Raw genomic sequence first — 53,252 nt, 5'->3', positions numbered from 1 at the left:
CCCTCGAAGCGCGCCGGGCCATTTTGCATCGAGTTCAGAGAGGTTGGATTCCATGACCAGTTTTCGAGCAATCATTCTCGCCATCGTGGCCAGCGTCGTCGTCACCGGTTGCAACACGGTGAAGGGTGCAGGCCGCGACATCGAATCTGTCGGTCAGGCTGGCAGCGACGCGATCAACTGATCGGGCGAGTAGAGCTTACCCTAAGCCTCTTCGAGAGGCTCGACAGGCGCCGCTTCGGCGCCTGTTTTGCGTCGGCGCTGGGTAAACCAGATGGCAAAGATCGACAGCTCGTAAAGCAGGATCAGCGGGACCGCGAGCAGGAACTGGCTGAGAATATCGGGCGGTGTCGCAACCGCCGCGATCGCGAAGGCTGCGACGATCATGTAGCGGCGCGCCGACACCAGCTGCGCGCGCGTGACGAGCCCCGATCGTTCGATCAGCATCAGGAAAATCGGCAGCAGGAAGGCGATACCAAACGCCATGATGAACTGCATGATGAAGCTCAGATAATTGGCGACCGACGGCAGCGCTTCCTGCTGGATACCGCCCATATCGCCCTGATAACCGAGCAGGAATTTCAACGCGACGGGAATGGTGACAAAATAGGCAAGGCACGCCCCCGCCGTGAACAGGACGGGCGTCGCCAGAATAAAGGGCAGCAGCGCCCGCTTTTCCTGACGATAGAGGCCCGGCGCGACGAATTTCCACAACTGGTTCGCGATCACCGGAAAGGCGATCATCATCGCCGCGAACAGTGCGACCTTGATCTGGACAAAGAACGCCTCGAACAACTGGGTGTAGATGATCTTGCCCTGCCCCGCGGCAACAAGCGGCTGGACGAGGATGCTGAAGATCGGCTCGGCAAAATAGAGGCAGACGCCAAAGGCGAGGCCAATGGCGACCAGTGATTTCAGAAGCCGCGAGCGCAATTCGATCAGATGGTCGAGCAGCGGCATCTTGCCGCCCGCGCCATCCTCTTCACTCGCAACGGAAACGGGTTCGGCGGTCATGGCAGCGGCCCATCACGCGGAGGCACGGCGTGCGTTTCGGGCGGTGTCGCAGCGGCCGCCTGATCGACATCGGCGTCACTCGGCGGTCCCGACGTGCCAGCCGGGGCGCTCGTGTCCGGTGCCGACGTTGGGGATCGCGCTGGAGCGTTTGCATCATCGATGCGCGGAAATTCGCGCATGATCGCGTCATTTTGCGCGCGCCACTGCTTCTCGAGCTCTTCAAGCTCAGCCTCGCGCATCATCGTGTCGAGTCCGGATCGAAAGTGGCGCGCCATCCCGCGCGCCTTGCCCATCCACTTGCCCACAAAGCGCATCGCCTTGGGCAAATCCTTGGGACCGATGACCACCAGCGCAACCACGATGACGAGCAGGAGCTCGGTAGGCGCGACGTCGAACATGACCTAATTTTCCCGCGCGCCGAAAAGGTTCAGAGCTTGTCGCGCTCGCCCGTCGGCGTGGAGACCGGGGCGCTGTCGGGCGCGCGCTGGCCTTCGATATGCTTCGGCGTGCCGGGCGCTTCCTCGTCGTCCGCCATGCCCTTTTTAAAGCTTTTGATACCCTTGGCGACATCGCCCATCATATCGGAAAACCGGCCCTTACCGAACAGCAGCAGCACGAGGATGCCGACGACCAGCCAATGCCAGATGCTGAAGCTACCCATATCAAATTCTCCTTGCGGCGCTCATCTAAGCTTCTTCGCCGTCTTTTACTAGGTCTAGCTCGCTCATCGCATCGTCAAAAGCGAGATCAACCGGGTCGAGCAAACCCGCCGCGCGCAGATCGTCGATGCCCGGCAGATCCTTGCGGCTGCTAAGTCCGAAATGCTGCAAAAATGCGTCGGTCGTCTTGTAGATGAGCGGCCGCCCCGGCACCTCGCGCCGCCCTGCGGGGGCAATCCATTCGGCCTCCATCAGCACATCCACCGTTCCTTTCGAGGTCTGGACGCCGCGGATGGCCTCGATCTCGGCGCGGCTGACCGGCTCGTGATAGGCGACGATCGCCAGCACTTCGGCGGCGGCGCGCGACAGCTTGCGCGGATCGTCGCGCTCGCGGCGGAGCAGATGCGCCAGATCGGCGGGGGTCTGAAAATGCCAATGACCGCCGCGTTCGACCAGTTCGATGCCGCTGCCCGCGTGGCGCGCGGCGATCGCCTCGATGATCGCTCGCACCTGCCCCGGCGTCATTTCATCGCCCAGCCGCGCGGCGAGCTGGCGCGGGTCGAGCGGCGCATCGCTCGCAAACAGCATCGCTTCGATGGCGCGTTCCAGATCGTCAATCATGCGGTAGCTTGTCCCGTCTGCGCGGCTTTCAGATAGAGTGGTTCGAACGCCCCGGCCTGTTTCAGGTCGACGCGCCCCTGCCGCGCCAGTTCCAGCGCTGCGACAAAACTCGATGCAATCGCCGAGCGGCGCAGCGGCCCATCATAGTCGGGCGGCAGGAAGTCGGCGAGTTCGGCCCAGTCGAGCTTGACCCCGATCATCCGTTGCAAATGGTGAAGCGCCGCATCGAGTGTCACCACCGGGCGCCGCGACACCATGTGGACGACGGGTTCGCTGCGCAGCTTGACCTGACCATAGGCGGCCAGCAGATCGTACAGGCTGGCGTCCCAGCGCCGTACCCGGACGTCGCGAAGTCCTTCGGGTTTGGTCCGCAGAAACACGTCGCGCCCAATGCGATCGCGCGCGAGCAGCCGCGCCGCCGCCTCGCGCATGGCTGCCAGCCGCTGCAGCCGCAGTTGCAGGCGCAGCGCAAGTTCGTCGGGCGACGGCTCCTCGAGCGGATCCTTGGGCAGCAGAAGCGCCGATTTGAGATAGGCGAGCCACGCTGCCATCACCAGATAATCGGCGGCGACCTCCAGCTTCAGCTCGCGCGCCTCGGCGATGAACGCCAGATATTGCTCGACGAGCGCGAGGATCGAAATCTGTTTGAGGTCAACCTTCTGACTCCGCGCAAGAGCAAGCAGCAGGTCGAGCGGCCCCTCCCAGCTTTCAAGCGTCAGTTGCAGGGCATCGTCGCGCTCGGGCGCCGCTGGCGCAATATCGAATTCGAGCGCCAGCTCGTCCATCGACCGCTCAGGCGACCGCGAGCAGCGCGTCGCGCTGATCGACCAGCGTGGCAAAGGCGCGGTCGTCGCCGGCTCCCGCGATACGGTCCATCGCGCCTTCCAGCCGCGCGCGCGCGACGGTGCTGATCGGGTCGAGCCGGTTGGCGATACCAATCATGTCGTCCATCTTGCCCCAGCAATTGAGCGCAATGTCGCACCCTGCGGCCACGGCATCGGCGGCGCGCGAGGGCACGTCGCCCGACAAGGCCTTCATATCCAGATCATCGGACATCAGCAGGCCGTGAAAACCGATACGCTGGCGGATCACGCTGTCGATGACGATCGGCGACAGCGTTGCGGGTCGATCCGGGTCCCAGGCGTCGAAAATAACATGGCACGTCATCGCCATCGCCGCGTCGCGGAGCGCCGCGAACGGCGCGAGATCGGTTTGCAGATCGCGGTCCGACGCAGTCACGACGGGCAGCGCCTCGTGCGTGTCGAGCAGCGCGCGTCCGTGGCCGGGAATATGTTTGACGACCCCGAGCACGCCGCCGTCCTGCAGTCCGCCAAGGATCGCGCGGCCGAGCGCGGCGACGCGCATCGGTTCGCTGCCCAGCGCGCGGTCGCCGATAATATCGCTGGCGCCCGGCTGACGCACGTCGAGTAGCGGCAGGCAATCGACGTTAATGCCGACCTCGGCCAGCATCGCGGCGAGCGCCATCGCATTCAACCGTGCCGCCTCGATCGCGCTCGCCGGGGCGCGATCATAGAGCGCGTCAAAGGTTGCGCCGCTTGGGAATAGCGGCCATTCGGGCGATTTCATCCGCGCGACGCGGCCGCCCTCTTGATCGATCAGGATCGGCACGTTGCTCCGCCCGTCAAGCGCGCGCAATTCGTCGGTCAACCGCCGCAGCTGCTCGCGATTTTCGATATTGCGTCCGAACAGGATATAGCCCGCGGGGTCGCTATCGCGAAAAAAGGCGCGCTCGTCGTCGGTGAGGGTCAGTCCCGACAGGCCGAAAATGGCGGGTATCATCGTATCTCAAACTCCCTTGGCCGCCGCCCCCTCACGCAGCCGCCACGCCATGCAACATGCCATAGCGGCGCGATTGTACCAACGGAGTCTGCGACCAGACGGGCCAAATCAGCGAACGACGACGCAATTTTCGCCTGCGACGCGCAATTTTCCGCACAAATTCGCGGCGTTAGCTGCCGTTCCGGCCGCAACCCGCAGGCGATAGACCGTACCATCGCCAACTTTGGCCGGTGACACCGATTTGTTGAGATCGGCCAGATAGGCAAAGCGCTTCGACAGGTTCGTCCATGCCTTCGCCGCGGCGGCATCGCTGCTGAACGCGCCGAGCTGGATCATCGCCGATCCCGCAGCGGCCGTCGGCGGCGCGGCTTTCGCTGTCGCGGCGGGAGCCTTGGCGGAGGCCGCAGCGACCTTCGGCTCGGACTTGACGGTCGTCGGCGCGGGCTTGGCTTTCGCCATCGCCGCCTTGTCCGCAGCAGCCTTGGCCGCCGCTGCCTTTGCCGCTTCGCGCTCCTGCGGCGTGACGGCGGGTTCTTCGGGCATCCGCGTCGGATCGACCTTGCCCGCGGGCTCAGCGCCTTCGCTGGCCGAGAAGCTCGCATCGCCCTCGCCTTCAAAGGTCTTCGCGCCATCGTTCTTCGGCGCGACCTTGTAATTGCCGTCCTGCGCCGCGATCAGTTCGCCTTTGCCGCGCGCGCCGCCATTCTGGACCCACCACAGGCCGCCGAGCACCGCGCCGATTAGCAGCAATCCGCCCAGCACCATCACCAGCAGGCGCGCGGGCGAAACTTCGCCATCTTCTTCAACCCCGTCGGCGGCTTCCAGCCACGGCAGCCGGTCTTCGCTTTCCAGCCCCAACCCCGCTTCGCCCTGCTCGGCGTTCTTGTCCTCGGCCATCAATTCATCTCCTCGAGCGCCTCTACCCCCATCAGGTGCAGCCCGTTTCGGATAACCTGCCCGATTCCATCGGCCAAATAAAGGCGCGTCGCCGTCAATTCGGGGTCATTTGCCAAAATGACACGGGCGTCGGGACGATCGTTACCAAGGTTCCACCAAGCGTGGAACGCCGCCGCAACGTCGCCGAGGTAGAAAGCGATCCGATGCGGCTCACGCGCCAATGCCGCCGCCTCGACGATACGCGGGAATTGCGCCAGCAGCTTGACGAGGCCGAGTTCATAGTCGTTCAGACGCGCCGCGTGCGGGGCAGCGGATGCCACCCCTGCCTCGGCGAGCTTGCGCTTGAGCGACGCGATGCGCGCATGGGCATATTGGACATAAAAGACCGGATTGTCGCGCGAGGCCTCGACCACCTTGGCGAAATCGAAATCCATCTGCGCGTCGGCTTTGCGCGTCAGCATGGTGAAGCGCACGGCGTCCTTGCCAACCTCATCGACAATGTCGGCGAGCGTGACGAAATTGCCCGCGCGCTTCGACATTTTGAATGGTTCGCCATTTTTGAGCAGGCGAACCATCTGGACCAGTTTGACGTCGAATTTCTTCTTGCCGTCGGTCAGCGCGGCGACCGCCGCCTTGATCCGCTTGACCGTGCCGGCATGGTCGGCGCCCCAGATGTCGATCAGCTCGTCGGCCTGCTCGGCTTTCTGGAAATGATAGGCAAGGTCGGCGCCGAAATAGGTCCAGCTGCCGTCCGATTTCTTGATCGGGCGGTCCTGATCGTCGCCGAATTGGGTCGAGCGAAACAGCGGCAGCTCGACCGGTTCCCAATCCTCTGGCGTTTCGCCCTTCGGCGCTTCGAGCACGCCGTCATAGACGAGGTCGTGATCGCGCAGCCATTTTTCGGCGTCGGCGGGCTTGCCCGCAGCCTGCAATTCGGCTTCGGACGAAAACAGGTCGTGGTGGATGCCCAACTTGGCGAGGTCGGCGCGGATCATGTCCATCATCGCGCTGACCGCCTCGGCGCGGAACAGGCCAAGCCAGCCGCTTTCGGGCGCCGCGACAAAACGGTCGCCATATTCGGTCGCCAGCTTACCCGCGACCGGGATCAGATAATCGCCGGGGTAGAGGCCTTCGGGGATCGCGCCAATATTCTCGCCGAGCGCCTCACGGTACCGCATATGCACCGACCGCGCGAGAACATCGACCTGCGCCCCCGCGTCATTGACATAATATTCGCGCACGACATCGTGCCCCGCAAATTCGAGCAGCGCCGCGAGCGCGTCGCCTACGACCGCGCCGCGGCAATGGCCGACGTGCATCGGGCCGGTCGGGTTCGCCGACACATATTCGACATTGACGCGCCGCCCCTGTCCCATCGCCGACCGGCCATAATCGGCCGCTTCGCTGTGGATCAGCGCCAGTTCGTCACGCCAGCTGCCATCGGCAAGGCGCAGATTGATGAACCCCGGACCAGCGACACTTGCCTCGGTCACATCGTCGAGCGCCGCGAGCTCGGCGACCAGCAGCTCGGCGAGCGCGCGCGGGTTCATGCCCGCGGGCTTGGCGAGCACCATCGCCGCGTTCGTGGCAACATCGCCGTGCGCCGGATCGCGCGGCGGCTCGACGCTGATCGCGGCGCGGTCGAGCCCGGCAGGCAAGGCGCCTTTGGCGGCGAGCGTATCGAGCGCGGCGCCGATATGGTCGGAAAAACGGCTGAACAGGGTCACGGGGTTTGGCCTATCTTCGATCGGAGAAAGTCTGGCGCGCCCTATCGCAGCTTGGCGCACGCGAAAAGCCCTGCGTCACCGGAACGGCGCGCAGGGCAAACGGTTGCGAACGACGCCGAAGCGCCGCCGCGAAACTATCGTCGGACGTTATATTCGAGCTGTTCCTGCGTCAGCTGGAAACCGATGAGCAGTTCAAAGCTGGCACGCTGTACCGCGGCGCGCACCTCGGGCTGGCTCAGCGGATCGATCGCGGCATCCTGGTCGCCTGCCTTGCGGCGGCGCGTGATGCGTTCCTGAATATCGGCGGGGAGCGTCGCGGCAGCGCGGTCGACATAAGCCGACGCCTGCCCGCGGCCCGTGCCGCGGGTCTGTCCCTCGGGAAAAGTCACCACGACATTGCCGAGACGCTTGGCAACGACCGCCGTGCCGCCCTGCAACACGGTGCCGTAATAAGGCAGGGTTACCGAACGCGCCGGACCGGCATCGCGGCGCGTGGCGATGACGTCGAAACTGGCAAGTTGATAGACCTTTTCGCTCGCGTCGTTGCATACTGGCGTCACATTGGTGATCGCGGCGACCACGTCGATCGCGCTCGCATCGCGGCTGGTCGCCGGGTCGAACAGCGTGATGTCGCCGGTGTGCAGCGGGACAGCGACCGCAGGGCACGCGCTGCGCGTGGCGGTGATGCCGACGCCGCCCGACACGTCGATGTCATTGTCCTTCGCACAGCCCGCGACCGTCGCCATGGCCGCCGTGCCACACAGCACGGTCAGAAGTTTACGCGACGGGAACGAAATGGAGATCATGATAATCGGGCTTTCCAAACAGGCGCACTAACCAGTTCAAGTCAGTCGGGACGGTTGATCCCGCTTCATGCGCGCCGCTTCTTATCGGTGCGATGAACGCGGCGCAACGGTGTGAAGCCGCTTTACGCTATATGGCCTGCTGCGCTAGAGCGCCTCCATCATGAACGCTCCACATCCGACACCGCGCCCGAACGGCGACGAAACCGCAGAACTCAGGGTTTTGATCGCCGCGCCGCGCGGCTTTTGCGCTGGCGTCGATCGCGCCATCCGCATCGTCGAACTCGCGCTCGAGCGTTTTGGCGCACCGGTCTATGTCCGGCACGAAATCGTTCACAACCGCTACGTCGTCGACACGCTGAAGGCGCAAGGCGCCATTTTTGTCGAATCGCTCGATCAGGTTCCCGATGGAGTGCCGGTCGTTTTCAGCGCCCATGGCGTCCCCAAAGCGGTCCCCGCGAAGGCGGAAATGCGCGGGCTCGATTACATCGATGCGACCTGCCCCTTGGTATCGAAAGTCCATCGGCAGGCTGAGCGCGCGCATGAAGCGGGACGCCACATCGTCTTTGTCGGCCACGCCGGCCATCCCGAGGTCATCGGCACGCTGGGCCAATTGCCCGATGGTGCGATGACTTTGGTCGAATCGGTCGATGATGTCGCCGCGCTGACACCGCCCGACCACGACAGGCTGGCATTTTTGACCCAGACCACGCTGTCGGTGGACGACACCCGCGACATCATTGCCGCCTTGCAGCACCGTTTCCCGGCCATTTCGGGGCCGCGCGGCGAAGATATTTGTTACGCCACCTCGAACCGGCAGGATGCGGTCAAGGCAATTGCCGGTGATTGCGACCGCATGATCGTGATTGGCGCGCCGAACAGCTCGAACAGCCTGCGCCTGGTCGAAGTGGCCGAGCGCATGGGCACCCCGGCGCATCTGGTGCAGCGCGGCGGCGATGTCGATCCCACTTGGCTCACCGATATCGCGACACTGGGCATCACCGCGGGCGCCAGCGCGCCCGAAACGCTGGTCCGCGAAGTGATCGATGCCGTTGCGGCGCACCGACGCATCGTCGAAGATGTCGTCGTCACCGCCGAAGAGAATATGGTGTTCAAGCTGCCGCGCGGGCTCGAACCGGCAGCCGCCTGATGGCGGTCTATACACATGTCGATCCAGCCGACCTGGCTGCGCTGGTCGCGCGCTATGACATTGGCAGCGTCCTGTCGTGCAAGGGCATTGCCGAGGGGGTCGAAAACAGCAATTTCCTGCTCGAAACGACCGCGGGCCGGTTCATCCTGACGCTTTACGAAAAGCGCGTCAGCGCGGGCGACCTGCCGTTCTTTGTCGACCTGCTCGACCATCTAGCAACCAGCGGCTCGCCAGTGCCGGCAATGATCCGCGATCGCAGCGGCGTCGCCGTCCAGCAGATTTCGGGCCGTTCCGCATGCATTATCCAGTTTTTGTCGGGCATATCGCTCACGCATCCCAGCGCGGCACAGTGCGAGGCGGCGGGCGCCGCACTCGGCGCGATGCACCGCGCGCTCGCCGGATATGACGGCGCTCGCGACAACAGCATGGGCCAACGACATTGGCGCGGTGTCGCCGACGCGACAGGAAATCTCGACGCAGTACGCCAGGGCTTGCAGGCGATCGTCGATGCGGAACTCACCTTCGTGGAGGCGCATTGGCCCGCCGACCTGCCTGCCCATGTCATTCACGCCGACCTGTTTCCCGACAATGTCCTGATGCTCGGCGACCGGGTGACGGGGCTGATCGACTTCTATTTCGCCGCCACCGACTTTCGCGCCTATGATCTGGTGATCACCCATGCGGCATGGACCTTTTCCGCCGACGGCCGGACGTGCGACCCCGCGCTCGCGGGGGCGCTGATGCGCGGCTACGCGCGCGAAATTGTCTTGACCGACGCCGAGCGTGCCGCATTGCCGACGCTGGCGCGCGGCGCCGCGCTGCGGTTCCTGCTGACGCGCGCGCACGACTGGGTGCATACGCCAGAGGACGCGCTGGTTACCCGCAAGGATCCCTCACCCTTCCTCGCCCGCCTGCTGCGCTATCGCGCCGCCGATGCTGCCAGCCTGTTTGCCGCCGCATGAGCGACGAACGGACAAAGACGGTGATCGTCGCCACCGATGGTGCGTGCAAGGGCAATCCCGGTCCGGGCGGCTGGGGCGCGGTTTTGCGCTGGGGCGATGTGGTCAAAAAGCTATCGGGCGGCGAGCCCGATACCACGAACAATCGCATGGAGCTGCTTGCCGCGATCGAGGCGCTGGCGGCGCTCAAACGACGCTGCAAAGTCGAACTGTCGACCGACAGCGTCTATGTGCGCGACGGCATCACCAAATGGATCTATGGCTGGCAGAAAAACGGCTGGAAAACCGCTGCCAAAAAGCCCGTGGCCAATGCCGACCTATGGCAGCGCTTGCTGGCCGAAGCCAAGCGGCACGACATCGAATGGCTGTGGGTCAAGGGCCACGCCGGGCATGGCGACAATGAAATCGCTGATCAGCTCGCCAGCGACGCCGCGCTGGAGGTTGCGCGGGCGCGCTGAACGCCCGCGCCGTCGCTCTATTCGGCTTCGCGTATCTCCGCGCCCGGTCCGTTTTTCTTGATCGATTCGATGGCGTTGAGCGCCGACGCCTTGCTGGAATAGCCTTCGGTCCAGAAAATCGTTTCGCTGTTATATTTGAAATAGGCGACATGCTCGCCCGCCTTGTTCTTCTTGATCTCGAAATAATGGGCCATCGGTTCCTCCGCAGGTCGTTGGCGCGCCACGGTGACGCGACAAGCCTATGGTAAGCAGACGGAGGCGGCGCGCAAGCCGCCAGATTGATATCAGGCGAAGCGCGATGGCGCGAAAGGCAACGGATCGACGTCCCCGATCATGCCTGCCGGTGGCGGCGCCCCGAGCTCGGCCGCCAGCAGCGCCGCAACCGCGGGCGAGGTCTGGATCCCGACGCCGCCCTGCCCCGCGCACCAGATAAAACCGGGCTGGTGCGGATCGGCGCCGAACACCGGAACACGGTCGGGCGCAAAGCTGCGCAGCCCCGCCCATTTGCGTTCGACGGCAGCAACCGGCCAATCGACGACGGCCTGCAAGCGATCGATCGCGATCGCCACATCGACGTCTTCGGGCGCCGCATCATGCGGCTCGACCGGCGTTTCATCATGCGGGCTGAGCCACACCCGCCCTTCGCTCTCGCCCTTGAAATAGAAATCGCCGCCGACGTGAACGATCAGCGGCAGTTCGGCAGGCACAGCCACCCCAAACCGCAGCTGGACAACGGTGCGGCGATAGGGACGGATGCCGACCGACGCGACCCCGCACGCCGTCGCAACGCGGTCCGCCCAAGCCCCCGCGGCATTGACGATCAGCGCCGCATGGATGGTCTCTCCCCCCACCCGGACCTCCCAGCCGTCAGCGGTCCGCCGTGCCGATTCCAGCGGTGCTCGGATCGCAAGAAGCGCTCCATCACGCTTGGCCGCCCGCAGATAGGCAGCGTGAAGCGCGCCAACATCAATATCGCTGCACGCCGCCTCATAGGCCGCTTCGCTCCAATCGGCGCGAACGCCGGGGATGCTTCGCGCGATATCGGTGGCGCCTATCCGCACGACATCGACGCCCCTGGCCGCAAATTTGGCAGCAAAGGCATCGACGGCCGTCGCTTCGGACCGACGGCCGATGGTGAGCGCCGAGCGCGGCGAAAGAAAGGTGCGTTCGGAAAAGTCGGGTGCCGGGTGCGCTAGCGTATCGAAGGACGCGATGGACAGCGGCTGAACGTGCGCCCCGCCATAGGTTTCGTGCCAGAAAGCCGCTGATCGGCCAGTGGCGTGGTAACCCGGCGTATCTTCCGCCTCGATCAGCATCACCCGGCGCCACGGCGCGAGCGCCGCGGCCAGACTGGCACCCGCGATGCCCGCGCCGACGATCAGCACGTCGATGGCAGAAGGCAGCGCGGCGGTCATGCCCCGCCGCATATCCATTGGCCCACGGAATGCAAGCCGCGCCGTCGGCAGTGCATGGTTACCGTTTGGTAAGCCATATTGCGTAGGAGGCCGCCGATGGACAGCGGCACTATCTCCCTTGGCCTGATGGCCATATTAGGCCTTTTGATGATCGCTGCGGCGATCAGCGACCTGCGATCGCGGACAATTTCCAACGAGCTCAACGCGGCAATCGCCCTGCTCGCGATCCCTTTCTGGATTGCCAGCGGCCTCGCGCTGTGGCCCGACATGCCCGTTCAGTTCGGTGCGGCCTTTGCGGTCTTCCTGGTTTTTGCCGGACTCTTTGCGATCGGCGCGATGGGCGGCGGCGATGTGAAGATGATCGGCGCGGTGATGCTGTGGATCCCGCTGCCGCTGTTCCTGCCGATGCTCACGGTCATGGCCGTGGGCGGCGGCATCCTGTCCGCCGTCATGTTGATTCATATGAAAATTCGTCGGTCCGAAACGCCGGTCGAGGTGCCCTATGGGGTCGCGATCGCCGCCGCCGGGCTTTGGGCGCTTCACCAACAATATCTTAACCAGTTTCAGGCTATCGGTTGAGCCTGAGGGCAAACACCGCCGTGTCTGGCTGGTGTTAGGAGGCGAAAAATCGTCATGGATACGCGAAAGATTATGCTGATCGTTGGCGCGCTGGTCATTGCGATCGGCGCGGCATTCGGGGTCAACCAGATGATGCGCGGGGCTTCGGCTCCGGAAGCTCGGGCCGCTGCGGCGCCGGAGATTACCGGTCCGATGATTCTGGTCGCAACGCGGCAGCTGCCGGTCGGCACGATCATCGGCCCCGACAGCTTCCGTTTCCAGCCCTGGCCGAAAGAGCTGGTCGAAAAGGCGTATTTCATGAAGGAAAAGACCGACGTGAACACGTTGGTCGGCACCGTCGTGCGCTATCCGATCACCGCGGGCCAGCCCTTGACCCAAGGCGCGCTGGTCCATCCTGACGATCGCGGCTTCCTTGCGGCGGCGCTTGGCCCCGGCATGCGCGCCGTGACGGTCAAGGTCAGCCAGGAACAGGGCGTCGCCGGCTTCGTCTTTCCGGGGGACCGCGTCGACGTGCTGCTGGCGCAGACGATCGAGGTCAAGGAAGGCAGCGCCTATCCCGACGATCAGATTTTCACCGCGGAAACGATCGTGCGAAACGTCCGCGTGCTTGCGACCGACCAGCGCTACGATGCCGAAGACGAAACGGGCAAAACGCCGGTTCGCACCTTTGGCTCGGTTACGCTGGAAGCCACTCCGGAACTCGCCGAACGCATCGCGGTCGCGCAGAGCATGGGCAAATTGTCGCTCGCGCTGCGTCCGCTGGCCGAAAGCAGCGGCGAACTCGAAGCCGCGATCGCCTCGGGCGACATCAGCGTCCCAGCAAAGGGCGGCAGCGAAGCAGAACGCCGCATGCTGGCGCAGGCCCAGGCCCGCCCGGTTACCGCGAAAACCGCGACAACCGGCGGCGATGTATCGCGCTTCTGGATCCCGGTCAGCGGCCGTGTCGGCGGCGGCGGATCGCGTCCGCAGCAGCAGGCAGCCGGAATGCCGGCACCTTCAGGCGGCAATTATGGGCCGGCGGCGCGCAGTGGACCGGTGGTTCGCGTGACGCGCGGTGACAAAGTGACCGAAGTTTCGGTTGGGGGTAAGTAAGATGAACAGCAAACCCAATTTCAAGGCAGCGGCCATGGCCCGCACCCTGGCCATTGGCCTGGTCGCAGCGACGCTGGTTTCCGCGCCGGTACAGCCGGTGGCGGCTCAGGCAACCCAGAACGCCAGCAGCAGCATCGACCTGTCGGTGGGCCGTGGCCGCCTGATCAGCCTTCCGGCTGCCATGACCGACATCTTCGTCGCCAATGACGAAGTCGCCGACGTCCAGGTCCGTTCGGGGCGCCAGCTTTACATCTTTGGCAAAAAGCCGGGTGAAACCAGCATTTATGCCACCGATGCCAGCGGCCGCGTTGTGTTCTCGACCGTCGCCCGCGTCGGCAACAATATCGAAACGATCGATCAGATGCTGTCGTTGGCAATGCCCGACGCGAGCATCTCGGCGAATACGATGAACGGCTTTGTGCTGCTAACCGGCACCGTCCAGTCGCCCGACGACGCGGCCGAAGCCGAAATGCTGGTTCAGGCGTTTGTCGGCGAGGGTACGAAAGTGTTGTCGCGTCTGCGCACGGCAACGCCGCTGCAGGTCAATCTGCAGGTCCGCATCGCCGAAGTGAACCGCACTTTGGTCAAGGAAATGAGCGGAAATCTGCTGACCCGCGACACCGACGGTGCGCTGGGCAACGGTTTCCTTGGCGGGATCTTTGGCGGTCGGAGCCCCGGCACGATCACCGACATTCCTGCGCCGACCGCCGTCTTCCCGGGCAGCCCGGTTCCTCGTCCCTATGACCCAACCACCGGCCTGCCGCTCACCAACGGTCGCACGACGCTGGGCACCAACTATCAATTTACCCAGCCGTCGGGTCGACGCAGCCTGGCCGGCGCCGGTCGTCTGTTCGGGCTCGACCTGATGGCGTCTCTCGATATCGGCGAACGATCGGGGCTGGTCGCCACCTTGGCGCAGCCCAATCTGACCGCGATCTCGGGCGAAACCGCCGACTTCCTGGCGGGCGGCGAATTCCCGGTTCCGATCCCCGGCAATCTTGCCGGGACGACGATCGAGTATCGCAAATATGGTGTCAGCCTGGCCTATACGCCGACGGTGCTGTCGAACGGTCGTATCAGCCTGCGCGTTCGCCCCGAAGTTTCAGAGCTTTCGACCGAAGGCGCCATCGAGCTCGACGGTTTCCAGGTTCCGGCCCTGACGGTTCGCCGAGCCGAAACGACGGTCGAACTGGGGTCGGGTGAAAGCTTCATGATCGCCGGCCTGATGAACAACCGTTCGATCGGCGCCATCGACAAGATGCCCGGTCTTGGCGACGTGCCGCTGCTCGGCATGTTGTTCAAATCGGACAGCTTCCGGCGTGGCGAGACCGAATTGGTCATCGTGGTGACCCCCTATCTGGTCCAGCCGGTGTCGGCGAACGACATCAAGCTGCCGACCGACGCCTATCAGGACGCGAACGATCTGCAGCGGATCCTGCTCAATCAGACCGGTGACGGCGTGACGGGCGGCGATCGTCCGAAGCCGCGGCTCGACACCAGCGTCGGCGACGCGGATCGCCCGCGCGGGAGCAGCGCCGACGCCGCCCCCGGCTTCAGCATCAAGTGATGTCCAGGATTTCAGGAGCAAAGTGATGAAAAAAATTGCAACTTGGACGGTCCTGGCACTGAGCGCATCGCTCGCGGGATGCACCGGCACCGCCTACAGCAACCGCAGCCTCGATTCGGTGCATCAGCCGGTCGTGCGCAATGCCATCCATCAGTTCGACGTCGCCGCTTCCAGCGGAGAGCTGGCACCCAGCGAGCAGAGCCGACTGCAAGGCTGGTTCGACGCGATGGGCGTGCGTTACGGCGACCGCATCTCGATCGAGGACTCTTCGGTCTATGGCGCCACATCGGCGCAAGCGACTGTGCGGTCGATGGTCGCGCGTCGCGGACTGCTGGTGAGCGACGCTGTGCCGGTAACCACGGGTGCAGTGCCGCAGGGCCATTTGCGCGTGATCATCACCCGCGCGTCGGCCTTCGTCCCCGGCTGCCCCGATTGGTCCAGCAAGTCGTCGATCAACACCGCCAATGCAACGTCGGCCAACTATGGCTGCGCGACGAACAGCAACCTCGCTGCGATGGTCGCCGACCCCAATGATCTGATCAAGGGCGCACGCAGCGACGGCAACGATCCGTCGATGGCGACGCGCGCGATCAAGACCTTCCGTGAGAAGCCGCCAACAGGGGCCGGCGAACTGCGCGGTGAAAAGACCAACGAAGGAGGTGGCCAGTGAACGCGCCGTTCAAATCCGCAGGCTTGCGTGACCCGTTCAGCGCCTTCGTGTGCGACGACGATACGCTTGAGCTGATCCGCGCCGCCGCCAACGACATGGGCTGGCCGATCGAGAAATGTAACAAGGGCGGTCTGCGCAACGCGGTCCAGTCGCTGTCGGTGTCCGCCAGCCCGAACATCCTGTTCGTCGACATGTCGGAATCGGGTGACCCTATCAACGACATCAACGCGCTGGCCGAGGTCTGCGAACCCGGCACCGTCGTGATTGCGGCGGGGCAGGTCAATGATGTGCGCCTGTACCGCGACCTGTTGTCGAGCGGTATCCAGGATTATCTGCTCAAACCGTTGTCGCTGGAACAGGTTCGCGAATCGCTGACCATGGCGCAGGCGATGCTGACCGCGCCGAAACATGCCGATATGCAGGACGACAAGCCGCATCACATGATGGCGGTGGTCGGGGTGCGTGGCGGCGTCGGCGCCTCGCTTGTCTCGACCTCGCTCGCTTGGGCGATGAGCGAACAGGCGAGCCGCCAGACGGCATTGCTCGACCTTGACGTCCATTTCGGTACCGGCGCGTTGACGCTCGACCTGGAACCCGGTCGCGGCCTGATCGACGCGATCGACAATCCGAGCCGCATCGACGGCCTGTTCATCGAACGCGCCATGGTGCGGGCGTCGGACAAGCTCAGCCTGCTGTCGGCCGAGGCGCCGATCCATCAGCCGGTAATGACGGACGGATCTGCCTTTTTCCAGTTGGAAGAAGAATTGCGCGGCGCGTTCGAAATGACGATCGTCGACATTCCGCGCCAGGTGCTGATCCCCTTCCCCCATCTGGTGGCGGAGGCCGGAACGATCCTGCTGGTGACCGACGTTACGCTGGCCGCCGCGCGCGATACCATTCGCCTGCTGTCCTGGTTCAAACAGAATGTGCCCGGCGCCCGCGTCGTGCTGGTCGCCAACAAGTTCCAAAGCGCCGTCGGTGAACTGTCGCGCAAGGAATTTGAATCCTCGATCGAACGCCAGATCGACGTGGTGATCCCGTTCGACCCGAAACTGGTCTGCCAGTCGGCGAAGCTTGGCAAATCCTATGCCGAAGTTTGCAAGGGCACCAAAGCCGCGCAGGTGTGGAGTAATCTGATGCGCCTGATCCTCGACGGCGCCGATGTCGAGGCCGAAGAGGCGCAGGCCGCAACGGCCAAGGGCAAGTCGGGCGGTTCGTTGCTCGGCAAGCTCGGGTTGATGACGAAAAAGGGCGCGAAGCAGGCGGCATGACGGTCCGCCAGAGGGACCTTCACCACCAAAAGCGATAGAAGCGGACATCTGCTGACATGAATCTGCCAGTCATCCTTATCATCGCCGGGGCCGTGCTGGCCTTTGCCCTGCTCGTCGTCCTGCTCGGCGGGCCTTCGGCCGGCAAAGCCAAGACGCGCCGACTGGCGATGGTCAAGGACCGTCATGCCGCCTCGACCGAGGCGGTCGTGGCGGCTCAGATGCGCAAGACGATCCAGTCGGGTGTCCAGGGCAACGCAACGCTGGCCAGCCTGATGCCGCGCCGCGAAGAGATGGAAAAGCGCCTTCGCCGCACCGGCAAGGGATGGACGCTCACCCAATATATGTTCGCCTCGATGGGCCTTTTTGTCGTCGTTACCGGCGGCATGCTGGCCATGCGCGCGCCGATCACCATGGCCGGTCTCATCGGCTTGCTGTTGAGCCTTGGCCTGCCGTATCTGATCGTCGGGCGCGCGATCAAGAAGCGCGTCGCCCAGTTCAACGCCCGCTTTCCCGATGCGATCGACTTGCTCGTGCGCGGTCTGCGGTCCGGCTTGCCGGTCACCGAAACCTTTCAGGTGGTGAGCCAAGAGCTCCCTGGTCCGGTGGGCGAGGAATTCAAGGGCATTGTGGAACGCATCCGTATCGGCAACACGATGGAAGCCGCATTGCAGGAATCAGCTGTGATGCTGGGGACGCCCGAGTTTCAGTTCTTTTGCATCACCATCCAGATTCAGCGCGAGACGGGCGGCAACCTCGCCGAAACGCTGTCCAATTTGTCGGATGTGCTGCGCAAGCGTGCCCAGATGAAGCTCAAGATCCGGGCGATGTCGTCTGAAGCCAAGGCATCGGCGTACATCGTGGGCGCCTTGCCCTTCTTCGTCTTTGGCGTCGTGTGGTCGATGAATCCCAGCTATCTTGCGGGCTTTTTCTATGAGCAGCGGCTGATCATTACCGGGATCGGCGGCTTGATCTGGATGAGCATCGGGGCCGGGATCATGGCCAAAATGATCAGTTTCGAAATCTGAAGGGGCGGAACCAGTGAACAGCAGCCTCCTTCTGACCACCTTCACCGGCGCCCAGGCTGGGCCGACGCTGATGGGCGTCGACGTGATCTGGGCCGGTACCATGCTGGCCGCGGTCGGCGTCTTTGCCGTTCTGTTCGCCATTTATGGCGCGCTGACGGTGCGCAATCCGATGACCAAGCGCGTCAAGGCGCTCAACGAACGCCGCGAACAGCTGAAGGCCGGTATCACGGCATCGACCGCGAAACGCCGCGCCAAGCTGGTCCGCAAGAACCAGCACGCCGACAAGATGCGGACCTTCCTGGGCAAGCTTCAGGTGCTGCAAGAAGGCCAGGTCAAAGAGGTTCAGCAAAAACTGGCGCAAGCGGGGATCCGGTCAAAGGATCTGGCGGTTGCGGTGATTTTCGGCCGCCTGGTGCTGCCGATCGTGTTTGGCGGTCTTGCCGCGTTTCTGATTTACGGCCTCGACATGTGGCCCGATCTCACGCCGTTCAAACGCTCGGGCGCGACGATGGCGGCGCTGATCCTCGGCTACAAGGCACCCGACCTGTTCGTTCAGAACAAGCGGACCAAGCGAACCGACGCGATCCGCAAGGGTCTGCCCGACGCGCTCGACCTCCTGGTGATCTGCGCCGAAGCCGGTTTGACCGTCGACTCCGCCTTCGCGCGCGTGTCGAAGGAATTGGGCCGGGCCTATCCCGAACTCGGCGAGGAGTTTGCGCTGACCTCGATCGAGCTGGGCTTTCTGACCGAGCGCCGCCAAGCGTTCGAAAATCTGGCCTATCGCGTCAATCTGGAGTCGGTGAAGGGCGTGGTCACGACCATGATCCAGACCGAAAAATATGGTACGCCGCTCGCCAGTGCGCTGCGCGTGCTGTCGGCAGAGTTTCGTAATGAACGCATGATGCGCGCCGAGGAAAAGGCCGCACGCCTGCCGGCGATCATGACGGTGCCGCTGATCCTGTTCATTCTGCCGGTTTTGTTCATCGTCATTCTGGGCCCGGCGGCCTGTTCGCTCAGCGATGCCATGTCGGGCGGCAGCTTCGGCTGATCCGGCGGCGGTTCACCCATAGGAAACAAGGGGCGGGATCAATCCCGCCCCTTTTTCATTCAGGCAACCTGCTGTTCGATTGCGCCAAAGATGCTGTGGTGGCGTTCGTCGTCCATCCAGATCCGGACCGTGTCGCCCTTTTGCATGAACGGCGTCTTGGGTTCGCCTTGCTGGATCGTCTCCACCGTCCGCACCTCGGCCAGACAGCTATAGCCCAAACCGCCCTCGGCGATCGGCTTGCCGGGGCCGCCATCGGCGTCGCGATTGGATACCGTCCCCGACCCGATGATCGTCCCCGCGCCCAGATCGCGCGTCTTGGCCGCATGGGCGATCAAAGCCCCGAAATCAAAGGTCATGTCGACGCCGGCATCGGCGCGGCCCAGCGGTTGTCCGTTGAGGTCAACGCACAGCGTGCCATGCAGCTTGCCGTCCTGCCAGCGCGCGCCCAGCGCTTCGGGCGTCACGAACACCGGCGACATCGCGCTCGACGGCTTCGACTGGAAAAAGCCGAACCCCTTGGCGAGTTCGCCCGGGATCAACCCGCGCAGCGACACGTCGTTGGTCAGCCCGACCAGCAAAATCTTGTCGCGCGCCGCGACCGCGTCGATCCCCGCGGGGACATCGCCGGTCACGACGACGACTTCCGCCTCCATATCGCAGCCCCAGGCCGGGTCGGCGAGCGGGATCGGATCGCGCGGCGCCAGAAACGCATCGCTGCCCCCCTGATACATCAGCGGATCGTGCCAGAAGCTGTCGGGCATTTCGGCGCCGCGCGCCTGCCGGACCAGCGCGACATGGTTCACATAGGCGCTGCCGTCGGCCCATTGATAAGCGCGCGGCAATGGCGATGCCGCATCGCGCTCGTGAAATCGCTCCTTGGGAATCGCGTCGTGATTCAGGTCTTCTGCCAGCGCCGCCAGCCGCGGCGCCGCATAGGCCCAATTATCGAGCGCCGCCTGCATTGTCGCCGCGATCTGACCAGCGTCGGCATACCAGGCCAGATCGTCCGAAACGACAACGAGACGGCCGTCACGGCCGTGCTTGAGCGAAGCTAATTTCACGAAAACTCCTTTGGCTGGCGACGCGGCTAAACCGACGTCGCCCGCGAAAGAGCGAAAATCAGCGCGACGTCGTGATCGACGCGAAACAGGTAAAGCCGCTCTGCCCTGCCTGCAAGCGCCGGATGTACTGCAGATACGCTTGCGACTGATTATAGGTCGTACCGGGGAGCGTCTGGCCCCGGAATGCGCGTTTCACTTCTTCGCCCGTGAAGGGCCGCAGGGCGCCTGGAAACGCCCCCTTTGTGCCCGGCGGCACCAGCTTGCCCTGCGCATCGATAAATTGACCCGCGCCGCCCGGACCCGGCACAGGTATCTGGCAATTCATCACCGATACCGCTGTCTGTGCAAAGGCGGGACGGATCGTCAGCGCCGCCGACACGCCCACTGCGCCAAGCGCCAACATGCGCCGCCGTGAGGGAATGGCGTCGTCGGGGCTGGCGGCGTTCTCGGTTGGAATTTCGCGATTATCCATGCGCCGCGCATAACCCAATGACGACGCAAGGAAAAGCAAAACACCGCGCACGACCGCCTGCATCCCGGTTTGGGACATCCGCCGCCGAAGCGTTAACACCCGCAAACGGCCTTGCGCCTGCCCCTTGCTTCGTGCGAGGCGGCAGACGATGTTCGATCGCCTGTCCAGCCTCGTCATTGCGCTCACCATGATCGTCATCGCGGCGATCTTTGCCGCATTGACCGGTGGCGACCTGTTGGCGATCGCAATCATGGCGATCGTCGGCTGCATCGCCGCTTGGACCGTTTACAGCGCGCTTCCCGCCAGCATCGCCGAACCTTCGACCGCTCCCCCTTCTCCCACCACCATTGCCCCGACGTCGCTCCTCCGCCATCCCGATTTCGCGCATTGGGTCGATCAGGAAAAAGAGCCCCTGCTCGGTACTGCCGACAATATCGTGACCATCGCCAACGACGCTGCCGTCCGACTGCTTGGGCGGCATATCGTCGGCGCCGACGTCCGGACCGCGATCCGGCATCCGGCAGCGACCGAATGGCTGTCGCATATCCAGGGCGGCACGCCGCTGGAGCCGGTCAACCTGGTCGATTTTCCGCGGCCGGGCCAGCGCTGGACCATGCGGATTGCCGCCTTGTCGGGCAGCGAGAATATCATCTTCCTGTCCGATCGCTCGGCGATCGACGCCGCCGACCGGATGCGGTCGGACTTTGTCGCCAACGCCAGCCACGAGCTGCGCACACCGCTCGCCGCGATCCTTGGATATGTCGAGACGCTACAGGAAATGAACGGCGACACCGACGCGTCAACCCGCGACCGTTTCCTGTCGATCATCGAGCGCGAGGCGCGGCGGATGCAGCAACTTGTCATTGACCTGCTGTCGATCTCGCGCGTCGAGGCCGACCGCTTTCGGCGCCCGACGACGACAGTCGATCTGGGCGCAATCCTGCGCACCACCGTCGCGCAGCTTGGCGACAGCGAACCCGCGCGCGCCAAGGACGTCGTGACCCGGTTCGGCGATGAACCCGCGCTGATTCTGGGCGACGAAGCGCAACTGAAACAGCTTGCCCACAACATCGTGTCGAACGCGATGAAATATGGCCATGCCGATACCCCCGTCACCGTCGAACTCGCGCGCGAAGGGCGCCGCATACGCCTGTCGGTGAGCGACGAAGGGGACGGCATCGCGCCCGACCACCTGCCACGCCTGACCGAGCGTTTCTACCGGGTCGACGAGGCGCGTAGTCGATCGGTCGGTGGTACCGGGCTTGGCCTTGCTATCGTCAAGCACATCAGCGAGCGCCACCAGGGCCAACTCGACATCGAAAGCGAGGTCGGCAAGGGAACGCGGGTTTCGGTCACCTTCCCGCTGGTGAGCGAGGACTGACAGCGGGCGCGTCCTCTCAGCGGCATCTTGAAATTTGTCGGCCCCGTCACCATTTTTCGATCGGCGGTTTGCCCCGCCGGGCATATCGCCGACCTTTCTTCAATCTGAAAACAAAAAGAAAACCAAAGGATAATATGTACTTCAAACTAAATGCGTTTCCTTCCCTTCTCCGCCCCTATAGCGCCATCGAAGCGCGGGCCGAAAAACCAGCGCGGCGGTCGCCGACGCTTTCGCGACGCGAACTGCGGCGCGTGATTGCAGATATGCTGGACTGACCGAATTCGTCAGTCGATACGATCGACAAGATCGCCGATCTTTCCGAACATTTCCTCGATCTGATTTTTCTCGACAATCAGCGGCGGCGACAGCGCAATGATGTCGCCGGTCGCGCGCACCAACAGGCCATTGTCGAAACAGGCGTGGAACAGCTCCATCGCGCGCGCGGTCGGCGCGCCGGGGCGCGGCTCCAGTTCGATCCCGGCCACCAGACCGATGGTCCGGATGTCGATGACATGGCGTCGCCCTTTCAAGCTGTGCGCCGCTTCCTCCCAATCGCTCGCGAGTTCATTCGCCCGGTCGAACAAGCCGTCGCGCGCGTAAAGATCGAGCGTCGCGATCCCGGCGGCGCTCGCCAACGGGTGGCCTGAATAGGTGTAGCCGTGGAACAGCTCGATGCCCGCATCGACGCTGTCGAGCACCGCATCGTGCAGTTCGCGCTTCACCGCGACGGCGCCCATCGGCACCGCGGCGTTGGTCAATCCCTTCGCCATGGTGACGATGTCGGGCGTCACGCCCCATTGCCCTGCTGCCGTTGCGCCGCCGACGCGGCCGAAAGCGGTGATGACCTCGTCGAAAATCAGGATGATGCCGTGCTTGTCGCAGATCTCGCGCAGCCGCTGCAAATAGCCGACCGGGGGGATCAACACGCCGGTCGAGCCCGCCATCGGTTCGACGATCACCGCCGCGATCGTTTCGGCGCCGTGCAGGTCGACCAGACGCTGGAGATCGTCGGCCAGCTCGGCGCCATGCTGCGGAAAGCCGCGCGTGAAGGCATTTCGCGCGATGTCGTGCGTGTGACGCAGATGATCGACGCCGGGCAGCCCGCCGCCAAAGGCGCGGCGGTTGTTGACGAGCCCGCCGACGCTGATCCCGCCAAAGCCGGTGCCGTGATAGCCGCGCTCGCGCCCAATCAGTCGGGTGCGCGTCCCCTGCCCTTTGGCGCGCTGGATCGCCAGCGCGATTTTCAACGCCGTATCGACCGACTCGGACCCGCTGTTGGTGAAAAATATCCGGTCGAGGCCGTCGGGCATCAGCGCCGCAAGGCGCTGCGCCAGTTCGAACGGCAGCGGGTGGCCGAGCTGGAAGGTCGGCGCAAAATCGAGCGTTGCGGCTGCTTTCGCGATGGCTTCGGTGATCTCGGGGCGGCAATGCCCGGCATTGCTGCACCAGAGGCCCGATGTGCCGTCGAGAATGTCGCGCCCATCGCCCGACTGGTAGTACATGCCGCTCGCCGAAACGAGCTGGCGCGGGTGCGCCTTGTAGGCCTTATTCGCGGTAAACGGCATCCAGAAGGCTGCCAGTGGATCATTTTCGCCCTTCATCGCGTGCCGCCCTCCGCTGCCATTGACCGTCATTGCGACGAGCGAAGCGACGCCGCAATCCAGAGCAGGCGTAAGCCGCCCTGGATTGCTTCGCTTTGCTCGCGATGACGATCTGCAATGTGGCTAGCAAACGCGGGGCTGGCAACGCCGAAAATGGCCGATAACGGCCCCTCTGGCGCTTCGTCCCGGCTTGCGATACGCTGGCGTTCCACAAACGGGCCGGCTCCTCGGCCCAATCGGGGGCGCATGTCAGTCAATCTGGAACAATGGATCAGCGACCATAAAATCGACGAAGTCGAATGTATCGTCCCCGACATCAACGGGGTCCAGCGCGGCAAGGTGCTGCCGGCCAAGAAGTTCCTGTCGTCGGTCAAGGACAAGTCGCTGCGTATTCCGGGCAGCGTTTTCATCTGTACGATCGACGGCCATTATCCCGAGGACATCGACGACATCTGGGACAAGGATCCCGACAAGATCCTGATCGCCGATCCCAGCACGATCTGTGTCGCGCCGGGCTTTACCTCGCCCACCGCCTTCGTCATCGCCGACGCATTTAACGGCGACGGGACCGAGGTCGACATTGCACCGCGCACCATCCTCAAGAAAGTGCTCGCGCTTTATGCTGAAAAGGGGTGGAAGCCGATCATCGCGCCCGAGGTCGAATTCTACCTCGTCTCACCGAACGCCGACCCTGATTTCCCGTTGACCCCGCCGGTCGGCCAGTCGGGCCGCAGCGAGAGCGCCAGCCAGCCCTACGGGCTGGAGGCGATGAACGAATATGAGGATATCATCGATCATATCTATGACGATTGCGAGCTGATGGGGCTCGATATCGACACGATGATTCACGAGATGGGCGCGGCGCAGCTCGAGGTGAATTTCGAGCATGGCGACCCGCTACGGCTCGCCGACGAGGTCTTCCTGTTCAAGCGCGTCGTGCGCGGCGTCGCCAAGCAGCACAATGTCTATGCGACCTTCATGGCGAACCCGATGGCGGGGCAGCCGGGCAGCGCGATGCACATCCACCAATCGGTGGTCGATGCGGCCACCGGCAAAAACCTGTTTTCGACCGCCAACGGACGCGACAGCGCGGCGTTCCGGTCCTATGTCGCCGGACTGATCCGCTTCATGCCGCAGATCGCGCCGCTGTGGGCGCCGAACGTCAACAGCTTCCGCCGCATGCGCCCCGACAGCGCGGCGCCGATCAACGTCCAGTGGGGCGTCGACAATCGCTCGTGCGGATTCCGCGTTCCCGTGTCGGACAAACACAATCGCCGCGTCGAAAACCGCCTGCCCGGCGCCGACAGCAATCCTTATCTGGCGATCGCCGCGTCGCTGGTGTGCGGTTATATCGGCATGGTCGACCGCATGGTGCCGCCCAAGCCGATCGCGGGCAGCGCGTACAACCGCGCCCGCACCCTGCCCCGCACGCTGGAGGCGGCGCTCGACCGGTTCAGCTCGTGCAAGAAGGTCCGCAACCTGCTCGGCGACGATTTCTTCGAGATTTTCTTTGCGGTGAAGGATTATGAGCTGTTCAACTATCAGTCGGTGGTGTCGAGCTGGGAGCGCGAACATCTGCTGATGCGGGTCTGACCCGCCGATGACATTCAGCCCGCCCTTTCCGTTCGTGTCGAGCGAAGTCGAGACGCCGCGCAGGCATGAGCGGTGTCTCGACTTCGCGCGACATGAACGGGCTTAGAGGGTGGTGTCTGAATGACCGATCCGCTGAACCACAGCTATTATGCCGCAACCGCGCGCGCGTGGCGGCCGCGCCCCTTCGACGGGGACAATTGCAGCTGCGACGTCGCGGTGATCGGCGGTGGGTTTACGGGATTGTCCGCCGCGCTGGCTTGCGCCGAGCGCGGCTTTTCGGTCATCCTGATCGAACGCGAGCATATCGGCTTTGGCGCATCGGGTCGCAACGGCGGCCAGCTGATCCCGGGACTTCGCTGGACGGCGTCAGAACTGGAATCCGAATTCGGCCGCGATCGCGCCGATGCGCTGTTTGACCTGTGCTGGCGCAACAACCGCGTTAAGGCCCGGATCGAAAAGCACGGCGTCGACTGTGACCTGAAAACCGGACATCTGGAAGCCGCTTGGACGCCCAAGGATTTCGGCGCGATGCGGCGCGAGGCCGATTATCTTGCAAACCGTTTCGGCTACCGGACCGATGTCGTCGCCAAAGCGGACATGGCGCAGCATATCGCCAGCCCGCTGTACCATGGCGGCATCCATGACCCGCAGGGCGGTCATTTCCACCCGCTAAACTATGCGATCGGCCTCGCGCAGGCCGCCGAAGCCGCTGGCGTCCGCATTTGGGAGCGTGAGCGCGTCCATCGCATCACCGATTATCCTGAAGGACCCGGGGTGATGTCCGATCGCGCGCATATCGCTGCGCGCTTCGTGATCGATGCGACCGACAGTTGGATTGGCCATATCGAGCCTGACCTTGGCCGCTACACCGTGCCGATCATGAACTATAATATCGCGACCGCGCCGCTCGTGAACGCCGATGACCTGTTGCCAAGCGACGCCGCGGTCGCCGACAGCCGCTTCGTGCTCAACTATTTCCGCCTGTCCGCCGACAAGCGGCTGATTTTCGGCGGTGGTGAGCGTTATTCGCAGACGCCACCGCGCGACATCGCGGCGTTCGTGCGGCCGTTCATGACGGAAGTCTTTCCGCAGATCGCCAAAGCGCCGATCGACTATGGCTGGGGCGGCGCGGTGGCGGTGACGATGAACCGGCTGCCACATATCGGGCGGCGCGGGAGTGTCTTTTTCGCGCACGGCTTTTCGGGGCATGGCGCGCTGGTGACGACGCTGGCGGGTGAACTGATTGCCGAGGCGATGGCGGGGACCGCCGAGCGGTTCGATGTGCTCGCCAGCCTGCCCAGCCGCCCCTTCCCCGGCGGCAAATGGCTGCGCCAGCCGCTCGCGACGCTGGGGCTGCTCTATTATGCGATGAAGGACAGGCTCGGATGATCGCCAATGCCGCCATCGCGCGCGTTGCCGACCGCGAAGCCGAACGCTTCCGCGCCGCCAACCCGCGCGCCTTCGCGCATCAGGCCGCGGCAAGTGGATGGTTTCAGTCGGTGCCGTTCCACTGGATGAAGGATTGGCCGAGCCCGGTGCCCATCGTCGCCGCCTCGGCGCGAAACGCGACGCTCAGCAGCATCGACGGCCAGACGTACGACGATTTCTGCCTCGGCGACACGGCGAGCCTGTTCGGTCACTCGCCGCCGGCTCTCGTCAGCGCGTTGGCGCAGCAGGCGAGCGAGGGGCTGAGCTATATGCTGCCCACCGAACGCGGCGCAGCGCTGTCGGTCAAGCTCGCCGCGATGTTGGGACTACCGCAGTGGCAGGTCACGACCACCGCGACCGAAGCCAATCGCGCGGTCATCCGCTGGTGTCGCGGTATCAGCGGACGGCGCAAGGTGCTGATCTTCAACGGCGCCTATCATGGCGCGGTCGATGATGCTTTTGTCGATTTGAAAGGCGGTGCGCCGGTCATGCGCGCCAGCCTGGTCGGCCAGGTCCTCGACCTGCGCGATACGACGACAGTGATCGAGTTCAACGACGAAGATGCGCTCGCTGCTGCCCTCCGCACCGGCGACATCGCCTGCGTCCTTGCCGAGCCGGTGATGACCAACGTCGGGATGGTACGCGATGCGCCGGGCTTTCTCGTGACGCTGCGCAAGCTCTGCAACGAAACCGGCACGCTGCTCGTGTTCGACGAAACCCACACCATCTCGTCGGGCTATGGCGGCCATGGCGTCACCCACGGCCCGACACCCGACCTGATGGTCGTCGGCAAGTCGATCGGCGGCGGCGTCCCCTGCGCGGTCTATGGCTTCAGCGCCGAGGTCGCCGAGCGCATGGCGGCGCTGAACGCCGCTCGCCCTCCGGGCCACAGCGGCATCGGCACGACGCTGTCCGCCAATGCGCTCGCGATCACCGCGATGGATACGATGCTGTCCGAGGTCATTACCCCCGCCACCTACGATCATATGCTGCGCGGGGCCGCGCGCTTGGTCGCGGGACTCGAGCAGGAAATCGCCGCTGCCGGCCTCGACTGGCACGTCACCCAGGTCGGCGCGCGGGTCGAATTCCTGACCTGTCCCACCCCGCCCCGCAACGGCGGCGAAGCCAAGACAGCGATGCACCCTGAACTCGAGGCCGCGATCCACCTGTTCCTCGCCAATCGCGGAATTTTGCTGGCGCCGTTCCACAATATGATGTTGGTGAGCCCGGTTACCGGCGACGACCAGATCGACCGGCTGGTCGGCGCGTTCGCCGACTGCGCAAAGGCGTTGAAGGAGTAGAGGGGCGATGTCGAAATCATCGGGCGTAGTGGCGCCGCGGTCGGAGGCGGAAGCTTTTTTCAAGGCCAACCCTGACGTCGATTCGATCGAGATGATCTATACCGACATGGGCGGCGTGCCGCGCGGTAAGCGCCTGCGCCGGCATGAGGTGCTGGCGGTGTACGAAAGTGGGCGGATGTTCCCCGGATCGATCACCGTCGTCGATATCACCGGGCAGGACACCGTCGAAACCGGGCTGGTGTGGGAGGATGGTGACGCCGACCGCTCGATGAAGCCGATCCCCGGCACCCTCGTCCGCACTCCGTGGGGCGGCGATCATGCCGCGCAGTTCCTCGTCGATTTCTACGAGCTTGACGGCACTCCGCACGACCTCGATCCGCGTCATGTCCTTGGCCGCGTGATCGACCGCTTTACTGCCGACGGGCTGACTCCGGTGCTTGCGGTCGAGCTGGAGTTCTACCTCGTCGATCCGCGCCGCGCGCGCGATGGCACGGTCCGCCCTGCCCGCCCCGGCTACAGCCGCGACACGCCGCGCAATGTCGAAGTCTATGGCCTGCGCGAGCTCGACGATTTTCGCCCCTTCTTCGACGCGCTCTATGCTGCGACCGACGCGCAGGACATCCCGCTTGAAAGCGCGATATCCGAATTCGCCCCCGGTCAGTTCGAGCTGACCTTGCGCCACAAGCCGGACGCGCTGCGCGCCTGCGACGATGCGATCATGTACAAACGGCTGGTCAAGGCGGTGGCGCAGCAGCACGGCCTCGAAGCCACTTTCATGGCCAAGCCCTTCGCCGATCAGGCGGGCAGCGGGATGCACATCCATGTGTCGGTGAACGACGACAACGGCACCAACATTTTCGCCAGCGACGATCCCGAAGGCACCCCGGCACTGCGCCACGCGATCGGCGGGATGATCGGCACCGTCGGCGACGGCTTTGCGCTCTTTGCCCCGCACGCGAACAGTTATCGCCGGTTCAAGGCGAACAGCTATGCCCCGGTCGCGCCGACCTGGGGCGTCAACAACCGCACTGTGTCGTTCCGCATCCCCGCCGGCCCGCCGCCGAGCCGTCATGTCGAGCATCGCGCCTGCGGCGCCGACGCCAACCCCTATCTCGCGGTCGCCGCCGTGCTGGCGGGCATGCACCACGGCATGACGACGAAGGCCGATCCCGGCGCCGCGGTCGTCGGCAACGGTTACGATCGCGACAACAGCGGCGACGACAAGCCCCCGTCGAACTGGTTTGCCGCCGTTGATCGTTTCCACGCCTCGACACTGATGCGCGATTATCTCGGCGACCGTTTCGTCGACATGTTCAGCATCGTCAAACGCGTCGAGCAGGATAATTATTTCAGCGTTGTCCCGACGCTCGATTACGATTGGTACCTGCGCAACGCATGAAAGTTTCACGAAATCTTGGTGCAGCGCAAAAAACCTCTTCCCAAGCGCGCTCGATTGAGTCAGCTTGACGTCACAGACAGGGAGGCTCGCGATGGATTTCAACGAACTGATCAAACAGACCCGCGGGCGCCGCTCGCTGCTTCAGGCGATGGGCGCCGCCGCGATCGGGATCAGCTTCGGCGGCCTCGCCGCGTGCAGCAAGGGCGAAGGCAAGAAGCTCGCGAATGGCGAGGAAGCCAAGCTCAACTTTTACAACTGGGACACCTATATCGGCGAGACGACGCTCGACGATTTCAAGGAAGCGTCGGGCGTCGAGGTCAAGATGGACCTGTTCGACAGCAACGATGTGCTGTTCGCGAAATTCAAGGCCGGGAACCCCGGTTACGACGTCATCGTGCCCTCGAACGACTTTGTCGAACGCATGGCGCAGGCGGACATGTTGCAGGCGCTCGACCATGGCGCGATCCCCAACATGAAGAATATCGACCCAACCTTCATCGACGTCGATTATGATCAGGGCCGCAAATTCTCGATGCCCTACACCTGGCTCGCGCTCGGGATCGGCTATCGCAAGTCGAAGGTGAAGGCGAAGCCCGACAGCTGGAAGGTGCTGTTCGACAGCCCCGAATATGCCGGCCGCATCGCCTGGCTGTCCGAAGCCGGCGACATGTTCCGCCTCTACGGCAAATATCTCGGCAAATCGGTCAACGCGCTGACTCCGGCCGACATCGCGACGATCGAGGCGATGATGATCAAGCAGAAGCCCAATGTGAAGAATTTCCACGTCGACGATGGACAGGATCTACTGCTCAAGGGCGATATCGATCTGGTGCTCGAATATAATGGCGACATCGCGCAGGCGATGACCGAGGACGACAACATCGATTTCATCGTGCCCAACGAAGGCAGCCAGCTCAATTCGGATAATCTGTGCATCCCGAAGGGCGCGCCGCATCCGAAGAACGCCCACGCCTTCATCAACTATCTGCTCGACGGTGAGGTCGGCAAGAAGATCACCGAAACGATCCTTTACCCGACCCCCAATGCCGCAGCAAAGGCGCTGATGCCCGACAGTTACAAGAACAACCCGGTCATCTATCCGCCCGCCGACGTGCTGGCGAAGTGCGAATATGCCAAGTTCAATCCGACCTTGCAGCCGCTGTATGAGGAAGCCTTCACGCGGGTACGGGCGGCATAGTCGAGAAAGGCTCGGGGGGTGGCCGAACAGGATTGGAAGACGAGCAAACGGACCTTCGCGGCGGTATCGCTGCCAACCCTGTTCTGGGTGGTCGTTTTCTTCCTGATCCCGATGGCCATCGTCTGGCTCTACAGTTTCGGTGAAAATCGCGGCCTGACCGAGATCGAGTTTTCGGGCACGCTCGAAAATTACAAGCGCGCCACCGAGTGGCTGTACCTGACCATCTTCGGCAAGAGCTTCGCGGTCGCGGCGCTCGTCACGCTGATCTGCCTGATCGTCGGCTTTCCGGTCGCGATGGCGATTACCTTTGCCAGCGAGAAATGGCGGCCGTGGCTGCTGCTCGGCATCATGCTGCCCTTCTGGACCAATCTCCTCATCCGCACCTATGCGCTGATGATGCTGCTCGGCACGCAGGGGTTCGCGAACAAGGGGATGGGGGCGCTGTGGGAAGGGACGAGCTGGATCAAGACGCTTGTCGGGCTGCAACCGCTGCCGACGTGGGAGCCGGTGCAGCTGCTGTTCAACAATTTCGCGGTCGTCTTCGGGCTCGTCTATGTCCATCTGCCCTTCATGGTGCTGCCGCTCTACGCTGCGCTCGACCGGCTCGACCGCAGCCTGATCGAGGCAAGCCTCGACCTCGGCGCCGGGCATTTCCGCACCATCATGCGCATCGTCGTCCCGCTGGCCGCGCCCGGCATTATCGCCGGGGTGATGATCACGCTGATTCCTGCGCTCGGGGCGTACCTGACCCCCGACCTGATGGGCGGCACCGACAGCCAGATGATCGCCAACGTCATCGAACGGCAGTTCAAGAAAGCCAATGACTGGCCGTTCGGCGCCGCGCTGTCCTTCCTGCTCATCTACGCGATGTTCATCCTGATCGCGATCCAGTCGATGCGCAAAAAAGTGCCGGAGGTTCGCTGATGGCCCTGTTCGCACGCGCACCGATTGCCCCGCTCGAATATAGCCGCACCCTGTGGATGCGGCTTTGGGTCGGCGCGGTGATGGTCTTTCTCTACGCGCCGCTGGTCGTGCTGATGATCTTCAGCTTCAACGACAGCAAGCGCAACGTCGTGTGGCGCGGCTTCACCACCAAATATTATGAAAAGGCGCTGGGTAATGACCAGCTGGTCGAGGCGCTGATCAATTCGCTGACCATCGCGGCGCTGGCAACGCTGGCCAGCCTCGTTCTCGGGACGCTAGCCGCGGTGATGCTGTGGCGCTTTCGTTTCCCGTGGAAGGGTGCGATCGATGGCACGATCTCGCTGCCGATCATCGTTCCCGAAATCTGTCTTGGCGTCGCGTTCCTGATGTTCTTTGCCGCGGTGGGTTGGCCGACCGATCTCGTCTGGCCGTTCAACCTCGGCGCGATCACGATCGCGCATATCACTTTCTGCTTTCCCTTCGTGACAATGGTCGTCCGCTCGCGGCTCGCAACCTTCAATCGCGAGCAGGAGGAGGCGGCCAAGGACCTCGGCGCCAGCGAGGCGCAGGTGTTCCGCGACGTGCTGATCCCGCATATCAAGCCCGCGCTTGTCGCGGGCGCGCTTCTCGCCTTCACATTAAGCCTCGACGATTTCGTCATCACCTATTTCACCAGCGGCCCGGACACGATCACCTTTCCGGTGAAGGTCTATTCGATGGTCCGCTTCTCGGTAACGCCCGAGGTCAATGCGGCGTCGACTCTGCTCATCATCCTGACCGTCATCCTGACCTTCATCGCGCTCAAGGCCCAAGGCGTGAAAGCTATTGCGGAAACCCACTGACCATGACCGAACCCGCCAAACCGATCATCCAGATCCAGAATGTCTCGAAACGCTTTGGCAAGGTCACCGCGGTCGACAATGTCAGCCTCGACATCAACGCCGGGGAGTTTTTCGTCCTGCTTGGCCCGTCGGGCTGCGGCAAGACGACGCTGCTGCGGATGATCGCCGGTTTCGAGCTGCCGACGGAAGGGCGCATCCTGATCGACGGACAGGATATGGCGGGCATCCCGCCGAACAAGCGCCCGGTGAACATGGTGTTCCAAAGCTATGCGGTGTTCCCCCACATGAGCGTCGCCGACAATGTCGCTTACGGGCTGAAGATCGCCGGGGTAAAAGGCGGCGAGGTCAAGGACCGCGTCGCCGAGGCGCTCGAACTCGTCAAACTCGGCGGCTTTGGCGAGCGGATGCCCGACCAGATGTCGGGCGGCCAGCGCCAGCGCGTCGCGCTCGCGCGCAGCCTGGTGATGCGCCCCAAGGTGCTGCTGCTCGACGAACCCCTCTCGGCACTCGACGCGAAGCTCCGCGCGCAGATGCAGTTTGAGCTGTCAGAATTGCAGGAAAAGGTCGGCATCACCTTTGTGACCGTGACCCACGACCAGGACGAGGCGCTGTCGATGGCGTGCCGCATCGGGGTGATCAACAAGGGTGAGGTGGCACAACTCGCAACCCCGTCCGATCTCTACGAATATCCATCGAACCGTTTCGTCGCCGATTTCGTCGGTTCGGTGAATATCTTTGAGGGCAAACTGACCCTTGACGAGCCCGACAAGGCCGCGGTCGACTGTCCAGGGGTCGGCAAGATTTACCTCAACCATGGCGTCACCGGCCCGCACGGCGCCGATGTATGGATCGCCCTGCGCCCCGAGAAAATCTATCTGCACGTCCCCGGCGAGGGTAAAGCCGTCAAAGCCGCGGCGCAGGACGCCCCGGACGGGTACAATTTCGCGCGCGGCAAGATCAAAGGGATGAGCTACCTCGGCGACATCACCCTGTTCGAAATCGAGCTCGACGACGGAGCGCGCATCCGCGTCTCGCGGCCCAATTTGTCGCGCCACGACCAGGAAGATTTCACCTGGGACGACCGGGTGAGCATGCACTGGCGCGCCGACAGTCCGGTGGTGTTGCTGGGGTAATTTCTTTGCTCGTCACCCCGGCGAAGGCCGGGGTCTCGACATATCATTACGACGCCACGGCGAGATCCCGGCCTTCGCCGGGATGACGAAGTAAGGCTGTCAATGCGCGGCTTTCTTCCCCGGCACCAGATGCAGCACCGCGACGATCAGCCCGCCCAACAACAATCCGAACACCCCGGCCCCGCCGGCGTTTATCAGCCACTCCCAGAACCCGGCACCGGGGAGACCGCCCGCCACCGCATGCGCAAAATCATGCAGGCCATGGCCAAGATTGCCGATATGATATTGATCCAGCCCGTGCAGGAATATCTGCCCGCCGACCCACAGCATCGCGGCGGTGCCGACGATTGCCAGCGTCGCAAGCAGCTTGGGCATGAAATTCACCAGCCCACGGCCGATCGCGCGCCGGGCCGTCGAACCGGCTTTGGCCATATGCAGGCCGATGTCGTCCATTTTCACGATCAGCCCGACGACGCCATACACGGCGATCGTGATCGCGATCGCCACGACGATCAGCGTTGCAGCGCGCATCGCGAACGGCTCGGTCAGCACTTCATTGAGCGCGATTACCATGATTTCGGCTGACAGGATGAAGTCGGTCCGGATCGCGCCCTTGACCATGGTTTCTTCATGGTTCGGATCGACAACCTCGGCAGCCTCTTCGGCAAGGCTGTGCTTCTTTGCGGCAAAGCTGTGCCACACCTTCTCGGCGCCCTCGAAACACAGATAGGCGCCGCCGACCATCAGTAGCGGTGTGATCGCCCATTGTGCCACCGCGGATAGCAGCAGCAGCGCCGGCAGGATCAGCACCAGCTTGTTGAACATCGAGCCCTTGGCGATCCGCCAGATGATCGGCAGTTCGCGGTTGGGCTGGAACCCCGTGACGTAGCGCGGGGTGACCGCGGCATCGTCGACCACCACGCCCGCGGCCTTGACGCCCGCCTTCGACGCCGCGGCGCCAATATCATCGATGCTCGCCGCCGCCACTTTCGCGATCGTGGCGACATCGTCGAGCAGGGCAAAAAGGCCTGAAGGCATAGGGTGTCGGTCTTTCGTCTATTCGGTGAAGGCGTTCATCATCCCTCTAGCCGTTCGTGTCGAGCGAAGTCGAGACACGATAAGTTTGCGCTCGACTTCCCTCGACACGAACGGAACTCGAGAACGCGCTAGAGCGCCCGCAGCTTGGGCAGCACCTCATCCAGCGATTCGCGGATGATGGCAACCATATCGTCGATCTGCTCGGTCGAAATCACCAGCGGCGGGCACATCACCAAACTGTCGCGGATGCCGCGCACCATCAAGCCGTTCGCAATACACGCATCGCGCGTCATCGGCCCCGCGGTGCCCTCGGCCCCGCCGAACCGCGCCCGCGTCGCCTTGTCGGCGACAATCTCGATCGCTCCGAGCAGCCCGATCGAGCGCGCCTCGCCGACAAGCGGATGGTCGTTCAGGGTCGCGAGTGCCTTCGCCAGATGCGGGCCGGTGACGCTGCCGGTGCGCTCGACCAGCCCCTCGCGCTCGATAATCTCGATATTCTTGAGCGCGACAGCCGCCGCAACCGGATGGCCCGAATAGGTGAAGCCGTGCACGAAATCGCCGCCGGTCTTCAGCACCTCAACGACGTGCGCCGCGACCGCGGTCGCTGAAATCGGCAGGTAACCCGACGACAGCCCCTTCGCCATCGGCATCAGGTCGGGGGTGAAGCCCATCGTCTCATGCCCCCACATCTTCCCCGTACGCCCGAAGCCGCAGATGACCTCGTCGGCGACGATCAGCAAACCATATTTGCGCGCCACCGCCTCGACCTTCGGCCAATAGCCCTTGGGCGGGATGATCACCCCGCCCGCACCCTGCACCGGCTCGCCGATGAAGGCGGCGCAATTTTCGGGTCCGACCTCCAGAATCTTGTCCTCGATCGCCTGTACGCAGGCGTCGCAGAACGCCTCCTCGCTCATCCCCTGCCCTTCGTTAAAGGCATAGGGCTGGCGGACATGTTCGACCCCGGCGATCGGCAGGTCGCCTTGCGCGTGCATAGCCTTCATGCCGCCCAGCGAGACGCCCGCGACGGTCGAGCCATGATAGGCGTTCCAGCGGCTGATAAAGATGGTGCGCTTCGGCTCGCCCTTCAGCTTCCAATAGTGGCGCACCATGCGAAACACCGTGTCGTTCGCCTCGCTGCCCGAGGCGTTGAAAAACACGTGCGGCAGGCGATTGCCGGTGAGCGAGGCGATCTTTGCCGCCAGCGTCACTGTCGGCGGCGTCGCGGTCTTGAAGAAGGTGTTGTAGAACGGCAGCTCACGCATCTGCGCTGCCGCCGCCTCGACCAGTTCCTCGCGGCCATAGCCGACATTGACGCACCACAGCCCCGCCATCCCGTCGAGGATGCGGTGGCCGTCGCCGTCGTGGATGTAACAGCCCTCGGCATGGGTGATGATGCGGCTGCCGCCAAGTTTTTCGATCTCGGCCCAGTCGGCCTGGGCGGGCAAGTGGTGCGCGACGTCGAGGCGCTTGAGTTCGGCGATGTCGTGATTGCGGGGCATGTTTTTGTTCCTGAAATACCCCTCCCTTCCAGGGAGGGGCTAGGGGTGGGTACGCGCAAAGCGCGTCCTGAGGGCGAGAGGGCAGAAGTTCGCCTGCGGCTCACCCCACCCCCAAACCCTCCCGCAGGCGGGAGGGGAATCCCCCGATCAGGGCGAAAAGCTGATGCGCGCGAGGTAGCGATCGTAGCGGGTGACGCGGCGGTTCATAATTCGCCTCTTAACGCGCGGCCGAGCAGGCGGAAATAGGTCTGACTGTCGGCATTGTCGTCGGTCGCCCATTCTGGATGCCACTGCACCGCGAGCAGCGGCGCGCCGTTCGGGCGGGCGCTATAGGCCTCGACCAGCCCGTCAGGCGCGCGCGCTTCGACCCGCAAACCGTCCGCGAGTTCACCGACGCCTTGATAATGGACCGAATTGACGTCGATCGACGCCTTGCCGTAAGCGGCGGCAAGCAGGCCGTCGTCGGCCAGCTCGACCGCGTGCCGATGCTCGAACATACCGTCGAAACTGACGCCGTCGGGCGCATGATGCGTCAGCAGATCCTCGCTCGCCGACGTATCGCGGCGCAGCGTGCCGCCCAGCGCGACATTGATTTCCTGAAACCCCCGGCAAATACCGAACAGCGGCCGCTGCGCCGCGATGACCGCGTCGACCAGCTCGATCATCATCCGGTCACGGTCAGGATCGAACGGCCCCTCGCCCGCCCCCGCATCGCCATAGCGCGCCGGCTCGACATTCGACGGGGTTCCGGTCAGCAGCACCCCGTCTAGCCGCCCCACAACCTCGTCGGCGCGCATGAAATCGGGGAGCGAGGGAATGATCAATGCCGCGCAGTCGGCATATTGCATCGCCGCGGTCGCATAGCGGTTCATCACCGCCTGCGCCGTCTCGACCCCGACGGTGCGGTTGCAGGCGATAATACCAAGGACGGGACGCGCGACCATACCGTCTTGCTGCCGATTTTCGCCGCGCGAGGCCAGCGGAATCTTCCGCGCTCTGCTGCAGGATGAAGGGCGATGGTGGGAAATGGCGCACCCGGAACGATTCGAACGTCCGACCCCCAGATTCGTAGTCTGGTGCTCTATCCAGCTGAGCTACGGGTGCGTGGAGAGGCGCCTTTAAGGGGCGCGGCGCAGGGGCGCAACCCCCTATTTCAGCTTTGTGACCGTCGCACAGGTCGATTGACGCCGGACCGCGTTCAGGCCGCCGATTTCCTTGGGATCTTTCAAAAGCAGACGAACGAGCGCGATACCGCGATCATGGGTCGTGCGGACCACTTCGGCGCCCGCCGGCACCGCCTGCCCATCGCGCGCCACGACGATTCGGAACGGCTTGCCCTGTGCTTCGACATCGTTGCGCACAAAGATGACATCGGTCGCGGCATCAAAGATGCTCAGCGAGCTGTAGCGACCGGGAACGGGGGTGACGTCGATCGCCAGCGGTCCCCCCGACAGATCGTAAGGACAACTGGAATAAGCAAGATCCGGGCTGGGCCGCACGACCGGCTGGCGCGCGGGGGTTGCCAAATTGCCGTGCGACATCGTGTTGATCCCGCCCTGCCCCAGCCGCTCCATCGCGACGTTCATCAGGCCATAGGGGATCGCGCCGATTGCCGCCCACGTGGAGACCGCGGCAAGGATAAGGCCAAAGGCGAGCGGACCGAGCCAGTTGCGCATCTCAGCAGCCCTCCTTCACGATTTTCGGCAGCGCCGCTTTCGCCGGGTCGGCACGAAACGCCGCCCCGGGATTGTACATGCGCAGGGTTAACTGGAACGGTTCGCCCTTGATCCCGGGCAACCAGGCCGCATCGGCGGGTTTGTCAGGCGAAATGACGACGCGCCACGCGCCCTTCGCATCGAGTGCGACATTGGCGCCGTTGACCGACCAGACCCCCGCCGGATTATCAACCAGATAGCCCGTATCGTTATAGACCGTCACGCTCCACCACCGCGCATCGAGCGGGGTACCCGACAGGCTGTAACGGCAATTGCCGTCAAGCGGCGCGCCGCTCGCGTCGGTTTTCGCCATCCAGTAGATCGTTTCCCTGGCGGGCAGCGCGAGCAGCCCCGAGCGCGCGACCATCGCGCGCGTCAGCGGATCGGTCGCCTTTGTCCCATAGCCAAGCGAAGTCGTCCACGGGCCGTTCCTGATTGCGCCGTCGCCAAGGCCGCCGTTGGTCAGCGCCCAGGCCGCGCCGAGCCCCACCGCCAATCCGCCTAACAGGGTGATCGTATAGCGGTGCCAGCTTTTCATGCGCGCGTTCCCCCTGCCCCCGACCGTAGCCCTGAGCCTGTCGAAGGGCGCTTCACCGAGATGCGCCCTTCGACAGGCTCAGGGCTCCGGTGATGATATCAGCCCCTCTTTAACGCCGCCTGGGCTGCCGCCAGGCGTGCGATCGGCACACGGTAGGGCGAGGCGCTGACATAGTCGAGGCCGGTTTTCTCGCAGAAATGGATGCTCGGCGCGTCGCCGCCATGCTCGCCGCAAATGCCGAGCTTGACGTTCGGGCGCGTCGCACGTCCACGATCGGCCGCGATCTCGATCAGCTGCCCGACGCCCTCGACATCGAGGCTGACGAACGGGTCGGTCAGGAAGATGCCCTTGTCGACATATTGCGTCAGGAAGCGGCCAGCGTCGTCGCGGCTGATGCCGATCGTCGTCTGGGTAAGATCGTTGGTACCGAAGCTGAAGAACTCGGCGCTCTCGGCGATCTCGCCCGCCATCAGCGCGGCGCGTGGCAGTTCGATCATCGTCCCGACAAGATAGGCGATCTCACGCCCCTTCTCGGCGAACACCGCCTTCGCCTGCGCGTCGACGACCGCCTTCATGAGGTCGAATTCGCGGCGCGTCGCGACGAGCGGGATCATCACCTCGGGGATCGGCGCGGCGCCGGTGGTCGCGGCGACGTCGCACGCGGCCTCGAAAATTGCGCGCGCCTGCATCTCGTAGATTTCGGGGTAGGTGACACCCAGGCGGCAACCGCGATGGCCGAGCATCGGGTTGAATTCATGCAGCTCGTTCGCCCGCGCCTTCAATGCCTCGATACCCACGCCCGCAGCAGCGGCGACGTCGGAAAAATCCTCTTCGCGCGTCGGCAGGAATTCGTGGAGCGGCGGGTCGAGCAGACGGATCGTCACCGGCAGCCCCGCCATCACCCCGAAGATCGCGGCAAAATCGCCGCGCTGTTCGGGGAGCAGCTTGGCGAGCGCGGCGCGGCGGCCGTCCTCGCTGTCGGCGAGGATCATCTCGCGCACCGCGGTGATGCGCGCGGCGTCGAAGAACATATGCTCGGTGCGGCACAGCCCGATGCCCTCGGCGCCGAAATCGCGCGCAACCTGTGCGTCCGCCGGGGTTTCGGCGTTGGCGCGCACCTTCATCCGGCGCACCTTGTCGGCCCAGCCCATCAGCGTGCCGAAATCGCCGACGAGTTCGGGGAGCAGTGTCGGCACCTCGCCCGCCATCACTTCGCCGGTCGAACCGTCGAGCGTCAATATGTCGCCTTCGCGCAGCTCGCGCCCGCCGACGCGCAGCACGCGCGCATTGCCGTCGATCGAAAGCCCGCCGGCGCCCGAGACGCAGGGGCGCCCCATGCCGCGCGCGACCACCGCCGCATGGCTCGTCATCCCGCCGCGCGCGGTCAAAATGCCCTTCGCGGCGTGCATGCCGTGGATGTCCTCGGGGCTGGTTTCGACGCGGACGAGGATCACCGCCTCGCCCATTTCGGCCGCCTTTTCCGCATCGTCAGCGGTGAACATGATCTTGCCCGACGCCGCGCCGGGGCTGGCAGGCAGCCCCTTGGTCAGCACGTCGCGCGGCGCCTTGGGATCGAGTGTCGGGTGGAGCAGCTGGTCGAGCGCGCCGGGATCGACACGGCCGACGGCTTCCTCTTCCGAAATCAGCCCCTCAGCCGCCATTTCGACCGCGATGCGCAGCGCCGCCTTCGCGGTGCGCTTGCCCGAACGCGTTTGCAACATCCACAGCGTCCCGCGTTCGACGGTGAACTCGATATCCTGCATGTCGCGGTAATGCGTCTCAAGTGTGTCAAAGACGCGGCCGAGTTCCTCGAAGGTCTCCGGCATCGCCTCTTCCATCGACAGCGGCTTGGCACCCGCCTTTTCGCGCGCGGCGAGCGTCAGATATTGCGGCGTGCGGATGCCCGCGACGACGTCCTCGCCCTGCGCATTGATCAGCCATTCGCCGTACCAGGCGCGCTCGCCCGTCGCGGGGTCGCGCGTGAAGGCCACGCCGGTCGCCGACGTGTCGCCCATATTGCCGAACACCATCGCCTGCACATTGACCGCGGTGCCCCATTCGGCGGGGATCGAATTGAGGCGGCGATAGACTTTCGCGCGGTCGCTTTCCCAGCTCGCGAAGACCGCGCCGACCGCGCCCCACAGCTGATCCTTCGGCTCTTGCGGGAAAGGCGCGCCAGTCTCGCGCTCGACGATCGCCTGATATTGCTTGACCAGCGCCTGCCAGTCTTCAGCCGACATTTCGGTATCGAGATAGAAGCCCTTGTCTTCCTTTGCGATTTCCAGCGCTTCCTCGAACTCGGCATGGTCCAGCCCCATGACGACGTCGGCGTACATCTGGACAAAGCGGCGATAGCTGTCCCACGCGAAACGCGGGTCGCCCGAAGCTTCGGACAGGCCGACGACGGTCCGGTCGTTGAGCCCGAGATTGAGAACGGTGTCCATCATCCCCGGCATCGACACGCGCGCGCCCGAACGGACCGAGACGAGCAGCGGGTCGGCGGGGTCGCCGAACTTCTTGCCGGTGATTCCTTCGATATGCGCGATGCCCGCGGCGACATCCTCGACGAGGCCCGCCGGATATTGCTCGCCATTGGCGTAATAGGCGGTGCAGACGTCGGTGGTGATCGTAAAGCCCGGCGGGACCGGCAGGCCGATCGAGGCCATTTCGGCCAGGTTCGACCCCTTGCCACCCAGCAATTCCTTCGAACGCTCGGCCGTCGTGGCCGCGCCGCCGAACAAATGCACCATCTTCGTCATCATATGCTCCTGCTGCCCCGGGGAGGAGGTTGCGGCTGGATAGGGTTGAGAAGTCCTGTCGTCGATTCAGATTTACTTCGCGCGATATAAGAAGCGGCGCATAGCCGCAGCGTCAGCCCTCGATCTTCGAAAAATCAGCGACGCCATGCACCGCGCCGGTAAATCGGGCGAGCAGCCCGAGCCGATAGGCGCGGACCGCTTCGTCGGGGTCGTTGACCATCACGCCATCGAAAAACGCATCGATCGGCGCGCGCAGCGACGCGAGCGCGGCCATGGCGTCGGTGAAGCGCTCCTCGGCGACCGCGGCGGAGGCGGCGGGTTCGGCGGTGTCGAGCGCGGCAAGCAAGGCGGCGTCCGCGTCGGTCGGCGGCGTCGCAGCGCCGTTGCCGCTCACCTCGCCCGCCTGCTTCAGGATGTTCGCCGCGCGCTTGTAGCCCGCCAGCAGATTGGTGCCGTCTTCGGTCGCCAAGAATGCTTGCAAATCGCGAGCGCGAGTTTCCGTGCGATCAAGCCGAGTGTCATCTCGACTGTTCCATTCGCGCGAAGCTTGCACCACATCTGCCGACACGCCAGTTTCACGCAATTGAACTGCCAAACGCTCCGTCAAGAAGTCCGGAATCGTTGTCAGAATTTTGCGATCGGCGATCTCCTTTTCGCTCAATCGGGCAGTCGGATCGCTTTGGCCAAGCCATTGCGTCGCAGCAGCGTCAGTCGACAGCTTCAGCCCGTTTTGCAAAATTAGACGCAGGGAAGAAATGCCTGCACGCCTGAGAGCGAACGGGTCCTTCGATCCTGTCGGGAACATATCTTCACGGAAGAAACCAAAAAGCGTATCCAGCTTATCCGCCAACGCCACAGCCACCGTCACCGGCGCGGTAGGAACATCATCGCCCTGCCCGACCGGCTTGTAATGATCGCGGATCGCGTCAGCGACCGCGTCGGGCAGGCCTTCGGCGCGGGCGTAGTAGCCGCCCATCAGGCCTTGGAGTTCGGGGAATTCGCCAACCATTTCGGTAACGAGATCGGCCTTCGCCAGTTCCGCGGCCTGCCGCGCCAGCGCGGGGTCGCAGTTCGGGACGATGCCTTCGCTTGCAAGCCATTCGGCGAGCTTCGCGACGCGTTCGACCTTGTCGGCGACGGTGCCCAGCTTTTCGTGAAATGTGATGTTCGCCAGTTTCTCGGCATGCTGCGCGAGCGCTTTCTTCTGATCCTGTTCCCAGAAGAAGCGGGCATCCGACAATCGCGCCGCGAGCACCTTTCGGTTGCCCGCGACGATCTCTGCGCCGCCATCCCTCGCGTCGATATTCGCGGTGCAGACGAAGCCGTTCGCAAGCTTGCCGTCGGCGCCGTTCACGACGAAGTATTTCTGGTTCACGCGCGCGGTGAGCTGGATGACCTCGGGCGGCACTTCGAGGAACGCTTCGTCGAAGCGGCCGAGCAACGGCACCGGCCATTCGGTGAGACCGGCATTCTCGATCACCAGCCCCTCGTCCTCGACGAGGCTCAACCCGGCATCGGCCGCGGCCTTGGCGGCGCCGTCGCGAATGATCGCCTGCCGCTCCTCATGGTCGACGATGACATGGCACGCGCGCAATTTCTCGGCATAGTCCGATGCCGAACCGATGGTGATCTCGCCCGGACAATGGAAGCGGTGGCCGCGCGTTGCGAAACCGGCCTCGACGCCGGCTATCTTGCAGGGAACCAGCTCTTCGCCAAAAATAGCGACGATACCGGACAGCGGACGCACCCAGCGGGCGCTTTCGCTGCTCGCGCTTTCCTTGCCCCATCGCATCGACTTGGGCCACGGCATATGCCGAACGATATGCGCGATCGTATCGGTAAGGACATGAGACGTGGGGCGGCCGGGCTTGTCGATCACGGCGAACCAGACGCCGTCGCGGTCTTCGAGCTGATCCTGCGTCAGGCCGGTCTTGCGGAGGAAGCCTTCGAGCGCCTGCGGCGGCGCGCTGCTGCGCGGGCCTTTGAGTTCCTCGCTGACCGCAGCGGTCGCCTCGGGCAGGCCCTTGGCGATCAGCGCGAGCCGGCGCGGCGTCGACCAGATGGTGAGGTCGCCCGCTTCGAGACCCGCGGCGCTAAGTTGCGCGCGGAACAGCTTTTCGAGTTCGGCGCGCGCGCCGGCCTGCATCCGGGCCGGAATTTCCTCGCTGCGCAGTTCGAGAAGAAAGTCGGTCACAGCAAATCCTCCGAACCCCAAACCCCGCTCGCATCGAGCGAAGTCGAGGTGCCCCAGAGGATAGCGCTAGACCGCTGCGTGTCTCGACTTCGCTCGACACGAACGGAGAAGAGGGCGGCGAAACAACGATCGGCCATCACAGCGTCCACCCCGGATATTTTTCGGTCCAGCGCTCGGACTGGCTGTCGATCCACGCCTTGCAGCTGCCCTTCGCGAGGTCGCGGACGCGCGCCATGTAGTTGGCGCGTTCCTGCACGCTGATGACGCCGCGCGCCTGAAGTAGGTTGAACAGGTGGCTCGCCTCGATCGCCTGATCATAGGCGGCCAAAGGCACATTCGCCGCGATCGCGCGCTGGCATTCGGCCTCGGCGGCCTTGAAGCCGGCGAATAAGGTGTCGGTATCGGCAACCTCGAAATTCCATTTCGAGAATTGACGCTCGTTTTCAAGGAACACGTCGCCATAGCTCACCGCCGCGACATCGCCGACCGCGTCCGAAAAACGCAGGTCGTACACATTGTCGACATTCTGGATATACATGGCGAGGCGTTCGAGGCCGTAGGTGAGCTCGCCCGCGACGGGCTTGCAGTCGAAGCCCCCCATCTGCTGAAAATAGGTGAACTGGGTGACTTCCATTCCGTCGCACCAGACTTCCCAGCCCAGCCCCCACGCGCCGAGCGTCGGCGATTCCCAGTCGTCCTCGACAAAGCGGATGTCGTGGAGCAGCGGGTCGATGCCGATCGCGGCGAGCGAGCCGAGATACTGCTCCTGCAGGTCGGCGGGCGACGGCTTCAGGATGACCTGATACTGGTAATAATGCTGGAGCCGGTTCGGGTTCTCGCCATAGCGGCCATCGGTCGGGCGGCGGCTCGGCTGGACATAGGCGACGTTCCACGGCACGGGGCCGAGCGAACGCAAGGTAGTCGCCGGGTGGAACGTCCCTGCCCCGACCCGCATGTCATAGGGCTGCAAGATCGCGCAGCCGCGCGCGCTCCAATAATTGTGGAGCGTCAGGATCATGTCCTGAAAGCTTAAGGGTTTCGTCTCCGCCGCGTCGGCCACTGTCCGCTCTTTCGCAGGTGCAACAACTGCTGCCGCCCTTGGCGCAGCGGGGTCGCAGGGTCAAGGGCGACGGGCGCGCGGATGTCGGCGAAAGTGCCGCGTAATGCGACATCCGACGGCGAATGTAAGCTGTTGTTGACACAGTCAGCGAATCATGTCATTTAGTCAATAACACCTGACATACGGTCAGGGACGCATGACGGATTGCCGATGAACAACCAGCTGAAGGTGCTGCGCGCGATGCGGAACTGGAGCCAGGCCGAACTGGCCGACCGGCTCGACGTATCGCGGCAGGCGGTCAACGCGATCGAAACGGGGAAATACGACCCGTCGCTGCCGCTCGCATTCAAGCTGGCGCGGCTGTTCGCGATGCCGATCGAGGAAATTTTCGACGATGGCCATGAGGGACAAGATGATGGACATTGAACCGCAAAAGCGCCGCGCGCCCAGCATGGTCTGGCCGATCGCGATCGGCCTCGGCACCGCGATGCTGGCGGGCGGCTTTGCCGGTTACAATCAGGCGGCGGCCGAAAATGGCGATGCCGTGCTGGCCCCCTGGATCGGTCCCGTCGTCGCGATCCTGATCGGCGGTCTTGCATTCGCCTATTACGTCCGCCGCTACGCCGACTGGTTCCGCAGCTGGTCGCCGCGCAAGCGCCTGTACTGGGTCAGCCTGACCCTGTCGGGAGCGCTGGGCTTCGTCGCGGCCATGGTGATGCAATCGGGGACGAACGGACCCGAGGGATTGTTCAGCAATGCCGCGTTGACACCGACGGTTGCGATCGGCCTGTCGGTGATGTGGGTGGTCGGTCTGACGATCGCGCTGGTCCTCTATCACCGCACGGTCGATGACCATGAGCGGCGGGCCTATCATTTGGGCGGGCTTGCCGGCTTTTACGCCTTTGTTTTCCCCTGCCCCGTCTGGTGGGTGCTGTGGCGCGCCGATCTGGCGCCCCCGGTCGAGGCGATGCCGCTGTTCGCCCTGTCGCTGACCGCCAATGCACTATTCTATTTCTGGTTCAAGTTTCGCTGACCCTTTTCGCTCTCCCCTTCCCCATCACATCCGGTCATAAGGGCCAATAATGAAAGGATATTCCCCCGTGAAAAAATGGTTCAAGACGCTCGCCGCCACCTGCGCCGTCATCCCCTTCGCGCAATGCGCCGTGCTGCCCGGCGGCAATGTCGCCATCGCCGCCGAACCCGCACCGGTTGCCGCCGCCGCGACCGCGCTGACCGATGCCGACCCCGCGCTGTGGGTGGTCAAGGATGAGGACACGACGATCTATCTGTTCGGCACCGTCCATGTGCTGAAGCCCGGCCTCAGCTGGTTCGACGAAGCGGTAAAGGACGCGTTCGACAAATCGGACGAGATGATGCTGGAAATCGTCATGCCCGAGGACCAGAATGCGGTCGCCAGGACAATGATGCCGCTGGCGATGGACCAGAGCGGCAAGACCATCCCGTCGCGCCTGACCGCCGACCAGCTCAAGGCTTATCAGGCGGCGATCGTCAGTGTCGGCCTGCCCGCCAATGCGTTCGATACCTTCGAACCCTGGTTCCCGGCGATGACGCTGTCGGTGTTGCCGCTGACCAAGCTTGGCTACGACCCCGAACAGGGGGCCGAAAAGCTGCTCACCAAATTTGCCAAGGCCGATGCGAAGCCGGTATCGGGCCTCGAAACGCTCGAAGAACAGCTCGGCTTCTTCGACCAGCTGCCCGACACCCAACAGGTCGCATTCCTGAATACCGTGGTCCGAGATATGGATAAGCTGGGGCCGATGCTCGACAAGATGGTCGCGCTGTGGGCCAAGGGCGATCCCGACGGGCTGGCGGTCGCGATGAACGAAAGCATGGCGGCGACCCCCGAACTCGCCAAGACGCTGCTCTATGATCGCAACGCGCGCTGGGCCGACCAGATCAAGACGCGGCTCGACAAGCCGGGCACGGTGTTCATCGCGGTCGGCGCGGGACATCTGGCGGGCGAAAAGAGCGTGCAGGATTATCTGAAGGCACAGGGGCTGACCGCGACGCGGGTCGAATATTGAGCCCTGCCGCGCCTCTGTCCCGACATTGGGGTCGCCGCGTTGCGGCGGCCCTTTTGCCGTTGCTGCTGGCGGGATGCGCCCCTGCCGACCCGGCGCCGAAGGCAAAGCCGGCAATGTGGCTGGTCGCGGATGCCGATACCCGAATTTACATGCTCGGCACGATGCACGCGCTGCCCCGCGGGACCGACTGGGATGACGGCGCGGTCGGGCAAGCGATTGCGTCGGCCGACGAGCTGATCATGGAATTATCGCCGCGCGAACTGGCGGCGGCGGGCACCATGTTCCAGAGGCTGGCGCCGCGCGCCGCGTCCCTGCCAATCGAAGCGCGGCTTTCCGGCGCAGCGCTTGCGCGCTACCGCGCGCTCGAAGCGAGCGGCGGCTCGTTCGGCGGCGAAAAGCTCGACGATTGGGCGATCATGATCCTGATCGGACAGCGCGCCGCGCGCGCCGCCGACCTGTCACCCGCCGCGGGGGTCGAAAAGGGACTGACCGAAATTTTCGCAGCCGCGGACAAGCCGATCCGCGGGCTGGAATCGGCGCAGAGCCAGCTGATGCTGTTCGAAAATCTCGACGCATCGACCCAGCGCGCCTTGCTGACCCGCGCCGCGACCGGCGCGGACGGGGCGGTGGGCAAGATCAACGCGCTGACCGCCGCGTGGGGTAGCGGCGACGTCGATGGGCTTGAACAGATGATCAACGCCGACGTCGATACCGTCCCCGCGGCACGCAAGGCGATCATCACCGACCGCAACCGGCGCTGGACGGTCTGGGCGAAACGTCGGATGGCGCAGCCGGGCACGGTGCTGATGGCGGTCGGCACGGGGCATCTGGTGGGAGCGGATGGTGTCCCGGCGATGCTGGGGGCAGAGGGGATGACGGTGACGCGGGTGCAGTGAGGTGGCGGGCCCGGCAGCGTCCGCTTTTGGGGTGGATTCCCGACCATCTCCTACCTCCGTTCGTGTCGAGCGAAGTCGAGACACGCCGAAGGCTCACGCCAAGCCACGCGTATCTCGACTTCGCTCGATACGAACGGGGACTGGATCGAAGGCCGCAATCGGTCGATACCCGCCGTCCACTGCTTGCCGATCCTACCCGCGCTTGCATTTCCCGCGCTTCCCCGCTAAGCGCCGCCGCTTCCGTCCATGGTCATCCCTGGAGGCGTGGCGGACTGTGTAATCTGTTTCGGAGAAAAATGATGAGCGACCAGCTGGTGCTGTCGGCCGAGACGCGTGATCGGGAAGGCAAGGGAGCCTCGCGTGAACTGCGTCGCGAAGGCCGTGTCCCCGCCGTTGTCTATGGCGGCAAAGAAGAACCCCTGATGATCCACGTCGAAGAAAAGCTGCTGATGAAGCAGCTGATGACGGGTCACTTCATGAACTCGGTCGTCATGATCGACGTCGGCGGCAAGCAGATCCGCACGCTGCCCAAGGACGTCGCGTTTCATCCGGTCAAGGATCGCCCGATCCACGCCGACTTCCTGCGCATCGCCAAGGACGCCACCGTCCAGGTCGCGGTGCCGGTCGTGTTCCAGAACGAAGAAGCCTCGCCGGGCCTGAAGCGCGGCGGCGTGCTGAACATCGTTCGCCACGAACTCGAACTGGTGTGCGATGCGGACAAGATTCCCGACAACATCGAAATCGACGTCACCGGTTTCGACGTCGGCGACTCGATCCACATCAGCAACGTCACCCTGCCCAAGGGCGTGGAAAGCGCGATCACCGACCGCGACTTCACCATCGCCACCATCGTCGCCCCGTCGGCGCTGAAATCCAGCGACGGTGACACGACGAAGGATGAAGGCGAAGCTGCCGAAGGCGACGAAGCCTAAGCATTTCGGATGCGCCCCTCCCCCAAGCGGGAGGGGCGTTTCCACCAGACCCGGGAAAGGCAGTATGATGCAGCTCTGGGTCGGCCTCGGCAATCCCGGGCCCCAATATGCGATGCACCGCCACAATGTCGGCTTCATGGCCGCCGATGTCATCGCCGATGTTCATGGCTTTGCCGCCCCGGTGAAGAAATTCCAGGGCTGGATCCAGGACGGGCGCATCGGATCGACGCGCATCCATCTGCTTAAACCCGGTACCTTCATGAACGAAAGCGGACGCAGCGTGCGCGCCGCGATGGATTTCTATAAACTCGACACGCCCGACGTGACCGTTTTTTACGACGAGCTCGACCTGATCCCGATGCAGGTGAAGGTCAAACGCGGCGGCGGCGCGGCGGGCCACAACGGCATCCGCAGCATGATCCAGCATATCGGCGAGGATTTCCGCCGCGTCCGCATCGGCATCGGTCATCCCGGCCACAAGGACCGCGTCACCGGCCATGTGCTGGGCAATTATCACAAGAGCGAGATGGAGCCGCTGATCGACCTGCTCGGCGCGATCGCCGCCGAGGCGTCATGGTTGGCCGAGGGCAATGACGTGCGCTTTCAGTGCGATCTGGCGCTGCGGTTGCAGGCCTGACGATCGTGCAGCGCGTGCTGATCATCGGTCCCTGCGGCGCCGGGAAATCGACGCTGGCCGCCGATCTGGGCCAGTTGCTCGAGCTACCGGTCTTTCACATGGACCAGCTCAACTGGCGTCCGGGCTGGGTCGAAAGCAGCAAGGACGAGATCCGCGCCCGGCTAGCCACCATCACCGGCGAGGATCGGTGGTTGATCGACGGCAATTATGGCGGGACGCTCGATGCGCGACTGGCGCGCGCCGACACCGTCGTCTATCTCGATTTTCCGATCCGGTTGTGCGCTTCGCGCGTGCTGCGCCGGATCTGGACCTATCGCGGGCGCAGCCGTCCCGACATGACCGAAGGCTGCCCCGAACGCTTCGATCTGGCATTCTTCCTTTATCTGCTTGCATGGAACAGCGGGCCGCGGCCGCGTACCGAAGAAAAGCTGCGCGATTATCACGGAAAGCTGGTGCGGCTCAAAAATCCGCGCGCACTGCAAGAATGGCGTGCCTCGCTGGGCTAAAGGACAGCCTGACCATGGTTAGGCGTTGCGGCAAATTTCAGGCATGATCGGCTCTGAAAAGGATTCTGCCATGCCCACGCCTGCCCGTCCCAACCGCCGCGAACTCATCGCGGGAGCGGCCACGACCCGGTATGTGCCGCCTATCGAGGGAACCAAAATCGGATCGCCATTGGGCTGACCTTTCCCGACCTTTGGAATATGTACCACTAACGCGAGCGGCCGATGGCGTACAAAAGCCCATCCCCTTCAGGGGAGGGGCAACGAAGACTTGGCAGCTTGCTGCCTAGTCGTAGTGGGGTGGGGCCAGCGGCCTTGGGTAAGGCCGATGGCCCCACCCGCTGCGACTAACGAACAAGTTCGTAAGTCTCGCTGCCCTCCCCTGAAGGGGAGGGTGTGGTTTTGCCGCTACCCCCACCTCATGACCCCGCAGACGACATTCCGCTGAAGGTCTGTTACACTCATCGCGTGCTGTTGGCGCCGGTCGCGGAAAAATCGTGAGGGAGCATGGCGAGATGATCGAGAGTTTTGGAGCATTGGTCGGCTGGACCCATCATGATGCGGGCGATCGCATCATGCTCCGGCTGGAAAGCGTGCAATCCTCCGAAGCCGCCAGGAAGCACGACCCCGATCTGTTTCGGTTCGCCATGACCAAGCAGCAAGCGGCGATCCTCGGCAATTATCTGGTGCGGCTGTCGGGGCAGCCGCCGGTCATTCCGCAAAAGCGGGGCTGGTTTCGTCGTCACTTCGGCTGACGGCGACGCATGGCGCGACGCCGTCTTCGGATCAGCTATGCAGGAAATGCATCACGTCGCCGTCGTGGACGACATAGGCCTTGCCCTCGGCGCGCAGCTTGCCGGCTTCGCGCGCCTTCGCTTCGCCGCCCAGCGTGACATAATCGTCATAGGCGATCGTTTCAGCGCGGATGAAGCCTTTCTGGAAATCGCTGTGGATCTCGCCGGCGGCTTCGGGGGCGGTCGCGCCCTGATGTACGGTCCACGCGCGCGCTTCCTGCGGGCCGACGGTGAAGAAGGTGATCAGGTGAAGCAGCTCGTACCCGGCGCGGATGACGCGCGCGAGGCCGGTTTCGTGCAGGCCCATCTCTTCGAGGAACTCGAGCCGGTCGGCCATGTCCATCGTGACGAGCTCGCTTTCGATCGCCGCTGACACGACGACCGCCTGCGCGCCTTCCGCGGCGGCCTTTGTGAATACCTTTTCGGAGAAGGCATTGCCGTTCGCCGCGCTGCCCTCGTCGACGTTGCAGACATAGAGCACGGGTTTCGAGGTCAGCAGCTGCGCAGTGCGCAGCACCCGGGCTTCTTCGTCATCCTTCGGTTCGGTCAGCCGCGCGGGCTTGCCTTCGCGCAGCAACTCCAGCGCCTGGCCCAGCACCGACGCGGCAATCTTGGCTTCCTTGTCGCCCTGCGCCGCTTTCTTGGCAAAGGCCGGGACACGCTTTTCCAGGCTCTCGAGGTCGGCGAGCAGCAGCTCGGTCTCGACCGTTTCGGCATCGGCGACCGGATCGACCTTGTTCTCGACATGCTGGATGTCGTCATCCTCGAAACAACGCAGCACATGGACGATCGCGTCGACTTCGCGGATGTTGCCGAGGAACTGGTTGCCCAGTCCTTCGCCCTTCGACGCGCCACGGACCAGTCCGGCGATGTCGACGAAGGCAAGCTGGGTCGCGATGATCTTCTTGCTGCTGGCGATCGCGGCCAGCTTTTCCAGCCGGTCGTCGGGGACCGCGACATTGCCGATATTCGGCTCGATCGTGCAAAAGGGATAGTTGGCCGCCTGCGCCGCTGCCGTTTCGGTCAGCGCGTTGAACAGGGTGGACTTGCCGACGTTGGGTAGTCCGACGATGCCGCATTTGAAACCCATAAAAACTCCGTGTGACCGGCGCGCTGATGATGGGCGCGTCGGGGTTGCAGCGCCCCTAGCGCCAAGTCGCCCGCGATGCCAGCTTTTGACGCGTCAGATTGTCGTTGCGAACGGTTCAGCCTTGCGGCTTTATCGCGGGCGCCATGATGACAATATCTCGATGGGGCGCTGCCGCGCTGGTGCTGGGGCTTGGTGCGGTTGCCGCGAGCGCTGCCCCCAGCCGTTTCGAAGCCGGCGTACTTGCCGAGCTCAATCGCTTTCGCAGCGATCCCGCGGGCTACACCGATGTCCTGCGCGATTATCGCGAGCGCTTCGATGGCCGGCTGTTGCTTGCCAACGACGACAGCGAAATCGACATCATGACCAACGAGGGCGTCGCCGCGGTCGACGAAGCCATCCGCGACCTGCGCCGCGAAAAGCCGCTGCCGCGTTTGCAGCAGAGCGACCTGCTGGCCGCCGCCGCCGCCGATCATGTCGCGGTTCAGTCGCGATCGGGGGCGGTCGGCCACTATACGCGCGGGCGCGGCCCCGGTGAACGGATGAAGGCGCGCGGTGGCGGTCCTTACGTCAATGAAGTCATCACCTATGGTCACCACAGCCCGGCGGGGGTGGTCCAGCAATTGCTGATCGACGACGGGGTGCCCGGCCGCGGGCATCGCCACAGCCTGCTGCGCGCAACGCACCGTTATGCCGGGGTCGCCTGCGGGACGCATCGGGTGCATCGCACCATGTGCGTGACACTGATGTCGCAGACGCCCGACGGATCGCCGCCGCCGCCCCCCAAGCGTACGCCATAACGCGAGGCCCGCCTGCCCGCGAAGGACAGACGGGCCTGTGCGTCTATGCGCCGACCGGCTGGTTGTCGGTGCGGCGCACGACGATCGTCGACGACCGCGGCTGCTGACCCGCCACCGGCCAGTTGCCCGTCGGATGCTGGATGTTGACGAAGAAGGTGCGTAGGTCCGGCGTGTAGGTGAGACCCGTAATTTCGCAGCCCAGCGGGCCGACGAGGAAGCGCTTCGACAGTTTCGTCACTTGGTCGACATGGAACATCGCATTGTGCCCGAACGCCTGATCGATCGAACGGCCCGTGACGCCTGAATTGCCCGGGACGCTATGATCGGTCTGTACCCAAAGCCGTCCTTGCGGATCGATGGCGATGCCGTCGGGGCTGGAGAAGGTGTCACCGTTGATGTTGCCGGTCAGGTTGCTGCCCCCCGCCGCCAGCGACGGATCGCCCGCGAGCAGGAAGATTTCCCAGCGGAAGCTGGTCGCCAGCGGCGAATTGCCCTGTTCGCTGAACTTGATGATGTGGCCGTGCAGGTTGGTCGTGCGCGGGTTCATCGGGTTGGTTACGCGGCGGCCGCTGTTGTTGGTCAGCGTCACGAACACCGCGCTGTTGTCGGGCGCGACGGTGATCCACTCGGGGCGGTCCATCACGGTGCCGCCCGCGACGCGCGCCGCCGATTTGCAGTTGATCAGCACGTCGGCCTGGCTGTTGAAATTGACCGTAGTCGGCGCGGGCGGGGTGCTGCTCTGGCTCGTGTTGCCGGGATCGGACGCGCCCGCGGTCAGCCCGTTCTGCCCCACCACCAGCGCGCGCCACTCGCCGGTGCCATCGCCGTTGAAACGCGCCACGTACAGCGTCCCTGAATCGAGCAGGTCGGTGTTCGCGGCACGGTTTGTGGCACTGTAGGCGCGATCGGGGACGAACTTATAGATGCACCCCGGGGTGGAATCGTCGCCCATGTAAAAGGCCGTACGGCGGTCGCTGTTTTCCAGGAACGCGACGTTTTCATGATCGAAGCGGCCCATTGCGGTGCGTTTGGTCGGCTCCGCCAGCTCGCGGCGCGGGTCGATTTCGATCACCCAGCCATAGCCGTTGGCGGGCTGCGTCGGGTCAAGATAATTGTCGGTCGTTTCCTCGCAGGTCAGGTACGTGCCCCACGGCGTGCGCCCGCTCGCGCAATTGTTGAGCATGCCCTTGATCGGACCCGCGACGACGCCCGCGGCGGGGCCGCCGACGCGGTAGCTGCTGTTGCCGGTATAGCGGCGGTTATAGGTCGATCCCGACTGCACGGCCCAGCGACCGTCGCTGCCCTTGGCGATCTCGACGACGCTGATCCCGACCGCCGACAGCGCGATCGCCTTCTGGTCGGCGGTCGCGGTCGCGGCATTGTAGCTGCCGGACATCAGGATGTTGAAATCGGGATATTCATGGTTGATCGCCAACAGGCCGCGGTTGTTGGCATCGACCCCCGGAAAGGCGAAATATTCCATCCCGTCATGATTGCCGCCGGCCCATTTCTCGGCGATCGCCGGGGTCGGGAAACTGCCGGTGTAGGGGGCGCCGCTTTCGACTGAATCGCCGGCCTTCAGCAGCACGTCGACGGTGTAACCCGCAGGCACGGTGACCGCGTCATTCTGGTTCGCGGCGACCGCGGCAAAGGTGACGGCATAGCTG

The 53,252-nt window shown here is 64.1% G+C and carries 53 protein-coding genes and 1 tRNA gene; 29 read left to right on the top strand and 25 right to left on the bottom strand.

What is annotated here, in order from left to right:
• Window positions 1–52: 52 nt before the first annotated feature.
• Window positions 53–181, top strand: coding sequence for an entericidin A/B family lipoprotein (locus FFS18_RS13020; RefSeq protein ID WP_120216564.1), 129 nt, complete (start codon window positions 53–55; stop codon window positions 179–181).
• Window positions 182–201: 20 nt separating this feature from the next.
• On the opposite strand, the gene tatC is transcribed toward FFS18_RS13020, so the two are convergent.
• From tatC to FFS18_RS12975, 9 genes are all read right to left on the bottom strand, one after another.
• Window positions 202–1,011: a twin-arginine translocase subunit TatC gene (gene tatC / locus FFS18_RS13015; RefSeq protein WP_120216565.1), complete on the bottom strand. Its 810-nt coding sequence runs from the start codon at window positions 1,009–1,011 to the stop codon at window positions 202–204.
• A complete protein-coding gene (gene tatB / locus FFS18_RS13010) occupies window positions 1,008–1,409 on the bottom strand; it encodes a Sec-independent protein translocase protein TatB (protein WP_120216566.1) in 402 nt (133 codons plus the stop codon). Before tatB ends, tatC begins: the two co-directional genes overlap by 4 nt.
• Window positions 1,410–1,438: 29 nt before the next feature.
• On the bottom strand, window positions 1,439–1,672 hold the full coding sequence (locus FFS18_RS13005) for a twin-arginine translocase TatA/TatE family subunit (protein WP_120216567.1): 234 nt from the start codon (window positions 1,670–1,672) through the stop codon (window positions 1,439–1,441).
• A gap of 25 nt (window positions 1,673–1,697) precedes the next feature.
• The gene (gene scpB, locus FFS18_RS13000; protein ID WP_137871145.1) at window positions 1,698–2,291 is read right to left on the bottom strand and encodes an SMC-Scp complex subunit ScpB; all 594 of its coding nucleotides are present in this window, start codon (window positions 2,289–2,291) and stop codon (window positions 1,698–1,700) included.
• Window positions 2,288–3,076, bottom strand: a complete 789-nt coding sequence (locus tag FFS18_RS12995) for a segregation and condensation protein A (protein ID WP_137871153.1) — start codon at window positions 3,074–3,076, stop codon at window positions 2,288–2,290. Before FFS18_RS12995 ends, scpB begins: the two co-directional genes overlap by 4 nt.
• 7 nt (window positions 3,077–3,083) lie before the next feature.
• Window positions 3,084–4,091, bottom strand: a complete 1,008-nt coding sequence (gene nagZ, locus FFS18_RS12990; RefSeq protein ID WP_137871144.1) for a beta-N-acetylhexosaminidase — start codon at window positions 4,089–4,091, stop codon at window positions 3,084–3,086.
• Between the two features lie 108 nt (window positions 4,092–4,199).
• Window positions 4,200–4,988, bottom strand: coding sequence for an SPOR domain-containing protein (locus tag FFS18_RS12985; protein WP_137871143.1), 789 nt, complete (start codon window positions 4,986–4,988; stop codon window positions 4,200–4,202).
• Window positions 4,988–6,715, bottom strand: coding sequence for an arginine--tRNA ligase (gene argS, locus FFS18_RS12980; protein WP_137871142.1), 1,728 nt, complete (start codon window positions 6,713–6,715; stop codon window positions 4,988–4,990). The genes FFS18_RS12985 and argS overlap by 1 nt, the downstream gene beginning before the upstream one ends.
• A 134-nt stretch (window positions 6,716–6,849) precedes the next feature.
• Entirely contained in the window at window positions 6,850–7,521 is a 672-nt protein-coding gene (locus FFS18_RS12975; protein WP_137871141.1) for a hypothetical protein, read from the bottom strand.
• A gap of 160 nt (window positions 7,522–7,681) precedes the next feature.
• Here FFS18_RS12975 and ispH point away from each other — a divergent pair, with 160 nt between their 5' ends.
• Genes ispH through rnhA form a run of 3 tightly spaced genes read left to right on the top strand, consistent with a single transcriptional unit; the run spans window position 7,682 to window position 10,085 of the window.
• Window positions 7,682–8,668 (top strand): 4-hydroxy-3-methylbut-2-enyl diphosphate reductase, encoded by a 987-nt coding sequence (gene ispH / locus FFS18_RS12970; RefSeq protein ID WP_137871140.1) that lies wholly within the window; start codon window positions 7,682–7,684, stop codon window positions 8,666–8,668.
• The gene (gene thrB, locus FFS18_RS12965; protein ID WP_137871139.1) at window positions 8,668–9,630 is read left to right on the top strand and encodes a homoserine kinase; all 963 of its coding nucleotides are present in this window, start codon (window positions 8,668–8,670) and stop codon (window positions 9,628–9,630) included. The genes ispH and thrB overlap by 1 nt, the downstream gene beginning before the upstream one ends.
• Window positions 9,627–10,085, top strand: a complete 459-nt coding sequence (gene rnhA / locus FFS18_RS12960; protein ID WP_120216576.1) for a ribonuclease HI — start codon at window positions 9,627–9,629, stop codon at window positions 10,083–10,085. The genes thrB and rnhA overlap by 4 nt, the downstream gene beginning before the upstream one ends.
• Before the next feature lie 17 nt (window positions 10,086–10,102).
• On the opposite strand, the gene FFS18_RS12955 is transcribed toward rnhA, so the two are convergent.
• The gene (locus tag FFS18_RS12955) at window positions 10,103–10,279 is read right to left on the bottom strand and encodes a YegP family protein (RefSeq protein ID WP_120216577.1); all 177 of its coding nucleotides are present in this window, start codon (window positions 10,277–10,279) and stop codon (window positions 10,103–10,105) included.
• Window positions 10,280–10,369: 90 nt separating this feature from the next.
• Complete coding sequence (locus FFS18_RS12950) at window positions 10,370–11,500, bottom strand: NAD(P)/FAD-dependent oxidoreductase (RefSeq protein WP_137871138.1); 1,131 nt, start codon at window positions 11,498–11,500, stop codon at window positions 10,370–10,372.
• 96 nt (window positions 11,501–11,596) lie between these two features.
• Here FFS18_RS12950 and FFS18_RS12945 point away from each other — a divergent pair, with 96 nt between their 5' ends.
• The 7 genes from FFS18_RS12945 to FFS18_RS12915 all read left to right on the top strand — a co-directional run bounded on the left by FFS18_RS12945 (window position 11,597) and on the right by FFS18_RS12915 (window position 18,752).
• Window positions 11,597–12,079 carry an A24 family peptidase gene (locus FFS18_RS12945; RefSeq protein WP_120216578.1) on the top strand — a complete coding sequence of 161 codons (483 nt, stop codon included), beginning with the start codon at window positions 11,597–11,599 and terminating at the stop codon, window positions 12,077–12,079.
• Between the two features lie 54 nt (window positions 12,080–12,133).
• On the top strand, window positions 12,134–13,171 hold the full coding sequence (gene cpaB / locus FFS18_RS12940; protein WP_137871137.1) for a Flp pilus assembly protein CpaB: 1,038 nt from the start codon (window positions 12,134–12,136) through the stop codon (window positions 13,169–13,171).
• A 1-nt stretch (window position 13,172) separates the two neighbouring features.
• Complete coding sequence (locus tag FFS18_RS12935; RefSeq protein WP_137871136.1) at window positions 13,173–14,738, top strand: type II and III secretion system protein family protein; 1,566 nt, start codon at window positions 13,173–13,175, stop codon at window positions 14,736–14,738.
• A gap of 25 nt (window positions 14,739–14,763) precedes the next feature.
• Window positions 14,764–15,408, top strand: a complete 645-nt coding sequence (locus FFS18_RS12930) for a CpaD family pilus assembly protein (protein WP_137871135.1) — start codon at window positions 14,764–14,766, stop codon at window positions 15,406–15,408.
• Window positions 15,405–16,679 carry a pilus assembly protein CpaE gene (locus tag FFS18_RS12925; RefSeq protein WP_137871134.1) on the top strand — a complete coding sequence of 425 codons (1,275 nt, stop codon included), beginning with the start codon at window positions 15,405–15,407 and terminating at the stop codon, window positions 16,677–16,679. Before FFS18_RS12930 ends, FFS18_RS12925 begins: the two co-directional genes overlap by 4 nt.
• A 56-nt stretch (window positions 16,680–16,735) precedes the next feature.
• The gene (locus tag FFS18_RS12920) at window positions 16,736–17,704 is read left to right on the top strand and encodes a type II secretion system F family protein (protein WP_137871133.1); all 969 of its coding nucleotides are present in this window, start codon (window positions 16,736–16,738) and stop codon (window positions 17,702–17,704) included.
• 70 nt (window positions 17,705–17,774) lie between these two features.
• Window positions 17,775–18,752, top strand: a complete 978-nt coding sequence (locus FFS18_RS12915) for a type II secretion system F family protein (RefSeq protein WP_137871152.1) — start codon at window positions 17,775–17,777, stop codon at window positions 18,750–18,752.
• 59 nt (window positions 18,753–18,811) lie between these two features.
• Here FFS18_RS12915 and FFS18_RS12910 read toward each other — a convergent pair whose 3' ends face one another.
• Together FFS18_RS12910 and FFS18_RS12905 are read right to left on the bottom strand one after the other, a co-directional pair.
• Window positions 18,812–19,813 (bottom strand): fumarylacetoacetate hydrolase family protein, encoded by a 1,002-nt coding sequence (locus tag FFS18_RS12910; RefSeq protein ID WP_120216584.1) that lies wholly within the window; start codon window positions 19,811–19,813, stop codon window positions 18,812–18,814.
• Window positions 19,814–19,871: 58 nt separating this feature from the next.
• A complete protein-coding gene (locus FFS18_RS12905) occupies window positions 19,872–20,285 on the bottom strand; it encodes a hypothetical protein (RefSeq protein ID WP_137871151.1) in 414 nt (137 codons plus the stop codon).
• A 148-nt stretch (window positions 20,286–20,433) separates the two neighbouring features.
• Between FFS18_RS12905 and FFS18_RS12900 the strand changes: the two genes are divergently transcribed.
• Complete coding sequence (locus tag FFS18_RS12900) at window positions 20,434–21,666, top strand: sensor histidine kinase (RefSeq protein WP_137871132.1); 1,233 nt, start codon at window positions 20,434–20,436, stop codon at window positions 21,664–21,666.
• 284 nt (window positions 21,667–21,950) lie between these two features.
• Here the strand turns inward: FFS18_RS12900 and aptA are convergent, their stop codons facing one another.
• Window positions 21,951–23,267, bottom strand: coding sequence for an omega-aminotransferase AptA (aptA, locus tag FFS18_RS12895; RefSeq protein ID WP_137871131.1), 1,317 nt, complete (start codon window positions 23,265–23,267; stop codon window positions 21,951–21,953).
• A gap of 246 nt (window positions 23,268–23,513) precedes the next feature.
• Between aptA and FFS18_RS12890 the strand changes: the two genes are divergently transcribed.
• From FFS18_RS12890 to FFS18_RS12855, 8 genes are all read left to right on the top strand, one after another.
• A complete protein-coding gene (locus tag FFS18_RS12890) occupies window positions 23,514–24,860 on the top strand; it encodes a glutamine synthetase family protein (protein ID WP_120216586.1) in 1,347 nt (448 codons plus the stop codon).
• Window positions 24,861–24,980: 120 nt separating this feature from the next.
• On the top strand, window positions 24,981–26,249 hold the full coding sequence (locus FFS18_RS12885; protein ID WP_120216587.1) for an NAD(P)/FAD-dependent oxidoreductase: 1,269 nt from the start codon (window positions 24,981–24,983) through the stop codon (window positions 26,247–26,249).
• Window positions 26,246–27,589 (top strand): aspartate aminotransferase family protein, encoded by a 1,344-nt coding sequence (locus tag FFS18_RS12880; protein WP_137871130.1) that lies wholly within the window; start codon window positions 26,246–26,248, stop codon window positions 27,587–27,589. Before FFS18_RS12885 ends, FFS18_RS12880 begins: the two co-directional genes overlap by 4 nt.
• Window positions 27,590–27,596: 7 nt before the next feature.
• Window positions 27,597–28,988, top strand: a complete 1,392-nt coding sequence (locus FFS18_RS12875; RefSeq protein ID WP_137871129.1) for a glutamine synthetase family protein — start codon at window positions 27,597–27,599, stop codon at window positions 28,986–28,988.
• A gap of 91 nt (window positions 28,989–29,079) precedes the next feature.
• On the top strand, window positions 29,080–30,186 hold the full coding sequence (locus FFS18_RS12870) for an ABC transporter substrate-binding protein (RefSeq protein WP_137871128.1): 1,107 nt from the start codon (window positions 29,080–29,082) through the stop codon (window positions 30,184–30,186).
• Between the two features lie 18 nt (window positions 30,187–30,204).
• Window positions 30,205–31,110, top strand: a complete 906-nt coding sequence (locus tag FFS18_RS12865; RefSeq protein WP_137871127.1) for an ABC transporter permease — start codon at window positions 30,205–30,207, stop codon at window positions 31,108–31,110.
• Window positions 31,110–31,952: an ABC transporter permease gene (locus tag FFS18_RS12860; RefSeq protein ID WP_137871126.1), complete on the top strand. Its 843-nt coding sequence runs from the start codon at window positions 31,110–31,112 to the stop codon at window positions 31,950–31,952. Before FFS18_RS12865 ends, FFS18_RS12860 begins: the two co-directional genes overlap by 1 nt.
• A 2-nt stretch (window positions 31,953–31,954) precedes the next feature.
• The gene (locus FFS18_RS12855; protein ID WP_137871125.1) at window positions 31,955–33,085 is read left to right on the top strand and encodes an ABC transporter ATP-binding protein; all 1,131 of its coding nucleotides are present in this window, start codon (window positions 31,955–31,957) and stop codon (window positions 33,083–33,085) included.
• A 99-nt stretch (window positions 33,086–33,184) separates the two neighbouring features.
• Here the strand turns inward: FFS18_RS12855 and FFS18_RS12850 are convergent, their stop codons facing one another.
• The 9 genes from FFS18_RS12850 to FFS18_RS12810 all read right to left on the bottom strand — a co-directional run bounded on the left by FFS18_RS12850 (window position 33,185) and on the right by FFS18_RS12810 (window position 43,849).
• Window positions 33,185–34,123, bottom strand: coding sequence for a DUF808 domain-containing protein (locus FFS18_RS12850; protein ID WP_120216594.1), 939 nt, complete (start codon window positions 34,121–34,123; stop codon window positions 33,185–33,187).
• Between the two features lie 128 nt (window positions 34,124–34,251).
• Window positions 34,252–35,625: an aspartate aminotransferase family protein gene (locus FFS18_RS12845; RefSeq protein WP_137871124.1), complete on the bottom strand. Its 1,374-nt coding sequence runs from the start codon at window positions 35,623–35,625 to the stop codon at window positions 34,252–34,254.
• 203 nt (window positions 35,626–35,828) lie between these two features.
• Complete coding sequence (locus tag FFS18_RS12840; RefSeq protein ID WP_137871123.1) at window positions 35,829–36,569, bottom strand: gamma-glutamyl-gamma-aminobutyrate hydrolase family protein; 741 nt, start codon at window positions 36,567–36,569, stop codon at window positions 35,829–35,831.
• Between the two features lie 83 nt (window positions 36,570–36,652).
• Window positions 36,653–36,729 (bottom strand) — tRNA-Arg (locus FFS18_RS12835).
• Window positions 36,730–36,773: 44 nt separating this feature from the next.
• A complete protein-coding gene (locus FFS18_RS12830; protein ID WP_137871122.1) occupies window positions 36,774–37,301 on the bottom strand; it encodes a DUF1254 domain-containing protein in 528 nt (175 codons plus the stop codon).
• A gap of 1 nt (window position 37,302) precedes the next feature.
• On the bottom strand, window positions 37,303–37,878 hold the full coding sequence (locus FFS18_RS12825; RefSeq protein ID WP_137871121.1) for a DUF1214 domain-containing protein: 576 nt from the start codon (window positions 37,876–37,878) through the stop codon (window positions 37,303–37,305).
• 98 nt (window positions 37,879–37,976) lie between these two features.
• On the bottom strand, window positions 37,977–40,637 hold the full coding sequence (gene ppdK, locus FFS18_RS12820; protein ID WP_137871120.1) for a pyruvate, phosphate dikinase: 2,661 nt from the start codon (window positions 40,635–40,637) through the stop codon (window positions 37,977–37,979).
• Window positions 40,638–40,749: 112 nt separating this feature from the next.
• The gene (glyS, locus tag FFS18_RS12815; RefSeq protein WP_137871119.1) at window positions 40,750–42,831 is read right to left on the bottom strand and encodes a glycine--tRNA ligase subunit beta; all 2,082 of its coding nucleotides are present in this window, start codon (window positions 42,829–42,831) and stop codon (window positions 40,750–40,752) included.
• Window positions 42,832–42,967: 136 nt separating this feature from the next.
• Window positions 42,968–43,849 (bottom strand): glycine--tRNA ligase subunit alpha, encoded by an 882-nt coding sequence (locus FFS18_RS12810; RefSeq protein ID WP_137871150.1) that lies wholly within the window; start codon window positions 43,847–43,849, stop codon window positions 42,968–42,970.
• Between the two features lie 252 nt (window positions 43,850–44,101).
• Between FFS18_RS12810 and FFS18_RS12805 the strand changes: the two genes are divergently transcribed.
• The 8 genes from FFS18_RS12805 (at window position 44,102) to FFS18_RS12770 (ending at window position 49,659) form a co-directional block, all read left to right on the top strand.
• Window positions 44,102–44,317, top strand: a complete 216-nt coding sequence (locus FFS18_RS12805; RefSeq protein ID WP_120216601.1) for a helix-turn-helix transcriptional regulator — start codon at window positions 44,102–44,104, stop codon at window positions 44,315–44,317.
• Entirely contained in the window at window positions 44,304–44,924 is a 621-nt protein-coding gene (locus FFS18_RS12800; RefSeq protein WP_249340397.1) for a hypothetical protein, read from the top strand. Before FFS18_RS12805 ends, FFS18_RS12800 begins: the two co-directional genes overlap by 14 nt.
• 67 nt (window positions 44,925–44,991) lie before the next feature.
• The gene (locus tag FFS18_RS12795; RefSeq protein WP_137871118.1) at window positions 44,992–45,936 is read left to right on the top strand and encodes a TraB/GumN family protein; all 945 of its coding nucleotides are present in this window, start codon (window positions 44,992–44,994) and stop codon (window positions 45,934–45,936) included.
• A 53-nt stretch (window positions 45,937–45,989) separates the two neighbouring features.
• Complete coding sequence (locus FFS18_RS12790) at window positions 45,990–46,832, top strand: TraB/GumN family protein (RefSeq protein ID WP_249340396.1); 843 nt, start codon at window positions 45,990–45,992, stop codon at window positions 46,830–46,832.
• 299 nt (window positions 46,833–47,131) lie between these two features.
• Window positions 47,132–47,764: a 50S ribosomal protein L25/general stress protein Ctc gene (locus FFS18_RS12785; protein WP_137871117.1), complete on the top strand. Its 633-nt coding sequence runs from the start codon at window positions 47,132–47,134 to the stop codon at window positions 47,762–47,764.
• A 67-nt stretch (window positions 47,765–47,831) separates the two neighbouring features.
• Complete coding sequence (gene pth / locus FFS18_RS12780) at window positions 47,832–48,401, top strand: aminoacyl-tRNA hydrolase (RefSeq protein ID WP_137871147.1); 570 nt, start codon at window positions 47,832–47,834, stop codon at window positions 48,399–48,401.
• A complete protein-coding gene (locus FFS18_RS12775; RefSeq protein WP_249340395.1) occupies window positions 48,371–48,907 on the top strand; it encodes a P-loop NTPase family protein in 537 nt (178 codons plus the stop codon). Before pth ends, FFS18_RS12775 begins: the two co-directional genes overlap by 31 nt.
• Before the next feature lie 512 nt (window positions 48,908–49,419).
• Window positions 49,420–49,659: a hypothetical protein gene (locus tag FFS18_RS12770; protein WP_137871116.1), complete on the top strand. Its 240-nt coding sequence runs from the start codon at window positions 49,420–49,422 to the stop codon at window positions 49,657–49,659.
• A gap of 31 nt (window positions 49,660–49,690) precedes the next feature.
• Here the strand turns inward: FFS18_RS12770 and ychF are convergent, their stop codons facing one another.
• Window positions 49,691–50,788, bottom strand: a complete 1,098-nt coding sequence (gene ychF / locus FFS18_RS12765; RefSeq protein ID WP_137871115.1) for a redox-regulated ATPase YchF — start codon at window positions 50,786–50,788, stop codon at window positions 49,691–49,693.
• Between the two features lie 143 nt (window positions 50,789–50,931).
• Between ychF and FFS18_RS12760 the strand changes: the two genes are divergently transcribed.
• Window positions 50,932–51,585 (top strand): CAP domain-containing protein, encoded by a 654-nt coding sequence (locus tag FFS18_RS12760; protein ID WP_137871114.1) that lies wholly within the window; start codon window positions 50,932–50,934, stop codon window positions 51,583–51,585.
• 43 nt (window positions 51,586–51,628) lie between these two features.
• On the opposite strand, the gene FFS18_RS12755 is transcribed toward FFS18_RS12760, so the two are convergent.
• On the bottom strand, window positions 51,629–53,252 hold a 1,624-nt coding region (locus FFS18_RS12755; protein WP_137871113.1), incomplete at its 5' end, for a PhoX family protein.

Source organism: Sphingopyxis sp. 2PD, assembly GCF_005503695.1.
Lineage (GTDB): Bacteria > Pseudomonadota > Alphaproteobacteria > Sphingomonadales > Sphingomonadaceae > Sphingopyxis.
The sequence above is the reverse complement of the archived record's forward strand: the minus strand, read 5'-3'. Positions and strand labels throughout refer to the sequence as shown.

Bases quoted from the DNA above. Each gene is read 5' to 3' on its own strand.
- FFS18_RS12810 (WP_137871150.1), bottom strand. From the start codon at position 43,849: ATGATCCTGACGCTCCACAATTATTGGAGCGCGCGCGGCTGCGCGATC.
- rnhA (WP_120216576.1), top strand. From the start codon at position 9,627: ATGAGCGACGAACGGACAAAGACGGTGATCGTCGCCACCGATGGTGCG.
- FFS18_RS12900 (WP_137871132.1), top strand. From the start codon at position 20,434: ATGTTCGATCGCCTGTCCAGCCTCGTCATTGCGCTCACCATGATCGTC.
- ppdK (WP_137871120.1), bottom strand. From the start codon at position 40,637: ATGACGAAGATGGTGCATTTGTTCGGCGGCGCGGCCACGACGGCCGAG.
- FFS18_RS12945 (WP_120216578.1), top strand. From the start codon at position 11,597: ATGGACAGCGGCACTATCTCCCTTGGCCTGATGGCCATATTAGGCCTT.
- thrB (WP_137871139.1), top strand. From the start codon at position 8,668: ATGGCGGTCTATACACATGTCGATCCAGCCGACCTGGCTGCGCTGGTC.
- FFS18_RS12995 (WP_137871153.1), bottom strand. From the start codon at position 3,076: ATGGACGAGCTGGCGCTCGAATTCGATATTGCGCCAGCGGCGCCCGAG.
- aptA (WP_137871131.1), bottom strand. From the start codon at position 23,267: ATGAAGGGCGAAAATGATCCACTGGCAGCCTTCTGGATGCCGTTTACC.
- FFS18_RS12860 (WP_137871126.1), top strand. From the start codon at position 31,110: ATGGCCCTGTTCGCACGCGCACCGATTGCCCCGCTCGAATATAGCCGC.
- ispH (WP_137871140.1), top strand. From the start codon at position 7,682: ATGAACGCTCCACATCCGACACCGCGCCCGAACGGCGACGAAACCGCA.
- FFS18_RS13005 (WP_120216567.1), bottom strand. From the start codon at position 1,672: ATGGGTAGCTTCAGCATCTGGCATTGGCTGGTCGTCGGCATCCTCGTG.
- tatC (WP_120216565.1), bottom strand. From the start codon at position 1,011: ATGACCGCCGAACCCGTTTCCGTTGCGAGTGAAGAGGATGGCGCGGGC.
- scpB (WP_137871145.1), bottom strand. From the start codon at position 2,291: ATGATTGACGATCTGGAACGCGCCATCGAAGCGATGCTGTTTGCGAGC.
- FFS18_RS12920 (WP_137871133.1), top strand. From the start codon at position 16,736: ATGAATCTGCCAGTCATCCTTATCATCGCCGGGGCCGTGCTGGCCTTT.
- FFS18_RS12935 (WP_137871136.1), top strand. From the start codon at position 13,173: ATGAACAGCAAACCCAATTTCAAGGCAGCGGCCATGGCCCGCACCCTG.
- FFS18_RS12875 (WP_137871129.1), top strand. From the start codon at position 27,597: ATGTCGAAATCATCGGGCGTAGTGGCGCCGCGGTCGGAGGCGGAAGCT.
- FFS18_RS12880 (WP_137871130.1), top strand. From the start codon at position 26,246: ATGATCGCCAATGCCGCCATCGCGCGCGTTGCCGACCGCGAAGCCGAA.
- FFS18_RS12950 (WP_137871138.1), bottom strand. From the start codon at position 11,500: ATGACCGCCGCGCTGCCTTCTGCCATCGACGTGCTGATCGTCGGCGCG.
- FFS18_RS12785 (WP_137871117.1), top strand. From the start codon at position 47,132: ATGAGCGACCAGCTGGTGCTGTCGGCCGAGACGCGTGATCGGGAAGGC.
- FFS18_RS12855 (WP_137871125.1), top strand. From the start codon at position 31,955: ATGACCGAACCCGCCAAACCGATCATCCAGATCCAGAATGTCTCGAAA.
- nagZ (WP_137871144.1), bottom strand. From the start codon at position 4,091: ATGATACCCGCCATTTTCGGCCTGTCGGGACTGACCCTCACCGACGAC.
- FFS18_RS12800 (WP_249340397.1), top strand. From the start codon at position 44,304: ATGATGGACATTGAACCGCAAAAGCGCCGCGCGCCCAGCATGGTCTGG.
- cpaB (WP_137871137.1), top strand. From the start codon at position 12,134: ATGGATACGCGAAAGATTATGCTGATCGTTGGCGCGCTGGTCATTGCG.
- FFS18_RS12830 (WP_137871122.1), bottom strand. From the start codon at position 37,301: ATGCGCAACTGGCTCGGTCCGCTCGCCTTTGGCCTTATCCTTGCCGCG.
- FFS18_RS12955 (WP_120216577.1), bottom strand. From the start codon at position 10,279: ATGGCCCATTATTTCGAGATCAAGAAGAACAAGGCGGGCGAGCATGTC.
- FFS18_RS12890 (WP_120216586.1), top strand. From the start codon at position 23,514: ATGTCAGTCAATCTGGAACAATGGATCAGCGACCATAAAATCGACGAA.
- FFS18_RS12885 (WP_120216587.1), top strand. From the start codon at position 24,981: ATGACCGATCCGCTGAACCACAGCTATTATGCCGCAACCGCGCGCGCG.
- pth (WP_137871147.1), top strand. From the start codon at position 47,832: ATGCAGCTCTGGGTCGGCCTCGGCAATCCCGGGCCCCAATATGCGATG.
- FFS18_RS12760 (WP_137871114.1), top strand. From the start codon at position 50,932: ATGATGACAATATCTCGATGGGGCGCTGCCGCGCTGGTGCTGGGGCTT.
- FFS18_RS12870 (WP_137871128.1), top strand. From the start codon at position 29,080: ATGGATTTCAACGAACTGATCAAACAGACCCGCGGGCGCCGCTCGCTG.
- ychF (WP_137871115.1), bottom strand. From the start codon at position 50,788: ATGGGTTTCAAATGCGGCATCGTCGGACTACCCAACGTCGGCAAGTCC.
- FFS18_RS12975 (WP_137871141.1), bottom strand. From the start codon at position 7,521: ATGATCTCCATTTCGTTCCCGTCGCGTAAACTTCTGACCGTGCTGTGT.
- FFS18_RS12915 (WP_137871152.1), top strand. From the start codon at position 17,775: ATGGGCGTCGACGTGATCTGGGCCGGTACCATGCTGGCCGCGGTCGGC.
- FFS18_RS12840 (WP_137871123.1), bottom strand. From the start codon at position 36,569: ATGGTCGCGCGTCCCGTCCTTGGTATTATCGCCTGCAACCGCACCGTC.
- FFS18_RS12985 (WP_137871143.1), bottom strand. From the start codon at position 4,988: ATGGCCGAGGACAAGAACGCCGAGCAGGGCGAAGCGGGGTTGGGGCTG.
- FFS18_RS12850 (WP_120216594.1), bottom strand. From the start codon at position 34,123: ATGCCTTCAGGCCTTTTTGCCCTGCTCGACGATGTCGCCACGATCGCG.
- FFS18_RS13020 (WP_120216564.1), top strand. From the start codon at position 53: ATGACCAGTTTTCGAGCAATCATTCTCGCCATCGTGGCCAGCGTCGTC.
- FFS18_RS12905 (WP_137871151.1), bottom strand. From the start codon at position 20,285: ATGGATAATCGCGAAATTCCAACCGAGAACGCCGCCAGCCCCGACGAC.
- FFS18_RS12825 (WP_137871121.1), bottom strand. From the start codon at position 37,878: ATGAAAAGCTGGCACCGCTATACGATCACCCTGTTAGGCGGATTGGCG.
- FFS18_RS12770 (WP_137871116.1), top strand. From the start codon at position 49,420: ATGATCGAGAGTTTTGGAGCATTGGTCGGCTGGACCCATCATGATGCG.
- FFS18_RS12845 (WP_137871124.1), bottom strand. From the start codon at position 35,625: ATGCCCCGCAATCACGACATCGCCGAACTCAAGCGCCTCGACGTCGCG.
- FFS18_RS12805 (WP_120216601.1), top strand. From the start codon at position 44,102: ATGAACAACCAGCTGAAGGTGCTGCGCGCGATGCGGAACTGGAGCCAG.
- tatB (WP_120216566.1), bottom strand. From the start codon at position 1,409: ATGTTCGACGTCGCGCCTACCGAGCTCCTGCTCGTCATCGTGGTTGCG.
- FFS18_RS12930 (WP_137871135.1), top strand. From the start codon at position 14,764: ATGAAAAAAATTGCAACTTGGACGGTCCTGGCACTGAGCGCATCGCTC.